The sequence below is a fragment of the Streptococcus sp. 2022WUSS037 genome, assembly GCF_044427225.1.
Classification (GTDB): domain Bacteria; phylum Bacillota; class Bacilli; order Lactobacillales; family Streptococcaceae; genus Streptococcus.
The window spans coordinates 5,520-63,190 of record NZ_JAOTGJ010000007.1 but is presented as its reverse complement, the minus strand read 5'-3'; the positions used below and the strand labels follow the sequence as shown (position 1 = coordinate 63,190).

59 protein-coding genes and 1 pseudogene (1 of these 60 only partly in view) are annotated in these 57,671 nt (G+C 40.4%); 7 read left to right on the top strand and 53 right to left on the bottom strand.

Features of this window, described 5'->3' with window-relative positions; genetic code table 11:
• The 20 genes and pseudogenes from ODU55_RS04665 to ODU55_RS04570 all read right to left on the bottom strand — a co-directional run.
• On the bottom strand, positions 1–158 hold the 5' portion of the coding sequence (locus tag ODU55_RS04665; protein WP_398582036.1) for a hypothetical protein. It extends 46 nt beyond the left edge of the window; 158 of the gene's 204 nt are visible here — the first part of the coding sequence; its start codon is at positions 156–158; its stop codon lies off the left edge, out of view.
• Positions 159–177: 19 nt separating this feature from the next.
• Entirely contained in the window at positions 178–687 is a 510-nt protein-coding gene (locus ODU55_RS04660; protein ID WP_398582035.1) for a DUF3278 domain-containing protein, read from the bottom strand.
• A 31-nt stretch (positions 688–718) separates the two neighbouring features.
• Positions 719–1,477, bottom strand: a complete 759-nt coding sequence (locus ODU55_RS04655) for a DUF3169 family protein (protein ID WP_398582034.1) — start codon at positions 1,475–1,477, stop codon at positions 719–721.
• Positions 1,474–1,689 carry a helix-turn-helix transcriptional regulator gene (locus ODU55_RS04650; protein WP_398582033.1) on the bottom strand — a complete coding sequence of 72 codons (216 nt, stop codon included), beginning with the start codon at positions 1,687–1,689 and terminating at the stop codon, positions 1,474–1,476. The genes ODU55_RS04655 and ODU55_RS04650 overlap by 4 nt, the downstream gene beginning before the upstream one ends.
• Positions 1,690–1,701: 12 nt before the next feature.
• Positions 1,702–2,268 carry a DUF3267 domain-containing protein gene (locus ODU55_RS04645; protein ID WP_398582032.1) on the bottom strand — a complete coding sequence of 189 codons (567 nt, stop codon included), beginning with the start codon at positions 2,266–2,268 and terminating at the stop codon, positions 1,702–1,704.
• Between the two features lie 145 nt (positions 2,269–2,413).
• A complete protein-coding gene (locus ODU55_RS04640) occupies positions 2,414–2,611 on the bottom strand; it encodes a hypothetical protein (RefSeq protein WP_398582031.1) in 198 nt (65 codons plus the stop codon).
• A 213-nt stretch (positions 2,612–2,824) separates the two neighbouring features.
• The gene (locus ODU55_RS04635) at positions 2,825–3,727 is read right to left on the bottom strand and encodes a carbohydrate kinase family protein (RefSeq protein WP_398582030.1); all 903 of its coding nucleotides are present in this window, start codon (positions 3,725–3,727) and stop codon (positions 2,825–2,827) included.
• A gap of 123 nt (positions 3,728–3,850) precedes the next feature.
• Positions 3,851–4,303, bottom strand: a complete 453-nt coding sequence (locus tag ODU55_RS04630; RefSeq protein WP_398582029.1) for a cytidine deaminase family protein — start codon at positions 4,301–4,303, stop codon at positions 3,851–3,853.
• A gap of 74 nt (positions 4,304–4,377) precedes the next feature.
• Positions 4,378–6,996 carry an alanine--tRNA ligase gene (gene alaS / locus ODU55_RS04625; RefSeq protein ID WP_398582028.1) on the bottom strand — a complete coding sequence of 873 codons (2,619 nt, stop codon included), beginning with the start codon at positions 6,994–6,996 and terminating at the stop codon, positions 4,378–4,380.
• 208 nt (positions 6,997–7,204) lie between these two features.
• The gene (locus ODU55_RS04620; RefSeq protein ID WP_398582027.1) at positions 7,205–7,753 is read right to left on the bottom strand and encodes an LURP-one-related/scramblase family protein; all 549 of its coding nucleotides are present in this window, start codon (positions 7,751–7,753) and stop codon (positions 7,205–7,207) included.
• Between the two features lie 143 nt (positions 7,754–7,896).
• Positions 7,897–8,880 carry a peptidylprolyl isomerase PrsA gene (gene prsA / locus ODU55_RS04615; protein WP_398582026.1) on the bottom strand — a complete coding sequence of 328 codons (984 nt, stop codon included), beginning with the start codon at positions 8,878–8,880 and terminating at the stop codon, positions 7,897–7,899.
• A gap of 63 nt (positions 8,881–8,943) precedes the next feature.
• On the bottom strand, positions 8,944–9,663 hold the full coding sequence (locus ODU55_RS04610) for an O-methyltransferase (RefSeq protein WP_398582025.1): 720 nt from the start codon (positions 9,661–9,663) through the stop codon (positions 8,944–8,946).
• Positions 9,664–9,737: 74 nt separating this feature from the next.
• Complete coding sequence (locus ODU55_RS04605; RefSeq protein WP_029176930.1) at positions 9,738–10,286, bottom strand: DUF6630 family protein; 549 nt, start codon at positions 10,284–10,286, stop codon at positions 9,738–9,740.
• Between the two features lie 10 nt (positions 10,287–10,296).
• Complete coding sequence (locus ODU55_RS04600) at positions 10,297–10,740, bottom strand: hypothetical protein (protein WP_398582024.1); 444 nt, start codon at positions 10,738–10,740, stop codon at positions 10,297–10,299.
• Between the two features lies 1 nt (position 10,741).
• The gene (gene pepF, locus ODU55_RS04595; protein WP_398582023.1) at positions 10,742–12,544 is read right to left on the bottom strand and encodes an oligoendopeptidase F; all 1,803 of its coding nucleotides are present in this window, start codon (positions 12,542–12,544) and stop codon (positions 10,742–10,744) included.
• Between the two features lie 111 nt (positions 12,545–12,655).
• Positions 12,656–12,757, bottom strand: a pseudogene (locus ODU55_RS04590) (transcriptional regulator); the annotation flags it as partial.
• Complete coding sequence (locus ODU55_RS04585; protein WP_398582022.1) at positions 12,758–13,699, bottom strand: competence protein CoiA; 942 nt, start codon at positions 13,697–13,699, stop codon at positions 12,758–12,760. It lies immediately after the preceding pseudogene.
• 63 nt (positions 13,700–13,762) lie between these two features.
• Positions 13,763–15,766 (bottom strand): methionine--tRNA ligase, encoded by a 2,004-nt coding sequence (metG, locus tag ODU55_RS04580; protein ID WP_398582021.1) that lies wholly within the window; start codon positions 15,764–15,766, stop codon positions 13,763–13,765.
• A 239-nt stretch (positions 15,767–16,005) separates the two neighbouring features.
• Positions 16,006–16,755 carry a hypothetical protein gene (locus ODU55_RS04575; protein WP_398582020.1) on the bottom strand — a complete coding sequence of 250 codons (750 nt, stop codon included), beginning with the start codon at positions 16,753–16,755 and terminating at the stop codon, positions 16,006–16,008.
• 81 nt (positions 16,756–16,836) lie between these two features.
• Positions 16,837–17,448 carry a DUF3885 domain-containing protein gene (locus tag ODU55_RS04570; RefSeq protein ID WP_398582019.1) on the bottom strand — a complete coding sequence of 204 codons (612 nt, stop codon included), beginning with the start codon at positions 17,446–17,448 and terminating at the stop codon, positions 16,837–16,839.
• A gap of 122 nt (positions 17,449–17,570) precedes the next feature.
• Here ODU55_RS04570 and ODU55_RS04565 point away from each other — a divergent pair, with 122 nt between their 5' ends.
• A complete protein-coding gene (locus tag ODU55_RS04565; RefSeq protein WP_398582018.1) occupies positions 17,571–18,446 on the top strand; it encodes a lysostaphin resistance A-like protein in 876 nt (291 codons plus the stop codon).
• 13 nt (positions 18,447–18,459) lie between these two features.
• Here the strand turns inward: ODU55_RS04565 and ODU55_RS04560 are convergent, their stop codons facing one another.
• From ODU55_RS04560 to ODU55_RS04545, 4 genes are all read right to left on the bottom strand, one after another.
• The gene (locus tag ODU55_RS04560; protein ID WP_398582048.1) at positions 18,460–19,302 is read right to left on the bottom strand and encodes a DUF975 family protein; all 843 of its coding nucleotides are present in this window, start codon (positions 19,300–19,302) and stop codon (positions 18,460–18,462) included.
• 347 nt (positions 19,303–19,649) lie between these two features.
• The gene (locus ODU55_RS04555; protein ID WP_398582017.1) at positions 19,650–20,531 is read right to left on the bottom strand and encodes a DUF975 family protein; all 882 of its coding nucleotides are present in this window, start codon (positions 20,529–20,531) and stop codon (positions 19,650–19,652) included.
• Between the two features lie 140 nt (positions 20,532–20,671).
• On the bottom strand, positions 20,672–22,060 hold the full coding sequence (locus ODU55_RS04550; RefSeq protein ID WP_205027252.1) for an amino acid permease: 1,389 nt from the start codon (positions 22,058–22,060) through the stop codon (positions 20,672–20,674).
• 159 nt (positions 22,061–22,219) lie between these two features.
• The gene (locus tag ODU55_RS04545; protein ID WP_398582016.1) at positions 22,220–23,881 is read right to left on the bottom strand and encodes a hypothetical protein; all 1,662 of its coding nucleotides are present in this window, start codon (positions 23,879–23,881) and stop codon (positions 22,220–22,222) included.
• A 155-nt stretch (positions 23,882–24,036) separates the two neighbouring features.
• Here ODU55_RS04545 and ODU55_RS04540 point away from each other — a divergent pair, with 155 nt between their 5' ends.
• Both ODU55_RS04540 and ODU55_RS04535 read left to right on the top strand, forming a co-directional pair.
• Positions 24,037–24,864 (top strand): exodeoxyribonuclease III, encoded by an 828-nt coding sequence (locus tag ODU55_RS04540; protein ID WP_398582015.1) that lies wholly within the window; start codon positions 24,037–24,039, stop codon positions 24,862–24,864.
• 395 nt (positions 24,865–25,259) lie between these two features.
• Positions 25,260–26,159: a cation transporter gene (locus ODU55_RS04535; RefSeq protein ID WP_024407083.1), complete on the top strand. Its 900-nt coding sequence runs from the start codon at positions 25,260–25,262 to the stop codon at positions 26,157–26,159.
• A gap of 16 nt (positions 26,160–26,175) precedes the next feature.
• Here the strand turns inward: ODU55_RS04535 and ODU55_RS04530 are convergent, their stop codons facing one another.
• The 9 genes from ODU55_RS04530 to tmk form a co-directional block, all read right to left on the bottom strand.
• The gene (locus ODU55_RS04530) at positions 26,176–26,529 is read right to left on the bottom strand and encodes an arsenate reductase family protein (RefSeq protein WP_002935368.1); all 354 of its coding nucleotides are present in this window, start codon (positions 26,527–26,529) and stop codon (positions 26,176–26,178) included.
• On the bottom strand, positions 26,513–27,019 hold the full coding sequence (locus ODU55_RS04525) for a methylated-DNA--[protein]-cysteine S-methyltransferase (RefSeq protein WP_105154218.1): 507 nt from the start codon (positions 27,017–27,019) through the stop codon (positions 26,513–26,515). The genes ODU55_RS04530 and ODU55_RS04525 overlap by 17 nt, the downstream gene beginning before the upstream one ends.
• Before the next feature lie 2 nt (positions 27,020–27,021).
• A complete protein-coding gene (locus tag ODU55_RS04520; protein ID WP_398582014.1) occupies positions 27,022–28,203 on the bottom strand; it encodes a phosphoglycerate dehydrogenase in 1,182 nt (393 codons plus the stop codon).
• 203 nt (positions 28,204–28,406) lie between these two features.
• Positions 28,407–28,967 (bottom strand): GNAT family N-acetyltransferase, encoded by a 561-nt coding sequence (locus tag ODU55_RS04515; protein WP_398582013.1) that lies wholly within the window; start codon positions 28,965–28,967, stop codon positions 28,407–28,409.
• Positions 28,967–30,058: a 3-phosphoserine/phosphohydroxythreonine transaminase gene (serC, locus tag ODU55_RS04510; RefSeq protein WP_398582012.1), complete on the bottom strand. Its 1,092-nt coding sequence runs from the start codon at positions 30,056–30,058 to the stop codon at positions 28,967–28,969. The genes ODU55_RS04515 and serC overlap by 1 nt, the downstream gene beginning before the upstream one ends.
• Positions 30,059–30,528: 470 nt before the next feature.
• Complete coding sequence (gene rsmI, locus ODU55_RS04505; protein ID WP_398582011.1) at positions 30,529–31,392, bottom strand: 16S rRNA (cytidine(1402)-2'-O)-methyltransferase; 864 nt, start codon at positions 31,390–31,392, stop codon at positions 30,529–30,531.
• Position 31,393: 1 nt separating this feature from the next.
• A complete protein-coding gene (gene yabA, locus ODU55_RS04500) occupies positions 31,394–31,711 on the bottom strand; it encodes a DNA replication initiation control protein YabA (RefSeq protein ID WP_029186567.1) in 318 nt (105 codons plus the stop codon).
• Positions 31,712–31,730: 19 nt separating this feature from the next.
• The gene (locus ODU55_RS04495) at positions 31,731–32,615 is read right to left on the bottom strand and encodes a DNA polymerase III subunit delta' (protein ID WP_024418526.1); all 885 of its coding nucleotides are present in this window, start codon (positions 32,613–32,615) and stop codon (positions 31,731–31,733) included.
• Positions 32,612–33,250: a dTMP kinase gene (gene tmk / locus ODU55_RS04490; protein ID WP_014735979.1), complete on the bottom strand. Its 639-nt coding sequence runs from the start codon at positions 33,248–33,250 to the stop codon at positions 32,612–32,614. The genes ODU55_RS04495 and tmk overlap by 4 nt, the downstream gene beginning before the upstream one ends.
• A 526-nt stretch (positions 33,251–33,776) precedes the next feature.
• Here tmk and ODU55_RS04485 point away from each other — a divergent pair.
• A complete protein-coding gene (locus ODU55_RS04485) occupies positions 33,777–34,643 on the top strand; it encodes a YitT family protein (protein ID WP_002935357.1) in 867 nt (288 codons plus the stop codon).
• A 36-nt stretch (positions 34,644–34,679) separates the two neighbouring features.
• Here ODU55_RS04485 and ODU55_RS04480 read toward each other — a convergent pair whose 3' ends face one another.
• From ODU55_RS04480 to ODU55_RS04395, 18 genes are all read right to left on the bottom strand, one after another.
• The gene (locus ODU55_RS04480) at positions 34,680–35,951 is read right to left on the bottom strand and encodes a toxic anion resistance protein (RefSeq protein ID WP_125064553.1); all 1,272 of its coding nucleotides are present in this window, start codon (positions 35,949–35,951) and stop codon (positions 34,680–34,682) included.
• A 5-nt stretch (positions 35,952–35,956) separates the two neighbouring features.
• Positions 35,957–36,784: a hypothetical protein gene (locus ODU55_RS04475; RefSeq protein WP_398582010.1), complete on the bottom strand. Its 828-nt coding sequence runs from the start codon at positions 36,782–36,784 to the stop codon at positions 35,957–35,959.
• A 93-nt stretch (positions 36,785–36,877) separates the two neighbouring features.
• A complete protein-coding gene (locus ODU55_RS04470) occupies positions 36,878–37,534 on the bottom strand; it encodes a CBS domain-containing protein (RefSeq protein WP_208546623.1) in 657 nt (218 codons plus the stop codon).
• An 83-nt stretch (positions 37,535–37,617) separates the two neighbouring features.
• Entirely contained in the window at positions 37,618–38,373 is a 756-nt protein-coding gene (locus ODU55_RS04465) for an epoxyqueuosine reductase QueH (RefSeq protein WP_398582009.1), read from the bottom strand.
• A gap of 236 nt (positions 38,374–38,609) precedes the next feature.
• Entirely contained in the window at positions 38,610–39,320 is a 711-nt protein-coding gene (locus ODU55_RS04460; protein ID WP_002937288.1) for an ABC transporter ATP-binding protein, read from the bottom strand.
• Positions 39,320–40,084 (bottom strand): ABC transporter ATP-binding protein, encoded by a 765-nt coding sequence (locus tag ODU55_RS04455; RefSeq protein WP_002937291.1) that lies wholly within the window; start codon positions 40,082–40,084, stop codon positions 39,320–39,322. The genes ODU55_RS04460 and ODU55_RS04455 overlap by 1 nt, the downstream gene beginning before the upstream one ends.
• Positions 40,084–41,031 carry a branched-chain amino acid ABC transporter permease gene (locus ODU55_RS04450; RefSeq protein WP_002937293.1) on the bottom strand — a complete coding sequence of 316 codons (948 nt, stop codon included), beginning with the start codon at positions 41,029–41,031 and terminating at the stop codon, positions 40,084–40,086. Before ODU55_RS04450 ends, ODU55_RS04455 begins: the two co-directional genes overlap by 1 nt.
• 2 nt (positions 41,032–41,033) lie before the next feature.
• Positions 41,034–41,921 carry a branched-chain amino acid ABC transporter permease gene (locus ODU55_RS04445; RefSeq protein WP_012027482.1) on the bottom strand — a complete coding sequence of 296 codons (888 nt, stop codon included), beginning with the start codon at positions 41,919–41,921 and terminating at the stop codon, positions 41,034–41,036.
• Between the two features lie 159 nt (positions 41,922–42,080).
• A complete protein-coding gene (locus tag ODU55_RS04440; RefSeq protein WP_398582008.1) occupies positions 42,081–43,253 on the bottom strand; it encodes an ABC transporter substrate-binding protein in 1,173 nt (390 codons plus the stop codon).
• A 131-nt stretch (positions 43,254–43,384) separates the two neighbouring features.
• Positions 43,385–43,657, bottom strand: a complete 273-nt coding sequence (locus tag ODU55_RS04435; protein WP_398582007.1) for a YlbG family protein — start codon at positions 43,655–43,657, stop codon at positions 43,385–43,387.
• Positions 43,658–43,783: 126 nt separating this feature from the next.
• Positions 43,784–44,395: an ATP-dependent Clp protease proteolytic subunit gene (locus tag ODU55_RS04430; RefSeq protein WP_398582047.1), complete on the bottom strand. Its 612-nt coding sequence runs from the start codon at positions 44,393–44,395 to the stop codon at positions 43,784–43,786.
• 101 nt (positions 44,396–44,496) lie between these two features.
• Positions 44,497–45,126 carry a uracil phosphoribosyltransferase gene (gene upp / locus ODU55_RS04425; protein ID WP_012027487.1) on the bottom strand — a complete coding sequence of 210 codons (630 nt, stop codon included), beginning with the start codon at positions 45,124–45,126 and terminating at the stop codon, positions 44,497–44,499.
• 77 nt (positions 45,127–45,203) lie between these two features.
• Positions 45,204–46,820, bottom strand: coding sequence for an alpha-glucosidase (locus ODU55_RS04420; protein WP_398582006.1), 1,617 nt, complete (start codon positions 46,818–46,820; stop codon positions 45,204–45,206).
• A gap of 72 nt (positions 46,821–46,892) precedes the next feature.
• A complete protein-coding gene (gene gtfA / locus ODU55_RS04415) occupies positions 46,893–48,341 on the bottom strand; it encodes a sucrose phosphorylase (protein WP_398582005.1) in 1,449 nt (482 codons plus the stop codon).
• 69 nt (positions 48,342–48,410) lie between these two features.
• Positions 48,411–49,241 (bottom strand): carbohydrate ABC transporter permease, encoded by an 831-nt coding sequence (locus ODU55_RS04410; protein WP_002937312.1) that lies wholly within the window; start codon positions 49,239–49,241, stop codon positions 48,411–48,413.
• A gap of 10 nt (positions 49,242–49,251) precedes the next feature.
• Positions 49,252–50,124 carry a sugar ABC transporter permease gene (locus tag ODU55_RS04405; RefSeq protein WP_332439399.1) on the bottom strand — a complete coding sequence of 291 codons (873 nt, stop codon included), beginning with the start codon at positions 50,122–50,124 and terminating at the stop codon, positions 49,252–49,254.
• A gap of 136 nt (positions 50,125–50,260) precedes the next feature.
• Positions 50,261–51,496, bottom strand: coding sequence for an extracellular solute-binding protein (locus ODU55_RS04400; protein WP_398582004.1), 1,236 nt, complete (start codon positions 51,494–51,496; stop codon positions 50,261–50,263).
• Between the two features lie 12 nt (positions 51,497–51,508).
• Positions 51,509–53,677, bottom strand: a complete 2,169-nt coding sequence (locus ODU55_RS04395; protein WP_398582003.1) for an alpha-galactosidase — start codon at positions 53,675–53,677, stop codon at positions 51,509–51,511.
• A 110-nt stretch (positions 53,678–53,787) separates the two neighbouring features.
• Between ODU55_RS04395 and ODU55_RS04390 the strand changes: the two genes are divergently transcribed.
• Positions 53,788–54,621: an AraC family transcriptional regulator gene (locus ODU55_RS04390; protein ID WP_398582002.1), complete on the top strand. Its 834-nt coding sequence runs from the start codon at positions 53,788–53,790 to the stop codon at positions 54,619–54,621.
• Positions 54,622–54,699: 78 nt separating this feature from the next.
• On the opposite strand, the gene ODU55_RS04385 is transcribed toward ODU55_RS04390, so the two are convergent.
• A complete protein-coding gene (locus ODU55_RS04385; protein WP_398582001.1) occupies positions 54,700–55,863 on the bottom strand; it encodes a MalY/PatB family protein in 1,164 nt (387 codons plus the stop codon).
• 3 nt (positions 55,864–55,866) lie between these two features.
• A complete protein-coding gene (locus tag ODU55_RS04380) occupies positions 55,867–56,958 on the bottom strand; it encodes a cystathionine gamma-synthase (RefSeq protein ID WP_398582000.1) in 1,092 nt (363 codons plus the stop codon).
• A gap of 201 nt (positions 56,959–57,159) precedes the next feature.
• Here ODU55_RS04380 and ODU55_RS04375 point away from each other — a divergent pair, with 201 nt between their 5' ends.
• Together ODU55_RS04375 and ODU55_RS04370 are read left to right on the top strand one after the other, a co-directional pair.
• Entirely contained in the window at positions 57,160–57,426 is a 267-nt protein-coding gene (locus ODU55_RS04375) for a hypothetical protein (protein ID WP_398581999.1), read from the top strand.
• 13 nt (positions 57,427–57,439) lie between these two features.
• On the top strand, positions 57,440–57,671 hold a 232-nt coding region (locus ODU55_RS04370; protein ID WP_398581998.1), incomplete at its 3' end, for a hypothetical protein.

Below are 57,671 nucleotides of genomic sequence, written 5' to 3'. Positions count from 1 at the left end.
GACAGCAGAGCTGGCAAGCCCAAAACCAATGGCAAGAGGATATTCAGGGTTGACAAATCAATCTGCCCAGTAGCCAGCCACTCTCCGAAAATATAACCAACTGCGTAGAGACCTAGGCCGATTAATAGGACAAGATAAATTTTCATAAACACTTTCATAAGTTAACCTCCATTTAAACTAAATAAGTTTGATTTTCTTACGGTTAACAATATTGAAACTAAGGAATCCAACAAGAGTCAGCAGGACAACTGTCATGGGAGTGACAAACTGGAAATACTCGGCTGCACTTGTTCCGCTTTCCTGTGGAATATGTAACTGCCAGATACCAATACTAACTAGCAGACTGTAGACAGCAATCTGTAGGGTTTGATACAGAGTTCGTTTCATCATTTTCTTCCGAGCCAATTTCACATCAGCCTTGGCAACAAGCAACTTATCCAAAGCCAACTGTTTGATAATGGCGTTCTGTTTGAATTGAGAATAAACCAGTGTCAAGAAGAGGCTAATTCCCATGACATCTTCTCCCAGTGCAAAACTAACTAGAAAGCTCACCAGTGTCACTGTCATAAAGAGCATATACATATTGTTGCCGAAATTGGTCAAGGTCGCATAAGACACCGCGTCTAACTCACCAACAATATCATAGAAATAACGAATTGCTTTTATGTGTACATTTTCCTTTTTCATAACTATTACCTAAAAACCTTTCATAACATTCTTATTTGAAGTAACGACGAACCATGCGAACCTGCATGACATTGATGTAAATGTGAAGAAAGGCAACAACTAGAAATGCTGTAATTTGTCGCTCCTGCAATAGCATGCTAAGTACAAATAGGAATAGATACAAACCTGGTAACACGATTTGATTCAAAGTGAAGACGATTTGGAAACTCATTTCGTAGTTTGCTTGTTTCTCCCCCTCGTCCATTGCCTCAGCAAAGTCTTTCATCTCTTTTACTGTAGCAAATGCAGATAACTTATAGTCTCGAATTTTCTCTGTTAATTTAATAATAATCACTTGAGTAATTAGAAGTACGATAAAGAGAACCAAGTCAAAAATTGACCCATACATAACCGCACTCTCTTCTAAGAAGGCAACTCCAAATCCTAAAACTAAATTTAACAGAGTCAATGATACGGCAACATTAAATGATATGGTCGCATATTCTAGGTTACGATACATTTTTTTATACAGTTCATCAAAGTATTCTTCTTCCTCATCTGAAATAGAATGGTAAAGATGGTATTTTTTATTAGCTTTAATACCAAAATAAATGGTTCCGGCAAAAATTACAAAAGTAATGATACGCAAACAAAACAAGAAATTATCTAAATTGACAAAAGACGGTAATCCAAGCTTAGAAATCGATACTCCAAAAAAGCCACAAAATGCTCCGAAAATTGCTCCCAAAAACAAATATGTAAGATTTCTGAGCCATCTTTGTTTTGTCGTTAATTGTTTCCCCTGTTTCATTCTTCAACCTCCACTAATTGAAAGACATTCTCCACATTTTCATTAAAAATCTGTGCTATACGCATAGCAACGACCACCGAGGGCGTGTATTCGCCCCGCTCAATCAAGCTAATGGTCTGCCGTGATACCTCTGCTAACTTTGCTAGCTCTGTCTGATTGAGACCATCTCTGGCTCGTAATTCCTTGAGCCGATTTTTTAAGACATATTCCATAAGTTTTCCTTTCTAGGCTTGGTAGATGATCAAGCCTGTTTCTGTGTCTTCGACAGCTATATTTCCCTTGGCAAACTTAACCAATAAAAGATAAGTATAGTAGAAATCGCCTGCACAAGAGGCCCCGTGAATGGTTGCCAGCATGAAGTAAAGAGTGGTATTCATCAGCCCAAAACCTGCTAACATGGTCAAGCCCAAACTAATCACAATAAAGGGAGCCAGGCTGATTACTAGCATTTGCATCCGATTGTAGAGCGAACCTGGACTGGTCGCATAGGCCATGCCCGATTTCCATTTAAACCCGTATTTTACAGGATTTTCAGGGCAAAAACCTTTGAAGAAGATGCCGTGGATAGCCTCATGCACAACTATTAAAAGAATATAGAGAGGGAAAAGCAACCATACCTCCGACACGTTCAGTTCCGAGTATTGCAAACCGTTGGCTATCAACCAACTGCCTATCATTCCAAATATGAAGTCAAATGGAAAGATGAGTACCACAGCAAGAATATTCAATCCCCAGACAAACTTCTTGTTTTCCATGATATTGACTTCATATAATTTCTTTTTCGCTTCCATGTTTCTTCTCCTTCATTCGCCTACAAGCTAGACTAAACTATATAGTCCTAGCGCAACTCCAATCAGTAGTCCCATAATACTCGATCCTACAATAATAATTGCTGCCATATCGGCTGAAATTTTACATTTCATGACCTATCTCCTTTTACTTATTTCCTTTTTTCTCCATTTGTAAACTTGCTTCGATACAAGCAATTGAAGCTAATAGAGTAGTCAGTAGAGCTGTGTCCATATCGCTCCATCCCAGCAAATCAGAAAGGAGAATGTAAGCCAATAATAGAATGGACCCTATTTCGACCGCACGCGCAATGGTTGTTCCTGTAATCATAAAAGGTTGTTTCATTTGGTGACTCCTTCTCTATTCATCGTATCAGATGAATCCTTTTGATTTTTATCTTGATATCATTGTAACACTTCCTTTTCTTTTTGACAAGTATCTTTGTCAAAAAAATAATAATTTTTGTCAAAAAGTTTATGAAACTTGTCAAAATGTAGTGAATATTGGTCAGAAAAAAGACCTTTTGAGGTCTTTACAATATTTTGGGGAGGTATTTGATTACAGACTGTTCAACTGACTTTTCAACTCTTCATACATGTGACTTGGTAAATGAACACCCTGTGTAGCGACAACTTGACTAGCAACTCGATTTGCGAATGCTAGAGAATCAGTAACCGATTTTTCACTGGCTAAAGCTGCCATCATTGCCCCCACACGACTATCACCAGCACCGACAGTATCTACAATTTTTGTGGGTATACTTGGTGCCTCGTGCCAAACTCCGTCAAAAGCAACGGCTCCATCAGAACCTTTTGTCACAATAAGCAGTTGCTTGGTTTTTCCATATAATACACGAATCGCCTCTTCAATATCTGTTTCTTGAGAAAGGCTCAGTGCCTCCTGCTCATTCAAATGTAAAATAGGAGATAGCTCTAACAGCTCTGCCATTCGTTTTTCAGGAATGAGATTTCCTCGTGGTCCAGGAGCGAAGATGACTGGTCTACCACATGTTTTCAACCAGTCAACTAAAGCTTGTCCCGTCTCTTCTTCTACTTCCAAACCACAAATATAAACATAATCATACTGAGATAGATTGAGTCCATCTAACCAAGTGGGGTTAAATGAATATTCCACACCATGATCCGATAAGAATGTCCGTTCTCCATCTGATTCCACAAAACAGTAACAACAACCATTTGCTCCGTCTAAAGAAATCGGCGTTTGAATGCCCAGTTTATGAAGATTATCTTTCACAAATGTTCCATATATTCCAGTACCAACCGGTGAAATAAAATCATATTCCACTCCGAGATGGTGGAGAATATTGACTACATTGAAGGCACAACCTCCAAGAGACATGACTTGTTTCTTTATGTGTGCATCACCCTGTCGGCCGGGTAAAGCGTCTAAATAAATCATTACATCACAAACTGTTGAGCCTATGACCAAACATTTCCCCATAATTTCCTTCCTTTTTCAATAAAACACTAGTTAGCCAAATTCAAATAAATTATATTACTAAAATGCAGATATTTGTATTATACCAAAAAACTCTTCTCCCCAAAGGATAAAAGAGTTCATTTGTTATTCCAAGTGATCTATACCAGCCTGCATACGTTCTTCACCCCACCAGTAAGGCATGAGCTCTCCCAATGTGATGATTTCTCGTTTGTCAAAATCAAGCATGATTTCTGTTTGTGCATTATCAGCCGACAGCTGCATCAAAAATTCACGACAAGCTCCGCAAGGCATTCCTGAACCCTCTCCAAAGGGAGCTTGATCTCGAAAAGCAATAATACGTTTTATCACTGTCTGACCACTATCTTGAAACATATTAAAGGCTGCCGACCGCTCTGCGCAAAGGTGAAATACGCCAGCAGTCGCCTCAAAGCAATAACCGGTGTAAATTTGCCCATTTGCTGCTTCAATGGCAGCAACGACATGATTTGAATAAATGAAGGGCGAGACATAATGTGGCGCATAATGACCTTTTGCTTTCTCGTACATCTCTTGCCAAATATCGTTGATGTGTTCCATACGTACTCCTCATTTTAGAATAGAAAGATATCCCCTTGCTAGTTGCTTTAACAAAGGGATATACACTGACTATATTATAAGTTTTTCGCTACGCTGTTCAAGAGGTTTTGGATAGCAGACGCATCGCTACCACCTGCCATGGCCATGTCTGGCTTACCACCACCGCGACCTGCTACGATTGGAGCAAGGACTTTGATGAGGTTTCCTGCATGAACATCGCTTGACTTACTTGCCACAAGGACATTGACCTTGTCGCCGATAGCCGCAACCAACACCAAGACATCAGAGTAGTCTTTCTGCTTCCAGTTGTCAGCGAAAGTACGGAGGGCACCTGCGTCTGAAACTTGGACTTGGCTAGCAATGTAGCGAATGCCATTAGCATCTTTGACCTCTTTGAAGACATCACCAGCAGCGGCTGCCGCTGCTTTTTCTTTCAGAGCTGCATTTTCTTTTTGCAGGTCACGAACTTGTTGTGCAAGACTTTCAACCTTGTTTGGCACTTCCTTGATCTGTGGTGACTTGATAGTTGCCGCTACTTCTTTGAGGGCATCTTCTTGGTCACGATAGGCAAGGAAGGCTTCACGGCCTGTTACCGCAATGATACGGCGAGTACCTGAACCGATACCTTCTTCTTTCAAAATCTTGAAGATACCGATTTCAGCGGTGTTGCTAACATGGGTACCACCACAGAGCTCGACAGAATAGTCACCGATAGTAACAACGCGGACGTCTTTACCGTATTTTTCACCGAAGAGGGCCATGGCCCCCATTTCCTTGGCTGTGTCAATATCTGTCTCAACTGTCACAACTGGGATAGCATTCCAAATTTGCTCATTGACTTCTTCTTCAATACGACGAAGTTCTTCCGCAGTAACTGCCTCAAAATGCGTAAAGTCAAAGCGGAGGAAGTCTTGCTCGTTCAAGGAACCAGCCTGTGTTGCATGCTCGCCGATAATATTGTGAAGAGCTGCATGGAGCAAGTGAGTTGCTGTGTGGTTCTTCTCAACACCCTTACGGCGTTTTGTTTCGATTTCAAGTGTGTAGGTTTGACCAACTGAAATGCTTGCGGACAGTTCAACTGTGTGCAATGGTTGACCATTTGGTGCTTTCTGCACATCGATGACAGTCGCAACAATGCCTCCAGCAGCATTTTTCACAAAACCATGGTCTGCAACCTGACCACCCATTTCTGCATAGAATGGTGTTTGGTCAAAGACAAGGAGGGCTTGACCTTCTGAAACTGCTTCTGTACGCGCATTATCAGCCACAATGACAGATAAGCTTGCCTCAAGAGCTGTTTGACCATAAACAAAGGTAGACTCTTCTGTGATAGCAGCCAGGGTTTCATTTTGCATACCCATTGAACCACCTTTGACAACTGAAGCACGGGCACGGTCTTGTTGCTCTTTCATAGCCGCTTCAAATCCAGCAATGTCAAGGGTCATACTACGGTGCTCAGCCAATTCTTCCGTCAATTCTACTTGGAAACCATAGGTATCATAGAGTTTGAAAATGTCACGACCATCAATCTCAGACTTACCTTCTGCTGCCAATTTGTCCATCAATTGCTCAGCAAATTGTGAACCTGTATGGATAGTACGAGCAAATGACTCTTCTTCACTCTTAACAATCTTCTCAATGAAGGCACGTTTTTCAAGCACTTCTGGATAGTAGCTTTCCATGATATTGCCAACTGTCTCCACCAATTTGTACAAGAATGGCTCTGTAATACCCAAACGTTGACCATGCATAGAAGCACGACGAAGGAGACGACGAAGGACATAACCACGGCCTTCATTTCCAGGAAGGGCACCGTCACCAATGGCAAATGAAAGAGCACGGATGTGGTCTGCGATCACCTTGAAGCTCATGTTGTCGCCATCTTGGTCATAGGTCTTACCAGAAATCTTTTCTACTTCACGAATGATTGGCAAGAAGAGGTCCGTTTCAAAGTTGGTCTTAGCCCCTTGGAAAATAGCTGCCAAACGCTCCAAACCTGCGCCCGTATCGATATTTTTGTTTGGCAATTCCTTGTATTCAGAGCGCGGAACAGCTGGGTCTGCGTTAAACTGGGACAATACGATATTCCAAATCTCGATGTAACGGTCATTTTCAATATCTTCTTCCAAGAGACGGATACCAATGTTTTCAGGGTCAAAATCTGTACCACGGTCAAAGAAGATTTCCGTATCTGGACCAGAAGGACCTGCACCAATTTCCCAGAAGTTATCCTCAAGCGGAATCAAGTGGCTTGGCTCAACACCAAGGGCAATCCAACGATTGTATGAATCCACATCATCAGGATAGTAAGTCATGTAGAGCTTGTCTTTTGGCAAAGCAAACCATTCTGGGCTTGTCAAGAGCTCAAAGCCCCACTCAATCGCTTCATCACGGAAATAATCACCAATAGAGAAGTTACCAAGCATTTCAAACATAGTGTGGTGGCGGGCTGTCTTACCAACGTTTTCAATATCGTTGGTACGGATAGATTTTTGAGCATTTGTAATACGTGGGTTATCTGGAATGACAGAGCCATCAAAGTATTTCTTGAGGGTTGCCACACCAGAGTTGATCCACAAAAGAGTTGGATCATTTACTGGGACAAGATTTGCTGAAGGCTCAACAGAGTGCCCCTTTGATTTCCAGAAATCCAACCACATTTGACGAATTTGAGCAGAAGATAAATTTTTCATAAACTAAGATACCAAGAGCGTTAAGACAGCGAGAAGAAAATAGGAGACCAACGCTGTGCGCCAGCGCACTAGGCGGTCTATCTTTTTCTCGACGCTTTTAGCTCGGGTTCAATTCAGAAAATTATCTAAATTGAACCTTTCCTTTCATAAGTGATAGTTAGGCGGATTCAATTTAACGAAACAGTTAAACTGAATGATTATTTCACGATTAATTCGATGCATCTTCCATCATTTCGACATAGTCAATTGCGACCACTAAGGAAATGACCAAATCTGCATAGGAGTCCTCCAATACAGTAACGGAGTAATGAGACGTTAAATGAAAGAGTTCTTTGGAGATTTCAGCTACGAGCATACCATCTGGTCTTTTCAAGCGAAAATCCAAATCCCAGATATTTCCGTCTAGGATTAAACCTAGATTTTCCACAGTATAGCGATCCTTGAAAAAAGTAAATTCCTTTTGCAAGTAGAAAGAATGACCATCTGCCATATCAATGGTAAACTGAGGCAGGAAGGTCAAAAACTTCTTAGTAATCTGACAAACCGCTCCACCACTAGAATTGGTCACAATAAATCGTTTTGGAATTTCGAGAAAAGAACCCTCCACTTGATAGGCAAGATTCCCAAAACTATCACGAATATCAAATTTTTCACCACCCAAAACAAAACGTTGTTTGACCTGAAATTGTTTCATGACTCCCTCCAAAAAATGACAAGAAATCAAACGAAGGGCGAAAAACCGCGGTACCACCTTCATTCAATGACTTGTCATTCTCATTTCATAACCTATATTCAATTGTTCTATTAAGTAGCAAGATACTTGGCTTAGATGGCTCGCAGCAACCGCCAATTTTCTGAACTAAGTAATCAAGTATCTATTCTTAATAAGTAAAGCGTCAATTATTGACCTGAAGAACTAGAAGATTCTGTTGTAGAAGAAGAGCTACTTTCCGTTGATGAAGAACTGCTTTCTTCTGTTGTCACATATTGTGAAAGAAGATTTTGGAAAGCTGCATCCTTCACTTTAACATTAGCTTTTTGAAGAGCTTCTTTCAACACACCTGCAACAAATGTAGAATCATTTTGTTTTTGTGCCAAAATAATTTCCTTCAACTTATCCTTGTAGTCTTCCCATTTGGCAGATTTTTCTGACTTCGCTTCCAGTTTTACAACATAGTAGCTAGTTGTATAAGTTGTCATATCTACTACTGAAATAACAGATGCCCCTACTTGACCTGCATCCAAAGCAAAGACCGCTTTTTGAACTTCTGTAGGAACAGTTGTTGAAGTTGAATCAAATTTAACTTCGCCTCCATTGTCTTTTGTAGCAGTATCCGTAGAATTGTCTTTTGCCAATTGAGCAAAATCTGCTCCCTCAGCCTGAGCAGAGGCTAAAACTTCCTTAGCCTTCGCTTCGTCATCTAACTTGATAATACGAGCTGTTACTTCCGGAGTATAGGATTCGTAGGCAGCTTTGTAGTTTTCATCTGTCAATTCTTTTTCAGCTGCCTGTTTCACTGCATACTCAACCAATTTGTTAGTACGAATTTGCTGCTTGTATGTTTCAGTTGTCAAACCTGCTGAAGCCAAGGCAGTCGCAAATGAATCGCCATACTGGCTAGCCATTTTGTCATAAGCTTCCGTAACTTCTTTATCAGAAACTTTATCGCCGTATTGTTCTTCAAAAACATCGCTAATGACCATTGAAAGTAATACCTGTTGAGCACTTGTGTTTGTTTTGACTTGCTCGTAAAACTCAGAAACTGTGATGGTATTTCCTTTCATCGTAATGATATCTTTATCAGCTGTACTTGTACATGCTGCAAGAGTCACAGTCGCAAACAATGTGACTGCTCCTGATAGGATTTTTTTTGTGTTTTTCATTTAAAAAGTTTACTCCTTTTTTCATTAACGTTATTTATTATATCACAAAAGCTTAAAAAGTACTTAAATTTCTTCAAAATTTAAGTCAACATTTGCGACATTTTTCCTCAACATTAAGAGACCGTCGCTCATGGAGACAAGGCTAGCTGTTACATCAGGATTGTCCAAAGTCGCATCGAATAAACGTTGCAATCCCTTATAAATAGTGCGCTGCCCTCTTCTGACATCCTTGATGTCCTTTGCAACATCTCCTCCTTGGAAGATGTCATCCAAAATGATTAAACCACCTACTTTGACCTTTTTCAAGACTTCTGGTAAAAATACAATATATTTTGATTTAGCAGAATCCATGAAAACAAAATCATATGTGTTATCTGGTAAAGTCGGAAGAATATCCATAGCTTCACCTTCCAGTAATTCAATTTGCTTACGGCAATCAAACTTGGCAAAATTTTCTTTGGCAAAGCCAATCATCTCTTCATTACGATCAATGGTCGTAATATGAGATTCTGGGCTATTTTCGGCCATTAAGAGGGCTGAAAAACCAATGGCCGTTCCGATTTCTAATATTTTTTTAGGTTGCAACACTTGCATTAACAAGCGAAAATAGGCTACCGTTTCATGAGGGATGACTGGAATATTTTCTTGACGAGCAAACTCTTCCAGTTCTTTCAAAAAACCTGTATTTTGCGCCTGACGTGTTCGCATAAAATCCACAATTTCTTCCTTGACAACTGGACGGCGCATATTGTGATTTGCGTTTTTACTATATGATTCGACCATAGAATCCATTATATCATAAGCCGACAAGATTTTCTTCCTCAACACACTAAAAGGCAGGTTTCCCCACCTTTTCTTTACATATTTTTGGCGTAATCAATTCGATACCCTAAATTTCCAGCTAGTTCTTGAAGTCGAACAAAAGTCGCTTGCTTACTGAAAAAGAGATAGTAACTATCCGTGTCCATATCTACTGCCCCTAGACAAAAGTTTTCATCAAGATATTTGCTATCAACGACTCTTGCCCATTCTGAAATAGAGGCAGCTGGATTTAATCCATCTGAATCCAATTTGAGAGAAATCCCTGCATTGCGGACTTGATGAAGACGGTCAAAAAAGTAGATAAAATCTTCAAGATTATCCTTATAATCACGCACACAAATATAATTAAAATGCTCTAGTAATTTTATCAAGATTAACCACAGATTTTCCTTTTCAGACTCCCCAACACGGTCCAAGAAATCATCGAATGAATCTGGTTCTAGGATGCGTTCGATAGAGTCTAGAATCTGATTCGGATCACTAGCAAAAACCACATCTCTAAGTTGGAGAAATAGCTCCCTATCACCATTTGACATGAGGTCCGCCAGTTCAAAAATGTCCTGTAGCTGTTCTTCCGTTAACATAATACCTCCATTATGAATTTGAAAAATCCCATCTTATATGCGGTGCTACTTGCTCTACAAAATGGTAAATATCATTAAAATCTGCACCATCAAGCTTATTCAAATTAACGACTGCAAGTAGTGCTCCCTTATTTCCTACGATTCGCAAACATTTCGACTGATAGCCACGATAGACAGGAGAAACGATGTATCGAATCTCCGCAATCTCTTCTAACGAATGGCGCTGGCGTTCACTCCAAAAGTGTTCTTGAAATTCTAGGTACTGTTTTGTCAAGATAAAAACAGCCTTTTGTTTTCTCAATATATATAAATAAACCAGCAAAGGTTGTAAAAATATCAAATAGACGACACTTCCCATAGATGGCTCAGGTCTGGTCAAACCACCAAGACCGAGCAAGATTAAAACAAGGCTAATTACACCAGGAATGACAATCGAACGTTTATAGGAAATCATATTAGAGGTGCACACCTTTCTCAACAAGAGCTTCTAATTCTTCCAAACGAGCTTCAAATACCTTGAAGGCATCGTTGAGGTAATCTTCCTTGGTCATGTCTACGCCAGCTTTGGCAATGACATTGAGGGAGTAATCTGAGCTACCTGCTTTGAGGTAGTTGAGGTAGTTTTCTTTGTCTTCTGGACTGCCGTTGACAATCTTATTTGCTAGAGCTGATGCTGCCGCAAAACCTGTCGCATACTGATAGACATAGAAATTGTAATAGAAGTGTGGAATACGAGCCCACTCAAACTGGATTTCTGGATTTTCTTCGGCAGAAAGTCCGTAATATTTCTCGTTTGTCTGACCGTACAATTCATTGAGGAAATCAGCCGTCAAGACCTGACCTTCCTGGTCTGCCTTATAGATAGCTTGTTCAAACTCGGCAAATTGGGTCTGGCGGAAGACTGTGCCACGGAAACCATCTAGGTAATGATTGAGAATAGCAAAGCGTTCCTTGTCATCTTCTACTTCTGCCAAGAGTTTTTCTGTCAAAAGATTTTCATTGGTCGTTGAAGCAATTTCAGCCAAGAAGAGTGAATAATGACCATAGACATAGGGTTGTGTCTTACGAGTCAACATAGAATGGAGCGAGTGTCCTGTTTCATGGATAAGGGTGTACATGTTATCCAAGTTATCCTGCCAGTTGAGAAGCATAAAGGCGTTGGTGTCATAGGCACCTCCTGAGTATGCTCCAGAGCGTTTTCCTTCATTAACATGGACGTCAATCCAGCGGTTTTCGAAGGCTTCTTTTACAATAGCCGCATAATCCTCACCGAAAATTTCCAAGGTTTCTTGGCATTTTTTGAGAGCATCTTCATAGGAAATCTTGGTGCTGAAATCTGACAATGGTGTGTACATATCGTACATCTTCAAGTCATCAATACCCAAGAGTTTCTTACGCAAATTGATATAACGGTGCAAGAGCGGAAGGTGCTTGTTGACTGCCGCCACTAATGTATCGTATACGGATTCTGGAATAAAATTGGCTGCAAGAGATGCGTGACGGGCTGAATCGTACTTCCGCAAACGAGCTTTTAGGTTATTGACCTTGACATTAGACTGCAGTGTCTTAGCGTAGGTATGCTGGAACTGCTCATAGGTACCGTACATAGCCTCATAGGCTTCTTGACGGACGTCACGGTTTTTAGACTCCATAAAGTGGATGTAGTTACCGTGAGAAAGGGGTACCAAATGCCCTTCTTCATCCGCAACTTCTGGGAACCGCAAACTAGCATTGTCCAAGACTGAGAAGGTTTCAGCAGGTGATTCGAAAATCTCACTGGTCGCTGCAAGGACTTCTTCTACTTCTTGTGACAAGACATGGTCCTTAGCTGCTAAGAGTTTTTCAAATTGGTGGCTGTACTGAACAAGAGCAGGCTCTTCTGCCTTAAAGACCTCCAACTGCTCTTCAGTAATGGCCATAAATTCAGGCTCATAGAAGGCAAATGCTTGTGAAAAAGCAGAATAAAGACCCATTGCCTTAGCCTGAAATTCCTGGTATTTTCCTTCGCGAGTATCTTGGTCGTTTTTCATAGATGCATAAACATAGAGTTTTTCAATGCGACGCATGAGACCAAGTTGCGTTTCGCTGATTTCCAAAAGGCTTTTAGCAGAGTCAAGCAAGTGACCTGCAAATTCTTTTGTTTTTTCAGTTTCTGCTTGTAAATCTGCAAGTTCTGCTTCCCAAGCTTCATCTGTTGGGAAAATAGTAGTCAAATCCCATTGGTATTTTTCTTCAATTTCATGACGTTGTTTAGACATAATAAATCCTCCGTCTTACTATTCTAACATAAAAATGCCCCACTTTCCAATGGAAAGTGAGGGCTTTCATAACAGTTGTTATAATAAAATTATATCCTGCAAAATACACTATTAAAAATGTTGTTCTTGTTTCAAAGGAACAACTGCTAAAGTTTTTCCTAGGCTAGCCAATACCTTCAAGACTGTGTCCAATTGTAGACTAGTTTTACCTGTTTATTTTTCCCTCCAATAAACTGCTGGTGGATAAACCGCTTGTATCCGCTTGTCCTTGACACCCGCATAATAGTGGTCAAAGGCCTGATAGACGGGACTTAAATCTTTTGGTATTTGGGCAAAGCCAATAGCAGAGCGGGGCAGGCGGATGTGGGGATACCAGTCAAATGCTGTCTTGGTCAGTAGATTTTCTCCACGTCCATAAGCATCTGCTTGCAGGGCGAGCCATTTGGGAGATTTGTAATAAAGCTGTTGAGCAATGTAACGAGGCAAATCCTCATCCATTGGACACGTCATGCTAGATAGGGTTTGCTTGGAAAAAGGGAAACGTAATATGTCCAGTAAGTTTCCCTGACCAAAGGGAAAGACCTTGGTCAGACAATGTACCTTGCCCCGCAAGTCTTCATGAATGAGGTAGCGAAGTCGTAATTCCTTCTTCTCGTTATCCAATTCCCAGAGATGAAAACCCATATTCATACTAAAAGAGAGAAATTGCTTGTGCAAATTGGTCAGTCGTTCCTTGAGCCACAAATCCTTGCCAAGCAACCAGAGAACCTGATAACCTGATTCACGATAGGCTTGTGTCCGCACTTGCAAACGAGAAATGGGTAGACTGGAACATTGGACTTCCAAGGCTAGACTATCATTGACAAATAAATCAGCAACCTGGCCAATCTTTGGCAGGCATTTTTCCAACTCAACCTGCTCCTTTTCCACCAGCCAGCTGTAAATCTCTGATTTGAGGGACAGGTGCTGGGCAGACTCATTCTCGGAGAAGTAGCTACAATCCCGCAGGGTGACATGGGCAAAATGCGAACGCAGAACTTTGCCAGATTTGTATCGGACCAGGCCTCCACAACCTGGACAGGAATAGCGACCTTGCGGCGCAGGATTTTCTAAAAGATTAAAAATTTGTCTGTCTTCATCAAGTGCAACTAACATAGAACCTCCTTTCTATACTAGTTCGCAAAAAAACACCCAGATTCACTGAGTGTTTGAACTTTCTTACCCAATCTGACTGCCGTTTGGCACAGATGAATCGACTGTTAAGAGTGTCAAATTGCCGTCGTGTTCGGCTGAGAGGATCATGCCCTGGCTGAGCAAGCCCATCATCTTACGTGGCTTGAGGTTGGCAACGATTTGGACTTTCTTGCCGACCAACTCCTGCTCATTTGGATAGTACTTGGCGATACCCGACAGGATTTGACGGTCCTGGCCATCACCTGCGTCCAGACGGAACTTGAGCAGCTTGTCAGAGCCCTCCACCTTGGCTACTTCTTTAACCTCGGCCACACGGATTTCCACCTTGTCGAAATCCTCGAACTTGATCGCGACTTTCTCGTTTTTCAGCTCCACGTCAGCTGGGTTCCACTCTTTTTCTTCCTCTTGGGAAATAGCAGAGCTGCCACCCATTTGGGCTTGGATATAGGCGATTTCCTCTTCCATATCGAGTCGTGGGAAGATAGGCGTACCTTTTGCGACTACTGTCAAACCAGCTGGAAGACCTGCAAAGTCAAGGTTTTCAAGGTCAAATGCTGTTCCCAAACCAAGCTGTTCCATAATAGCATTAGAAGTCATCATCATAAATGGTTGAATGAGGTGTGCCACCACACGAAGACCTGCTGTCAAGTGAGCCATAACCGCTGCCAACTTGTCACGATCTGCTTCTTCTTTTGCCAAGACCCAAGGTGCTGTTTCATCGATGTACTTGTTGGTACGGGAGATGATATTCCAAACAGCTTCTAGAGCGCGTGGATAGTCAACAGCTTCCATATACTTGTGGTAGCTTGCTAAGTTTTCAGCCACGACTGCCGCCAAGTCCGCATCAAAATCAGTCACGTTTGCTACAAAGGTTGGCACCTGACCACCGAAATACTTGTTAATCATCGCAACTGTACGGTTGAGCAAGTTTCCAAGGTCATTGGCCAATTCATAGTTGATACGACCAACGTAATCTTCTGGTGTAAAGGTGCCGTCAGAGCCAACTGGCAGACTACGCATGAGGTAGTAACGGAGCGGATCCAAGCCGAAACGCTCGACCAACATTTCTGGATAGACCACATTGCCCTTAGATTTGGACATCTTACCGTCTTTCATGACAAACCAGCCATGAGCAACCAAACGGTCTGGCAGCTTCATATCCAACATCATGAGCATGATTGGCCAGTAAATCGAGTGGAATCGAAGAATATCCTTACCAACCATGTGGTAAACTGTTCCATTCCAGAACTTGTCATAGTTGGCTGTTTCTTCCTGACCATAACCCAAGGCCGTTGCATAGTTGAGCAGGGCATCAATCCAAACATAGACAACGTGTTTTGGATTAGACGGAACAGGTACTCCCCAAGTAAATGATGTACGAGATACTGCCAAATCTTCCAAGCCTGGCTCGATGAAGTTTTTCATGATTTCATTGAGGCGACCGTCTGGCTGGATAAAGTCTGGGTGAACCTTGAAGAACTCGACCAATTTATCCTGATACTTGCTAAGGCGGAGGAAGTAAGATTCTTCTGAAACCCAGGCAACCTCGTGACCGCTCGGAGCGATACCGCCTGTTACCTTACCATTTTCATCTCGGAAGACCTCTGCCAATTGGCTCTCGGTGAAAAATTCCTCGTCCGATACAGAGTACCAACCAGAATACTCTCCCAAGTAAATATCGTCCTGCGCCAGCAATTTTTCAAAAACAGCCGCTACCACTTCCTCGTGGTAATCATCGGTCGTGCGGATGAACTTGTCGTAAGAGATGTCCAGCAAGTTCCAGAGCTCCTTGACGCCAACCGCCATGCCGTCAACGTAAGCTTGCGGTGTCAGACCAGCCTCTTTTGCCTTCTCCTCAATCTTCTGCCCGTGCTCATCAAGCCCTGTCAGATAGAAAACCTCGTGGCCCATGAGACGCTTGTAGCGAGCCAATACATCGCAGGCAATGGTCGTGTAGGCCGAGCCGATGTGAAGTTTTCCAGACGGATAATAAATCGGTGTGGTGATATAAAACGGTGTTTTTGTCATGTTTTTTTCCTTTCAACTCAGGGCAAATGAAACCCTGTTCTTGATAACACCCCATTTTATCATATTTTCATCGAAATCACAAAGAGGTTCTAAATACAAGTCTTCCTTCACATGCTATACATATGATACAAGCCGAGTGGAATGCTAATGTCTATCTTCTCTATAAAATTATAGTTCTGTTCTTGTCAATTGACGAATATCGAAAAACCGGAACCAGTTTGGAACTGTTTCCGGTGTTCTTATACGATATGGAGTTGTTCAAATACATTTCCCAAATCAGCTATCATTTCTCGATGAAAATCTAAATAATAGGTTTTCTGGTCAGAATCTGGTAATTTTTCAATATCAGCTAAGATTGCTTGATAACGATGGAGAATTTTCTTACCAGCTTCTTTATCTATCTCATTAATTTTACCAATACCTGCTGCTATTTCATCCAAACTGTCATATTTTGCAAGTACGCCCTCTGTCCACTCACGCTTGTCTTTGTTAAGTGTAACTATCTTTTTTGTCAACCAGTCTTCATAACTTTCCTCTTCTGTCACTAATGACTGGCTCGCAGTAGACTTAGGCACTTGGGCAATTCTGCTTGAACAAAGGTAATTCCGATAGAACCAGACTGCAAATAGGAGGGCTAGAATAATATTAACAGGGAAGATAAAACTAAGTGCAAAGAGCACGGTCAGCCACAAAATCAGTTTTATATTCCTAGCTTCTTTTTCAGCTCTGCTATTTCTCGCTTCCCAATCATCTAATATAGACTGGGCTTGGGCAGAATAGGTTTCAACCAATTTTGCCAGTCGTAACTTTTTCTCTGGATCATTTTCCAGTTCCATTGCCAGATAGGCTTGGTTGGCACGAGCCTTGGCTGTCTCATAGGTCTGTACAGTCGCCAAATATTCCGCATTGCTATTCATCTGATTCAGCAAGCGGTCCGTCTGCCCTTTGATAAAAGACCGATCTCTTGATGTTAATTTACGGTAAGGCATTGATTTGCTCCCTAAAAATTAGTTGTGTGCCATAATATCCTAAGTACTATAGAAGACGGTCATCAGATATACATTTTCTTCCTACCCCCTCACCCTTCTCTCCATCTCCTCCATATCATAGTCAAAAAGCAGGTCCTGGCAATCCGTAAAGAGCTGACGACGCTTGTCATCATCCACCACAGCGACGTCCACTCCTCTATCATCATAGCAATGATAAATGACTTTTTCCTTACTGGATAGGAAGAATACAGAAGATGAAAGGTAGTTAAATCCACCATGATCAGCCTTGATAATCTCCCACAAGAGAGCTTTCAAATCTTGGTCAGCAATAGGGAAAAGATAGCGCTCAAAGACTAGCACATCTCCCGTCCAGTCCTCCACTTCTATCAACTCAGGCTCAGGAACCTTGTCGAAGTTAAATTTCGATGAAAAATGCCAGAGGTAGGTGTCTATGTCCCTATCTTCCTGTCGAAGGAGCGAAAGGAGCATATAGTCGTATTCTGAACTAGCCTGCTCAAAAAGTTCTACTGCACGTGCATAGGCTCTTTCAAGATAGATTGCTCTTGGTAATTCTTCTGCTTCGTCTGCAGGCCCGATTTCAAATCTAAGAGCAAGAGGTGTGCCATAGAAGAATGGGCCCACTAGTCGATTATCTTTCAGTTGGAAGGACTTCAGCCATTGATTCAATTCCATATACTATTCTCCTTATATAGCTTTGTACTATTCTACCATATACTAGGAAATTAGGTCTAGTCTTCTTTGGAAAAATATGGTAGAATAGCGCACTAGTAAAGTATCTAGCAAAAGGAGGTCCTATGAAAACCGAATTTATCAATGAGAAGGCTCGATCAGCTTTCAATCTCAACATCATCACCTCTCCTATTGTAGCTATTATTTTGTTGCTAGTAGGAGATTCACTTGGAGCAGTTATTTTCACTCCAATAAGCTTTTTACTCCCAGTTAGCGAAACCCTTTCTGTAAGTTTTGAACTGTTCGCTTTCGCTTTTATCAGCCTGATGGTCATTTCATGGGCACGGTATATTGAAAAAAGCCCGTGGGCAGGACTTGGTTTTACCAAAAAAGGGGCGGGAAAAGATTTTCTACTAGGTTGGGGAATCGGAGCTGCAATGCTGACCACTTGTACACTCATCATGTGGGGATTAGGCGCGATTGAATTTACAAGCATCCAGTTCTCTACAAAATTAGTCGGAGAATTTATCATCCTTATCCTTGCCTGGTCTATCCAAGGTACGACAGAAGAAATTCTAACAAGAGGATGGATGTTCTCATCACTTTCAGCTAAACACAATATTCCTATTGGTATCATTGTTTCTTCCCTCTTCTTCACATTTCTCCACCTCGGAAACAATGCTATTTCACTCATTCCAATTTTGGATTTAACCCTATTTGCCGTTCTTGCCTGCCTCATTATGCTCAAAACAGGCAACATTTGGGTAATTGGTGGCTTACACGCTGCGTGGAACTGTTTCCAAGGGAATGTTTTTGCTTTCCCAGTCAGCGGCACCGATGCTGGTCAGGCCTTTGTTCAAATCGGTATCACTGGTCCTGAGTGGTTATCTGGTGGAAAGTTTGGTGTAGAAGGCTCCGTCATCAGCTTGCTTGTCCAAGGAATAATGATTTCCTGGTTGGTTTACGACCTCTATTTCAAGCCCAAAACAAGCTCCCTATAATCATAAAAGACTGTTAGCTACTCTCTACAGCTGACAGTCTTTGTTTTTTTAATTTTTCGTAGAAAATAGTCCTAGATAAATGATAGTAAGGAGTTACAAAAAAGGATAACAAATGAAGGGGCAATAATTCCCCAATAAACCAGCCTAAAAAGGATAAATCTAACCAAATACGTTGCCAATAGTTCCCTTTCATCAAGAAACGACTTTCCCTAAATACAGCCAGAGGACCAGTATAACTAGCATTATCCAAATGGTCATACAAGACAAAAACAACCTGTGAGTAGGTATAGTAGACAAAAAAGTAAATAATCATTCCTAGCAGGAAAATCGGAGCCCCTATCTTCATTAATTGACTAGGCTGATGAACTGCCAGCTCTGCCATTGCCCCCGGAGATAAGACCATCAAACTACTCATTGTGAAGCCTTTAATCAATAAAGCAGCCCCTAGATTAGCTGGAAGTCCAGCCATAAAAAGAAACAAATAATAATAAAGAAAGGTGGTACAGATAGGCTTCTTCCATTCTGTCTTTAGAAATGAAAAACTATCTTTTAAAGAGAACTCCTGTCTATCCCCTCTTAACAATTCCAATAAATGAAAACAGGACAGACCGATGAATAGCTGTAACAGCAGAGCGAAGCCGAACTCACCTAAATAGGTCAAACTGATTGAAGAAACCAATCGCCCTTCCACAAAAGCACTGTTTTGACGGAGCTCTAGAAATGTCAGTAGGCGAAAAATTGTTACTGGTATAGCATAAACAATAGATAGCAAAATGGAGGGCAAAAATAGTAGTGTTGTACCTCTTGTCCGCTCGCGAGTCAGCATCGCTCTTGATACTATATCACTCGTCCTCATCACAATTCCCCTCCAATTTTCTCTCCTTATTTATAAAGTCACGTCGCAAATATTCTATCTACATCGGACTACTTTACCATCCTACTATTAGGGAGTGGGAAAGAACTCGACCAAGATAAAAAGAGTTCGTCTTCCTACCCCCCGCACAGTTGATTAGGCCAGATTTGGAGTGCAAAACACGAACAAATCTGCCAATCAACCACTGCGCTGAGATGTTGACACGAACTCTGAGTAGTGGTTCTGGGCTTTTTGCCCAGCCTCATTAATTTTCCAGAACATCTCTTAAAAACAGGAAAATCCCTCCAAAATACGAAGGGATTCCTAATAATTTGTTATCACCATACTCCCTAGGCTACTGTGGAAGAGATAGCTGATTTATAAGTTGAAAACACCAATGGATTCTTGGACTTCAAATCTTCATAAAATATAGTCTGACAAGTCCAATAGTATGGATATACGTAAAGTCCCAAAAACCCAAACGTCAAAAGAACCCCAATCAACCAGCCAACAAAAGATAAATCCAAGAGGAAGCGGCGCCATTTATTCCCCTTCATCAACTGCCAACTCTGTTTGAATAATTTAAACGGAGAAGAATAAATATTATTTTCCAAATGATCATAAAGAAGAAATTGAACCTGACTGAGACCATAATCTACTAATAGACCACAAACCAAGCCAATCACAACTAAGATTACTCCTATTTGAAAATAGGAGGAGCTAAAAAATCCTGAGAAATCAGGCTGATAGCCAACCGGAGCCCCAACAATGAAAACTGTACTGAAAAATGAAATACTAAGTAAAGCCATCCCAATGACAGCTGGGAAACCAGCTATATAAATAACGAGCATTTTCAATAATGTCGTACTAAAAACTGGTAAAAAATTCTTCCCATCTAGCAAAGTGAAACACTCCGTGAAGCTAACCTTGGTTCTTTGCTTTCTCACCAGTCTTATTAGTTGAAAACAAGCTGTCACAATTAAACATTGTGCAATAAAATCAAATATGATTGACGGACCAACAGAAATAAAATGATGAGTCCAAGCAACACCATCTTTCACAATAGTTGTGCCCCAGGAGAAAGCACTAGTTTGCCCCCAGATTTGTTTCAAGCCAAATTCCGCCACTCCTGACAGAAAAGAAATCAAAACAGGTGCCAAAAACAAGGTTATCATCCCATCTGTTTGTTCACGAATAACCGTTGCTTTAGCTCGAATATCGCTATTAGACATTGTGTTTCTCCTTTCATATATCTGTATTATTGTATATATTATATTATTGTATATATTATACTATTTTATTTTTAAGTTTTCCATTATTTCTATAAAAAAATTGTACAAAAAAATCCCTTCAAATAAAGAAGGGAAATCTATTATTTGGCTTCCGAATGACGATAACCATAAAAGAAGTAAATCAAAATTCCAATGACCAAGGATACTCCGAATGCTAACCAAGTATCTAAACTATATTGGAACATAAATGAAAGACAAATGATAATCGAGAGGATAGGCAACAAGGGAACAAGAGGTGTTTTAAATTGTCCATCTTTTGGCAAACCTTCGACTTGACGCAGACGAATAATGCCCAGCGCCAGCATGATCAAATAAGCTAAGGTACAGATATTGAGGAAGGAAGCAATACTTGCTAGTGGGAAAATACCTGCACAAATGGCTGCAAAAATCCCCACAAGAATGGTCGCATTTTTAGGAACCTTGCTTGTTTGTGTCAATCGGCTCAATGATTTCGGTAGCAAACCATCACGACTGATGGAATAGACCATTCTCGACAAGGCGTAGGTCATCGAAATACATACTGTAATCAATGTTAGGATTGCTACAATAGAAATATAACTCGCTGCCCAATCCAATCCAACTTCTCGAAGTGCAAAGGCAACCGCATCTGCTACATTCAACTTAGTATAGTGAACCATACCAGTCAAGACTAATGTCACTACAATATAAAGAATTGTTACAATAGATAGAGACAATACGATTCCTTTTGGTACATTCTTCTCAGGTTTTTTCACCTCATCAATCGCTAATGAAATAGACTCAAATCCCAGGAAGGCAAAGAACATGAGAGACGCTCCCGCCATAATTCCCGCCTGTCCACCATAAATGGCACCAAAACCAAAAGGAGAGAAGTTCGACCAGTTTTCTGGTTTGATAAAGAATAACCCTACTAAAATAAATAATGCCAACGCTGAAAATTTCAAAACTACCAAGGCTGAATTGAAACGAAGAGCTGCCTTAGAATTAAGCAAGACCACACCTACCACGAAAATTAAGACGATAACTGGTAAGAGGTCTACATAGGTACCAGCAGCGGGGTTAAAAGTTCCGCTCAGAGCTGTTGGCATAGCGATACCAAAATTAGCTAGGAGTCCTTTCAAATAAGCTCCCCAACCAGATGCAACGCTCGATACAGCAGTCAAGAATTCCATGATCGTCAGCCAGCCAGCAATCCATGCAGGAAATTCACCAAAAACCGAGTAAAGATAACCATAGGCACCACCGTTAGTCGGTATACGAGAGGCAAATTCTGCGTAAAACAAAGCTGTTAGTCCGACTGAAATTGCTGCAATAACAATTGAGATGATCAGAGCTGGACCTGCATACTGGGCTGCTGCCAAGCCAGTTACCGTAAAGATACCTGTTCCAACCATCGAACCGATACCTAAAAATATCAAATCAATCAAGCCTAAATGCCGACGCATTTGACTATTGCGACCGACTGCTTGTTTTTTTCTAAATAAACTCACAAAATACTCCTTCAGAATAAGAATATGGATACTCGACAGAACAAGCTACCGACCCCTGTCAGAGAACCACAACGCCCCATTATACCATAAGTTGAAATATTTCGCATGGGTGATGACAAGCAAAAGAGCAAGGCTTGTCTACCTCACTCTTTCTTATGATTATTCTGGATTAACCTTAAAGTTTTTAAGATAATTTTTCTTATCTAACTGACCGCTAAAGTAATCTCCTACTTTGATAAACGGTAAACGATCTGTACTATCTTCCGTTGCTTTGACTTTATAAATCTTGCCCTCAGACTCAATATAGTAGATTGTCGCACCGCCAATTATCTGACTCGCTAAAGCTTCTACTTTTCCACTGATAACCTCAGTCTGTTCACCAACTTCTCCATTTTCAGTCACTGTCAATCCTGAAAGGCTAGAAGCATCCGTTCCTGTGACTTGAGAAATTAAGAGTGCAATATCATTGTTAACAGTAACCTGTTGATAATCTTCGGCATCAACAAGAGCGTATGATTTAACCAAGCCAGCATCATCTTTCAAGGATACTAAATAGTAGGCTGTATCTGCCAACTTAACTAGGCTTGGAGCAGTGGCTTTATAGCCTTTTTCCTGCACTTCACCTTCTGCGGATTCTTGCGCTGCTGTTTCAGTCGCCGAAGCCAATTTGTAGTTGGTAATTTCACGAGTTCTCATATTGACAAGAATAAATCCAAGGTTGGATGAATCAGCAGTTGCTGACGTGATACCTGTGTAGAGATAAATATCTGAGCCGATAGAAATATAATTATAGCTGTCCGTTGTATTTTTCACACCAGTTTGACTGAAAATGGTATTCCAGAAACCATTTTGATAAGTATAGTGGTCATCTACACGGCTGATAACATTGTTTGCCGAATAAACACGGTCTACCCACTCTGGAATATCTTCCAGACTATACTTCTTACTTTCCCCTGTTACTGCATCCAATACAATAGCACCAATCGGATCATTTGATGAAAGTCCAAATTTTGGCTCGTAAATCGTTGCAATATAATACGGATTTCCTTGGTCATCCACTTCGAAGGATGGTTTCCCAAAAATAGTTGTCGGGTATTGCAGGCGAAGATGACGTAAGGTATCATTCAGCAAAAATTCGGAATCTGAATAGTGCATGGCTTTGCTCAACTTGGCAAGTTCTGCTTTCCCTGTCGTCTGATTGACCTTAACATAGTAACCAATCCCATCTTGATGGTTGCTCAGCCATTTCCAAAAATTCTTATATTCCAAAGGCGATACACGGAATGGTTGCTGACCGATAGTAATCTGGCGATAATCATCTGAAATGCCAAACTGGGAGACCTTGTCAATGGTACCTAGATAAGTATCACCAATTTTTTCAGCTGAGGCGCGATCTAGGAGGGCCAATTTGGATATGTCTGTTTCAGGAAAATCTGCTTTAAAATCCGCCTCCTTGACGCTTATGACAGCAGCGTAATCCTTAGCACGAAATACACGTGAGTTGATAAGCCCCAGCCCCAACAACCCCAGGATAACCAATACCCAAATTCGTCCCAACCATTTTAAATAAGCTGGCAGTTGCGAGGTTTTAATCTGATAGGTATCTACTTGTCTCTGGCGACCAGAAATCTTAGTCACCTTTTGAAAAGCACCTTTGGAGCTGAACATGGAAAGTATGAGCCAAACCAGCCCGACAGATTGAAGGAAAAATATCCAGAAGTCCACACTCCAAATATTTAAAGCAGGCAACTGGTACCAGTAGTAGATTAGCATTTCCAAAACTAGGGCTAACCAGGCAAAAACAAATAATTTTCTTTTCATAATAACCTCCTTGACACAGATTTATTAGTTCTATTGTATCACAATTTTAATGTTATAATACAAGAATTATAAAATTTTTTTCAAGTTTCCATATTCGCCTGCAACTTTTATTTTTGGTATAATGTAAAACAGTAACAGACTAGAAAAGGAAAATTATGAAACTCATTTCTTGGAACATTGATTCTCTTAACGCTGCATTGACTGCAGAATCTCCTCGCGCCCTATTATCACGCGCAGTCATCGATACACTTGTGACAGAAGACGCTGATATTATCGCCATTCAGGAAACAAAATTGTCAGATAAGGGACCGACTAAAAAGCATCTAGAAATTTTGGAAAGCTACTTCCCTGGATATGCCAATACCTGGCGTTCATCTGTAGAACCAGCTCGCAAAGGCTATGCTGGTACGCTCTTCCTCTACAAAAATCATCTAACTCCAACCATTACCTTCCCTGAGATTGGTGCTCCAACAACCATGGATTCTGAAGGACGTATCATCACGCTAGAATTTGACGACTTCTATGTCACACAAGTTTATACGCCAAATGCTGGTGATGGCTTGAAACGGCTTGCTGACCGTCAAATCTGGGATGTACAGTATGCTGACTACTTAGCAAAACTTGATAGCCACAAACCTGTTCTTGCAACAGGTGACTACAACGTTGCTCACAAGGAAATTGACCTTGCTAATCCCGCAAGTAACCGTCAATCTCCAGGATTTACAGATGAAGAACGTCAAGGTTTTACAAATCTTCTAGCAAAAGGTTTTACAGATACCTTCCGCCACTTGCACGGTGATGTTCTCAACGCCTATACTTGGTGGGCACAACGTAGCCGCACCAGTAAAATCAACAACACAGGCTGGAGAATTGATTACTGGCTTGTCAGCGACCGCGTCGCTGATAAGGTAACTAAGTCAGATATGATTGACTCCGGTGCTCGTCAAGACCATACACCAATTGTAATGGAAATTTCATTCTAATAGTGGATATTAATACTCAATGAAAATCAAAATCAGACTAGCTCCAAAGGTTTGGGGAACCTTTGGAGGTTGGAGATAGAGCGAACGTAGTTTGTTTCTACTTACGCAGATAGAACCCTGTTACTATTTTGTTTCAAGGTAACAGGCTGAAAGGTTCCACTGGAGCCTTTCACTCATCAAATCAAGTCAACAACGTCTGATTTTGATTTTCGAAGAGTATAACATGATTTCAATTATCAGATAACAGATATTAAAGGCTTAAAACCCGTAGGTCTATTGCAAGGGTTTTGAGCCTTTATTTCTTATCACTCTACCTTGTTTTAATTTGCTTGATTTGAAAGCGATGTTATTTTTTGATAAAATAAATATATAGATATACATTAAAAGGAGGGATTATGGACCATAAAATTATCGAACGCAAATCTCTAACTGTTTCCTCTGTTGTGAACGGTTTATCTGGACTAGCAGGCATTGCCGTTTATATCATGACTGACTTAAACGCCCTCCTCCTAGACGGAGTCTTTTCTCTAATAGCATTTATTTCGTCCTTAGTTGCAGTTTACATATCGAAAAATAGCCATCGGAAAACCGAGACATTTCCTCAAGGACTGTATTTTCTAGAACCTCTCTACGCTATCATGAAATCTCTCGCAACTCTACTACTCCTTGTATTTGCTGTACTTGAAACTAGCGCGACAGCCTTTGCTTACTTTGTTCATGGAATCGGTCATCAAATGACTACAGGTCCCGTTCTACCTTATACCATAACCATGTTTTTTGTCTGCATGGGGCTTTACCTATACAACCGCCATATGAGTGCCAAAGTCAATCATCTGTCTACTATCATATTAGCAGAAGCGAAAGGCAACCTTATAGACGGACTCATTTCAGGTGCAATTGGAATCGCAATTCTTCTGCTCTATCTTGTTCCTATCAACTCTTGGTTAGGCTTCCTGCATTATACTGGTGACTTCTTTTTGACACTGGCACTAGCAATCATTTCATTTAAGGAACCTTGGAACTTATTAGTGGCATCTTTCAAGGAACTCGCCAACGGAACGATCCATTTCCCTGAAATACATGATTCTATCTATCAGCTATTGGAGCCTTACTTAAAGGAAGATAGCAATGATGTTGAAATCCATATTTTCAAACAAGGCATGAAGATTCGCGTTAAAATCAATCTCCACAATGTCCATCACGAAATTATCCAAAAACTCTTAGAAGATAAGCCTCAGATGCTCTATCTTTTGAAAAAACATCATGAATATATTTCAATAGAATATGCGCTATAATAAACAAAATCTCGGCTTATAAACCGAGATTTTCGTATTTTGTTCGATAGCCAATCTGTAAGATTTTACCATCCTGAATCAGTAGGGGACGCTTAATCAGCATACCATCATTAGCTAGAAGATTAAGTGCCTGCTCCAAGCTAAGACTATCAAACTTATCTTTCAAGCCTAATTCACGATAGCTATTACCAGAAGTATTAAAATACTTTTTCAATTCTAGTCCTGTCGCCTCCATCCAAGCTTTTAGCTCTTCAGCACTAGGCGGTGTTGACTTAATATCAATAGCTTCAAATTCCAATCCCAAACTCTTCAACTCCGCTTTTGCTGCTCGGCAAGTCGAACATTTTGGATACTCATAAAATAAAATCATCTTTCACCTCAAATTCTGGATTCTCATGTCGCAAGAGCCAGATTTTCTTATCCAGTCCACCTGCATAACCTGTCAACTGTCCTTTCTGATTGAGAACTCGGTGACAAGGAACAATAATAGAATAAGGATTACGCCCAACTGCACCTCCTACTGCCTGACCAGAACGAAGGCCCAGTTGCTGAGCCAGTTGTCCATAGGTAGTCGTCTGACCAATCGGAATCATCTTCAATAATTGCCAGACACGCTCTTGGAAATTTGTTCCCACAGCTTCTAATGGAAGGGTTGAAAAGTCCACCTGATCCCCTGAAAAATACTTGTCAAGCAATCGAGCTGTCTGGTCTAAAATGGGATGGGAGGCTAAAATAACTTTCTCGTTCAAGCCTCGTTCAAAATATTTTTGCCCTTCAAACCAGGCCCCTCTTAATCCCTTATCACTAGCCATTAATGACATGGGGCCAAGTGGACTGTGATAGATTTGTTTATACAGCATGATTAGTTTTTATTCTGAATGACACGCACTTTGACAATTGCATCCGTTGCTTCAAATTTAGCAACCAACTGCTCAATTTTCACTTTATCCGCTTCATCCAAATCAAGTAAAGTATAGGCATAGTCACCTTTAGACTTATTGATGATATTATCGATATTGATTCCCAACTCAGATACAGCCGTTGTAATCGTCGCTACCATATTAGGAATATTCTTATTAATCAAGGTAATACGATACGGTGCATCTAGGAATTGTTTCACATTTGGGAAGTTAACTGAGTTGATAATTTCACCCGTCTCCATAAAACGACGAATGGTCTGACCAGCAGCAATAGCACAGTTGAGCTCTGCTTCCTCTGTTGACCCACCAACGTGCGGAAAGACGATAATGTTGTCCTTGTTGAGCACTTCTTCTGTCCCAAAATCCGTGATATAGTTCTTGATAACTCCTGCCTCAATTGCTTCAAACAAATCAGCATTATTAACCAATTCACCGCGGGCAAAGTTTATCAAGGTTGTTCCTTTTCTCATTTGACCAAAGCTATCCGCATTGAAGAGTCCTCGTGTCTTATCTGTCAAAGGAACATGAACAGTAATGTAATCCGCATTGGTAAAGATTTCTTTCAAATCATCTACCCGTTTAACGTGACTTGAGATACTCCATGCTGTTTCAACTGACACATAAGGATCATAACCAAGCACATTCATGCCCAGACGACGAGCGTCGTTGGCAATACGGGCACCAATAGCACCAAGTCCAATGACACCAAGAGTTTTACCAGAGATTTCTGTCCCTGCAAACTGCTTCTTACCAGCTTCGACTTGTTTTGGTACATCATCTCCTGACAATGTATTTGCCCATGCTGTCGCTCCGATATAGTCGCGGGCAGATAAAAGGATAGAGGCAAGCACCGCTTCTTTTACAGCATTAGCATTGGCTCCCGGAGTATTGAAAACAACAATTCCCTTTTCAGTCGCTTCCTCAATAGGAATATTGTTGGTCCCTGCTCCTGCACGAGCAATGGCTTTCAAATTTTCAGGAAAATCAAAACCATGCAAGTTTTCAGAACGGATGATAAAGGCATCTGGATTAGCCGCATGGTCTCCATCAATCTGGAAACGATTGCCCAATTCTTTCAAACCAACCTGGTTAATATTGTTAAAAGTTCGTACACTAAATACCATTTTTCTTACCTAAAAAGGCGGAAGAGCTACCGCCTGACTTTCATTTTTATTATTTACAGTCTTTTAGTTTGCTTTTAGTACTAGGCAACGAGTCGTAGACAGTACTGGAGTACGGCAAGACGAGTTCAAATAATGATAAAATTATTTGAAATTGGAAATAAGGAAACGAAGTTTCCTCTTTCGTTGACGTAATAAAAGATAAACTAGGAGACTGGTCCCAAGAGCCAACGGTCGTCTTCACTTATCTCCTGATAGAGACTGCGCTCGCTCTTGTGTTTGATTTTTTGGTAGGCCAGGCGTTCGCCGTCCAAGGGAACTTTTCCACAATAGACAAAGCCTAGCTTTTCCAGGATGTGCTGCATGGGCAGGTTTTTCTCGTGGGTATCGCAACGGAAGTCTGGTCCTTTTTGCCCTTCGATAATCCCTTGCAGGAAGGTCTGAACCACACCTTGACCTTGAAATTCCTTGGCTACTGCCACACGGTGAATAGTGGTGTAAAGGGGATTATTGTGCTGCCACTTGCCGTCATAAATGGCTTCATAAGCAGCCTCTGTCCCACGAAAGACAGCCGCATAAACCGCAACCTTACCGTCCACCAGACCAACATAACCCTTGCCTGTTAAAATATCATCAAAAATCGTATCTTGATTAGGGTAAATTCCTTGCCACTGACTACTGCCAGAAGCTACTAGAAAGGCCTTGGCCTGATCAATAATCTGACAAATAGCCCCTACTTCATTGGGATGAGCAAGACGGATTTCCATTAAGCATTCTCCGCTTCAAATTTTTTCATGAATTCAATTAATTCAACCACACCTTGACGTGGGAAAGCATTATAGAGCGACGCCCGCATACCGCCTACTGAACGGTGACCTTTGATGTTTTTAAAACCAGCTGCTGTTGCTTCTTTGACAAATTTAGCATCTAATTCTTCACTTGGTGAAACGAATGGAATATTGGCAACTGAACGCTCTTCTTTTTTGCGAACAGGGTTTGTATAGAAATTAGACTGGTCGATATAGTCATAAAGCAAACCAGATTTTTCACGGTTGATTTTCTCCATCTCATCGACACCACCAATTTCTTTTACCCATTCAAAGACGAGTTTAGAAATATAGATAGAGTAAGCTGGTGGCGTATTATAAAGAGAGTCATTTTCTGCTTGAATACGGTAGTCCAACATGCTTGAAAGCATTGGTTGATCATTGAGGAAGTCCTCACGAACAATCACCACTGTCACACCAGCAGGACCAATATTTTTCTGAGCGCCAGCATAAATCATGGCAAAGTCTTCTACATTATAGCGAGCTGCTAAGATGTTTGAAGACATATCAGCGATGACTGGCACACCATTGGTGTCAGGAATATCATAAACTGCTGTTCCTTCAATAGTGTTATTGGTTGTCAAATGCACATAGGCTGCACTTGGATCAATATCATTTTTATCGAAGGTTGGCAATTCTGCATAGGTAATATCTTCAGTTGATCCAAGCAAAATTGGTTCAAAGGCAATTGTTTTAGACAGCTTCACAGCCTCAGTATAGGCTTTTTTACCCCATGAGCCACCTACAAGATAGTAGGCTTTCTTGCCTTGAGCGAAGTTGAGGGGAATCATTGTAAATTCCAAAGAAGCTCCACCTTGCAAGAAAATAACCTTGTAATTATCTGGAATGGCCATCAATTCACGAAGCGTTGCTTCAGCACCTTTTATAATATCATCGAAGTCCTTGGAGCGATGCGACATCTCCAAAACGCTCATTCCCGAACCATTGTAGTCCAAGAATTCAGCTTGGGCGCGTTCAAGTACTGGTTTTGGCAATACTGCAGGACCTGCAGAGAAGTTGTAGATTGTCATAAAATCCCCCCATTAAGTTAGTCTGTTCATTATATCACAAATATTCAGACAATTCCATAAAATATGATTATTTTGTAAAAATATTCGGATTTCTTATATTTATTCTACTTTCTAAAGCTCTTCTTACTTTTAGCCATAAACGAGCCACTTACCTCACAGGGATTTATCAGTTTTCAATGAAAATTTTATGACCAGATTTGACTGTTTGGGGAGTGTCGCCAATTGTTATCTGCATATTAATTACTCAATGAAAATCAAAAGTAGCCTAGCGGGGATATAGTTGAAGTCTGGAAGTATAGAGAACTGTATTCGCGTCATTAAGCTGACGATAGAACTTTGTTACTTTCTCATTTCAAGGTAACAGGCTGAAAATATCCACTGGAGCTTTTCACTTATCAAGGAAAGTTGACAACGGATAATTTTGATTTTCGAAGAGTATGAGCTTGCATAAACATACAAAAAACTAGGTCTTAACCTAGTCCATGATATATATCGTATACTTCTTGTTTTTTGAGTTGGTAGCGTTTGGCCACTTCTTTGATAGCCTGATTAGGTTTTATGCCACTTGCAATTTCCCTTTCTACCTCAGCCTTCAAGTCCACTTCGTCAGCAGAAGGATAGACTTCCTCACCAGCACCCTCGACAATAATCAAGCATTCTCCCTTAAGTGGATTTTCTTCCAAATACTCTAGTAATTCGGAAATGCTTCCTCTCTGGTATTCTTCGTATAACTTGGTCAATTCTCGAACAACCGTTACCTGACGATCACCATAAACTGTCAACATATTTTCTAAGGTATCTGCCACACGATATGGAGATTCATAGAAAATTTGCGTCTCAGGATAGGTCTTTTTTTCTTGGAAAAATTCTTTTTGCTGCCCCGCTTTTCTCGGTAAAAATCCATAAAAAATATGTGGCTGGGGTGCCAAACCAGATGCAATCAAGGCTGTAATTCCTGCCGATGCTCCTGGAAGTGCTACAACAGGAATATCTTGCGCAATCGCTGCTCGTACCAGGTCATGACCAGGATCCGAAATGGAAGGCAGGCCTGCATCAGAAACTTGCGCAATGGACTGACCAGATTTGAGCCAATCAAGCAAAACTGGAATTTTTTCATGGGCATTGTGTTCATGAAAGGATATTTGCTTGGTTTCTACTTCAAAATGTTTGAGTAGGAGGCCTGTATTTCTCGTATCTTCCGCTGCAATTATATCCACCTCTTTCAAGGTCTGAACAGCTCGGAATGTCATATCCTGTAAGTTTCCAATAGGCGTTGGCACCAGATATAAAGTCCCAAAACTCGTCTGTCCCTTAAATGATTTTTGTACTTTCATCCTAATCTCGATTCAATAATTCTACACAGAACATACAAGGTTCATCATTATCCCTACGTTGACCATAAGAGAAGGTACAAATATGGAAACCATCTTCGTAAATATTCTCCAAATTCTCCTTACCAAAATTGGAAGATTTATGGCCTGTCTTATCTTCTTTTTCCAAACGTTCGCGCAACTTGGAATTTTCCAAACGGAGGGTCATATTTTCATCAATAACTCCCTGTAAATGCTTTTTGATAGCATCCACTTCTGCCAACGTGGTTAGAAGATTCTGCGAAAAATCATCTAGGGCATCAAAAATTTCTTTTTTATCCATTATCTCCCTTTCTTTTATTTTACAGAGTTATGTACTCTAGACTATTTTGTAGACTTACGTTTGCCTGCCACATCTTCTTAGCCTTAAGAACAGCATCCATTTTTTCACGTACGTTTGCCGATTCCATCATTTTCTCAGATAATATCAGACTCAGAAGGTCAAACAAACGCCCCTGCTCAGCTTTTTCCACAGCTAAAGACACTAGGATTCCAACTTGCAAATAAGCACGTGTAGGCTCCACCAAGAGCAAGTCCGTAAATTTCTTTGCCTGTCCCATTAAATCTAAAAAGTTTTTATTTTCTGCTAACTTTTTCGCTTCTTCTTGACTTGAAACCAGTTGAGCTAAGAGATTCGCTTGTGTTTTTAACAAGCCCTCCTCTTCTAACATTCGCTCCATGGCCGGAATATTTTTAGGAAAACCTATAATCTGTGTCCGACTCTTGATAGTAGGAAGGACGGCTTCTTCCTGATTGGTCAATAAGAAGATGTGAATAGCTGACTGAGGTTCTTCAATCACTTTTAGCAAAGAGTTGGCTGCGTTAGCATGCATTTTCTCAGCATCACGAATAATGAAAACCTGCTTATTGGATTCAAATCCAGATTGTGAAAAATTCTTAACTAATTCACGTATCGTATCTGTTTTGATAACATTTCCCTGCGGTGCAATAACAGTAAGATCTGAAAACTCATTTGCTTCAATTAGACGACAAGACCGACACTTCTGACAAGGAAGGACGCCTTCTTTCTCCTGACAAAATAACGATTGACTGAGAAAAATTGCCATATCAAAACTAGCAAAGTCACCTGAAAATAGATAGGCATGCGCCAAACGTCTCTGCTCTAAAATTGTCACAAAACGTTGAAATACACTGGGTTGTAAGTTTCTAAGTTCTTCAATCTTCATGTTCTTTCTGCAAACCGTTTCTTAATGACCGCCAGAGCATCTGCAACAACAGCCTCTAGTGGCTGACTGGCATCAATCTTTACAAACCGCTCTGGTTCCTGCTCTAAAATATTAAGATAGCCTTGACGCACCCGTCTATGCATATCTGCTTTTTCCATATCCAAGCGATCCACATCACGGTCAGCATTGCGGGCAATTCGAGCCAACCCCTCTTCTGTATCAATATCAAAATAGAGGGTTAAATCTGGCTTTAAACCATCTGTTGCAAACTGGTTGAGCCAATGAATGTCATCTATATCCAAGCCCCGTCCAAATCCTTGATAGGCAATAGAGGAATCGATAAAACGATCAATCAAGAGCAATTTCCCCTGTGCCAAGGGTGGAAGAATCTTTTCTTTCAAATGCTGACGTCGTGCTGCAATGAACAATAACAGCTCCGTCTTATCATCCATCGCTGTATTTGCAGGATTCAGAATAATATTGCGAATTTCTTCTGCAATAGCCACTCCACCTGGCTCTCTAGTTGTGACTACTTCTGGCCCCAATTCCTGCAAGGCTGGCAATAACTGTTGCAATACAGTTGTTTTTCCAGCTCCATCTGGGCCTTCAAATGTAATAAAAAAACCGTTTCTCATCTTTCCCTCGCTCTTAGAACCTATATGCACAGTTCAGCACTTCCATCTAAGGCTAGTTTTTCAACTAGTCTTCGTTAATTTTTTTCAAAATACAGTCAGTATTCCCTCAAAAAAACTGCCTTGATTAGCAAAAAACTATCTCTTATAGTCGTTTAGTTTACTTTTAGTACTTGCGCCAACTATCTCTCAGATAGTTTGAGCTGTGCGGGGGTGGGAGTAAAATAGTCCAGTGGACTATTTTAGCCCGAGCCAACTGCTTGGAAGTGAGGGGAACTCTTTTTAGATCAGTCGAGTTCTTTCCCACTCCCGTTTGAACTTGGAAATAAGGAAACGACGCTTCCTCGCTCGTTGAAGTAATAAAAGAGAAACTAAACGACCATATATACAAGCATTTCACTTGTGAATACTGGTTCTTAGATATTCATTCCATTTTACCAAAAATTAGTCAAAAAATCACTTGAAAATTGACTTGTTTTTAAGGAGAAAATCTTTTAAAATTGATATATACACATATTCGGAGATGCTTATGGTTCGTTTGAAAAATATTTTACTTATTTTGCTTGGTGCAGGGCTATTTGCCTTTGGGCTAAATTATTTAATCATGCCCAACCGTCTATTCGAGGGGGGCGCAACTGGATTGACGCTGATTATTTACTACCTTTTTCATATTCAACCTTGGATAATGAACATTGTGATTAATATTCCATTGTTCATCCTCGGGTGGAAAATACTCGGAAAGAAGACTCTCTATCTCAGTATCTTAGGAACCTTTAGCGTTACCTTTTGGTTGGCCATTTTTGAAAAAATCCATTTTTCAATCAATCTACAACAAGATTTGATACTCGTTAGTATCCTTGGTGGGATTCTTATGGGACTAGGATTAGGAACCATCTTCCGTGCTGGCGGAACGACTGGGGGAAGCGATATTATTGCTCGTATAGGTCATAAATTCCTACCTTACTCCATTGGACAAATCATTCTTGCAGTTGACATCCTCATCCTAACTCTGATTGTTATTGTTTTTAAAGACCTCCGAACAGTTCTATATACTTTAATGATGGTTGCTATTGCTTCCAAGGTTATTGATTTTGTCACGGAGGGCGGATATGGTAGCAAGGGTGTTATGATTGTTTCTCAAAAATCTGACCAATTGGCTCAGGCTATTGATTGTGAAATCGAGCGTGGTGTCACCTTTATCAAGGCACAAGGTTTCTACAGCAAAGCCGATGTCAACATGATTTACTCGGTCATATACAAGAGCCAACTCCAAGAGATGAAGGAGCTTATTCACCGCATTGACCCCCACGCATTTATCACCATTACAGACGCACATGAAGTGCTCGGTGAGGGATTTACTTTAGATCGAGATAAAAAACCAATAGAACGCCATTAAACAAACCTGCAGTTTCGCTGAACTGCAGGTTTTATATTATTGATTGGTTTCAAGTGGTTGCTCTGCCTCAGACTGTGCTTCTTTGCCTTGCTCCAGCAAAGCAGCAATGATTTTTTGATCGCGTAGCTTAACAGAATCATTGATAGTCTCTGCTGACCGTACAATAGCTGCTTCCAACTCCCGGCGTTTCTGACGCCCTTCATCTATAGCTGCAATAATGCCATTATTTTGGGCAACCAAACTTTCTGCCAATTTGGTAACAGATGCTACTGAAAGGGTCGGATTCTGAGCTGTGCGTTCCATCATCGGGATGGCTTCTTTTGATGTATCCGCAAGCATTTGAAGGGCAGCATTATTAGCATTGACAATCGCATCTGCCGTCTGGCTAGACTTGATAGATTGTTGTAAGATGCCCAACTGTGCAATGGACAATTTCATTGTTGGAATAGTATTGCGACGTAACATCCCAAGGCGCTGTTTCATATCCGAAGAAACCTTGACCAGATTACGCATCTGCGGTGTCGTTGTCCACGCGACATACAAGCGACTCATATACTCAGAATGTTGTTGTTCGAGGATATTAGCAACCTCTGTTACACGCGCCAACTTCTCAAAAGCTACTTGATAATCGACTGTAGTTGGTACTAAAGTTGCGAGGTTTTCTTGTGCCAATTTTGCACGCTCTGCAGCTTCCTGACCAGTCGCTTCAATAAAGGCGATGACCCCCACCAAATTCTCGATAGACTTGGTATTATTTTCAATCAAAAGCTCTGCAGAAACAATATTGCGCGCCAACACCTCTTCCTGCTTGACCACACTGGCTGCCATGCTATCCATTTTCTTTTCAATGGTCTGCGAATCAAAATAAAATTCCTGCAAATCATTCTTGGTCTGCTTGAACAGACGTTGGAAGAAACCTGGTTTCTTTTCTAATTCAGCAGTTGTGGAAATGTCCTTATACTTAGCCACAAAGCCATTCAATTCACGGTTGGTATTGGCCAAAAGCTCATCCACCTGTGGAATTTCAATCTTCTTCTGTTCTGACAAAATGTGATTAACCGTGGCATTGACTTCTTCTACCGCTTCCTTACCAAAATCCAAGAGGGCATTTTGATTAGCTAAGAAGTTATCCACCAATTGGGGAGCCTTGGCACGAATACCTGTTTGTTGTTCCGGTGTCAACTGTGCCAAGAAAGAAACTTTTGAATTATCTCCAGTCGGAGTCGCTTGAATAAGCTCTGTTGTCTTATCTTTGGTTGATAAACTATTATTAGCAATCTGATCAATATCGAAATTAAATCCTGACATCTTCTCTATTCCTCTTCTCTTTTCATCATACGCAGACTGACTTCAAAATCTTTCATATCCGCTTCGTTAAATTGTTTGATGGTATCATCCAAATCCTTATCAAAAATTTCCATGGCTGATTTTGCCTGCACCAATCGTTCTTCTGCGTTGAAATAATCTTTCGGTGATTTTTTGATTTTCAAATAGCCCTGTAAAATATCGTTAAACCGACTCATATTGGCCTCATGGATAGCTGTCAATTCTTCCCTCTTATCTGTCGCCTTTTCCAACTTTTCAAGAATAACAAGATTGTCTCTTTGAATATTACAGTAGGTTTCTAGAATTTCAGGAGCTAAATCCGCTATCATGCCTTGTTCATCCATCACTGCATTACCACCAGTAGAAACCTGTGTGTCAGTATTTTCTTCTGTTTTAGCTTCTGGCAGTTTTAAATGATATTTTAGTTGCAAGGTATCTACAACTTCTTTACTTTCATATCCATTCAGATATTTTCCAACTTTTTGATAGAGCTGATCTAATTCAAATAATTGTCCTAACAGTCTGCTTCGCAACTGTAACACAACCTTATCCTCACCCTTTTCCACCAAGAGCTCTTGATGCTTTTCATAGCCCGAACGAATAGATAGCGCTAATACCTGCAAGCGTTTTATAGAATCTCTATTCAAAAAACGCTGGATAGCCTCTCTCTTGTAAAAATAGCCAATTAAAAGTCCAATGGGCAATAAGATATACCAGAAACTCATGACAAAACCGATTGCCAATAAAACAAGGAGGGCCACAAGTCCTGAATTATTTTTACCATATTTCTTATACCTTTTATATTTGTGCCCCATAGAGCCTCCTCATACGTGATATACTTTATTATATCACATTCCCCTAAAATACTAGAATGATAGCTAAAGAAAAAAACCGAGAAATCTCGGTTTTTAAATATTTTTAGCAACAGTCGGAACCAAGCTATCCACTTGGATACCTGCACCCTCGAAAAGAGTTCGAACTTCTTCAACATCAACTTTTCCGTCAATCTGTACTTCGATGACAACTTTTCCAGACTTGGTAGCAAGTTGTACAGTAGATACAATATTATAATCCTTATCTGCCACCAATCGAATAATTTTTTCTAACTCCCCTGCCTTATTTTCAACAAGGAACCGAGCGCGTACTCCTTCCTCTCCATAACCTGAGACATGAAGAAAAGCTGCAAAAATATCACGATCAGTAATGACCCCATACAGTTGACCGTTATCAACAACTGGAAGAATCCCCACTTTGTTTTTATACATGAGATAAGCAGCATCTTCAAGACTAGCGTAACCTGAGACTGTAATAACATCCTTAATCATCACATCCTTGACCTTAGTCTTATTCAAAAGGTAGTTCATCTCGTAAATAGATAGGCTAGTTGCTTTCGATGGACTAGCTTCTGCGATCGTTCCCTCAGTGACCAAACCAACCAACTTATCATTTTCAATAACAGGTAGACGGTGCAAATCCTGTTCACGCATAATATCTGCAGCGTGTGCAATGGTTGTATCTGGTGAAATATAAACAACTTTACGGGTCATAAAATCTTTAACAGACATAGGACTTCCTCCTTTGGTAAATCATACTTTATTATACCACAAATCCGAAAACGATTTCAATATTTAATGAAAAGAAATGAAAATCAATTCTTATATAGTACCTTGAAAGGAATATGGGAATAATCTCTGTGCGTTTTTAAAAATTCCAAAGCTTCTTTTTTTACCTGTACGAGATTGACACCTTGGGCATTGGCTCCATAGACACATCCACAATAGCACTGGCGATAAATGTCATACTCTTCACACATTTGAACTGAACGCTGATAGCCTCCGTTTTTCTTAAAGTCACTCGGAAGATACTGGGTATCGTATAATTTCTGCACCTCAATCCCAACAGCATTGATGGTCTGCGAATTCTTATGTGGACTGATTGTCAAAGCCGAACCAAAATAGTCAAAACCAAGCTCAACTGCCTTCTCCGCAGTCTTATCCAACCGATAATCATAGCAAACCTTACACCGATCTCCTCCCTCTGGCTCATTGGCGAGATGCTGGGTTTTCTTGAAAAATTCCTGAGGGCTATAGTCAGCTTCTAGGTAGCCTACCGACTGTCCAGTTTTCTGATTAAATTCTTTGACAAACTGGGCCGTCACGGCTGCCCGCCGCTGGTACTCCGCCTTTGGATGAATATTGGAATTCGCAAAATAGATGGTTACATCTGCATATTGAGTCAAGTACTCCAATGCATAGGTCGAGCATGGTGCACAACAGACATGCATGAGAATTTTCGGTCGAAGCCCCGCTTCCTGCCACGTGCTTGCCATTTTTTGAAACACTTTATCATAGTTAACCTTTTGATTCGGTGATAGAGTCGATAAAATCTCTTCAACTTTAATCATACAAACCTCCAAATATACATTCATTATACTATATTTGAAGACCACTGCATAGATAGTAATAACATGAGAGAACGCTCCCCATTTCCACCTAAAAAGGTCCCTCGGACCTTGATATAAAGAAAAACGCCTGCCAGCGGCTCTCGTCTCCAACTTAAAACGTGGGGTAACCCACTTATAAAGAAAACCGCTTACCAGCGGTTCTCATTTCCAACCTAAAATGAGGCGTCAGCCTCATTTTAGCCACCCAGATATGCTTTTTTGACTTCTTCTGATGCGAGGAGTTCTTTTCCTGTTCCTGAGAGGACAACTTTTCCTGTTTCTAGAACATAGCCACGATCTGCAATAGCGAGAGCTTTGTTGGCATTTTGCTCAATCAAGAGGACAGTTGTTCCTTGTTTTTGGATATCTTGGATGATATCAAAAATTTCTTGGATAAAGATTGGAGCCAAGCCCATTGATGGTTCATCAAGGAGCAAGAGCTTTGGTTGGCTCATTAGGGCACGTCCCATGGCCAACATCTGTTGCTCACCACCTGAAAGGGTAGCTGCATCCTGGTTTTTACGTTCTTCCAAACGTGGAAAACGAGCAAAGATTTTTTTCAAGTTTGCTTGGTTTTCTTCACGATTGTTACGAAGGAAGGCACCCATTTCCAAGTTTTCCATAACAGTCAAGCCTGCAAAAACATGACGACCTTCTGGAACTTGTGATAAACCGTCCGCTACGATTTTACGAGCAGGAACTTTTTGAATCTCATTTCCAAGGAAAGAAATCGTTCCAGCTGATGGACGAACAAGTCCTGAAATAGTACGAAGGATAGAGGTTTTACCAGCACCATTAGCGCCGATAAGTGTTACAACTTCACCTTCATTAACCTCAAAGCTAACATCTTTAACAGCTTCGATAACACCGTAGTTAACGGAAAGATTTTTTACTTCTAACATTGCCATTAAGCTTCACCTCCAAGGTAGGCTTCAATTACACGCTTGTTATTACGAATTTCTTCTGGTGTACCATGGGCAATCAACCGACCGTACTCCAATACGTATATACGCTCCGTCACTTCCATAACCAAGCTCATATCGTGTTCGATCAAGATGATAGTAATGCCAAATTCTTCTTTGATCTTACGGATAAGTTGGGTCAATTCCGCCGTTTCTTGTGGGTTCATACCAGCCGCTGGTTCATCCAAGAAAAGAATTTTTGGTTCAGTCGCAAGGGCACGAACGATTTCCAAACGTCGTTGTTGACCGTAAGGAAGGTTTTTAGCTAATGTATCTGCATCTCCATCCAAATCGAAGATTTTCAAAAGTTCAATCGCTTTTGTTTTCAACGCTTCTTCATTCTTATAGAATGCTGGAAGACGGAAGAAACTTGCAAATACTTCTGATTTACCATGGTTGCCAAGACCAATCAAAACATTTTCCAAAACGGTCATATTTTTGAATAAACGAATGTTCTGGAAAGTACGACCAAGACCAAGCGAAGCAATTTTTGATGGTGCTTTACCGTTCAAAATAGTCCCTGCAAGAGAAATTGTCCCCTCGCTTGGCTCATAAACACCTGTCAAGAGGTTGAAAAGAGTCGTTTTACCAGCACCATTTGGACCGATAAGACCAACCAATTCCCCTTCATGAAGTTCCATGGTCACATCACCAACGGCAGTCAGGCCACCGAAGTTCTTGGTTAAATCTTTTACTTCAAGTAATGCCATTACTTAACCTCCTTCTTCTTGAGTAGAGCTGCTACGCTGAATTCCTTAGTTCCCAAAAGACCTCCAGGACGGAAAATCATCAAAAGGATAAGGGCCAGAGAGTAAATAATCATAGAAATATCAGAGTAACTCTTGAGAAATACGTTCAAAATACCAAGTACAATGGCTGCTACAAAGGTACCTGTGATAGAGCCCAAACCACCCAATACAATGATAATCAAAACGTTAACGGAGGTCATAAAGGCAAAGTCTTTCGGAACAATTGTCCCAACGTATCCTGCATGGAGACCACCTGCAATGGCTGCCGTCATGGCACCAAATACAAAGGCTGAAACTTTCACAAATGTTGGATTGACACCTACAGATTCTGCCGCAATTTCATCCTCACGAACAGAAATTGTAGCACGTCCCATCGGACTGCGCAAAAAGTTAACTGTCACCAAAGTTGTGATGATTACAAAAATATAAACTAAAGGCCAGCTTGTAAAGAGTGGAATAGACATAATACCTGCTGCACCATTCGTTACACTACCACCATTGATAATTAAAATACGAATAATCTCTGCAACACCAAGAGTCGCAATTGCAAGGTAGTCACCTTTCAAACGAAGGGTTGGAATACCAACTAAAAGAGCCACTGCACCTGAGATTAACATCCCAACAATCAAGGCGATAGCAAATCCACCATAAGTTGGCATCATTTTCCCAAGAATACCTACTGCATAAGCACCAATAGCCATAAAACCAGCATGACCAAGTGAAAATTGACCTGAGAAACCAACAATCAAGTTTAAACCAACTGCCAAGATAATTTGAATACCGATTTGCTGAACAATCTGGATGTAGTAAAAATTCAGAATCCCTGCTGATACAAGACCTTGAATAAGCCCAAAACCAGCCAATAAGATAGCCAACCAAATCGCATTAACTTTTAAATTTTGCTTCATGGTTACACCTTCTCTTTCACATTTTTACCAAGAATACCACTTGGACGCACCAAGAGGATGATGATCAAAACAGTATATACGATCGCATCACGGAAAGTATCGAATTCAATTACATAGGTAAATGTTTCGATGATACCGATGACGAAGCCACCAAGCGCAGCACCTGGAATAATACCGATACCACCCAATACTGCCGCTACAAAGGCTTTCAAACCTGGGGTCATACCCATCAAAGGCTCAATCTGGTTGTAGTAGAGACCTAGGAGAACACCCGCAGCACCCGCAAGAGCTGACCCAAGAGCAAAAGTAAAGCTGATTGTACGGTTTACATTGATCCCCATAAGCTGAGCTGCATCGCTATCTACAGAGACCGCACGCATGGCTTTCCCCATTTTTGTACGTTTGACAATTAATTGAAGAGCGACCATCAACGCAAGCGATACACCAAGAATTATCAACTGGATATTGGTAACAGAAACTGGACCAAGGTTAAAAGTCACAGCTTCGATTGCTTGTGGAAAGGCTTTTACGTCTGCTGTAAAGAATTTAATCATAGTGTATTCCAAGAAGAAGGATACACCGATAGCCGTAATCAAAGCTGCTATACGCGTTGAATTACGCAAAGGACGATAGGCTAAAAACTCTATAACGACACCGAGAATAGCCGTCCCTACCATCGCTAGAATGAGAGCAACAAAGAAACGCGTTCCACCATCTGCAATAAAAGTTAAATTATTTAATAGGAAGTACCCCATAAAAGCACCCATCATATACAAATCACCATGGGCGAAGTTAATGAGTTTGATAATTCCGTACACCATGGTATAACCAAGGGCCAAAAGGGCATAAACAGAACCAAGAATCAAACCATTGACAAGTTGTTGAAGCATAGGTTCACCAATCTTTCTAAATATTTTTCGAGCTCAATAGCATTGTTACATTATACAAAATTTTCTGAAAATAAGCAAGTTACTTGATATTTTTTAATAATCCTTAAACGTTTTCTATCCTGAAAAAGCAGAGAAGGCTGGAAAAACCAGCCCACTCGATTATTCTGAAATAGAAACAGTATCAACAGATGATTGCTCACCGTTTGTCAAACCAACTACATATACTGATTTCACAACGTTGTGCTCTTTATCAATAGACATTGTACCCGTTACACCTTCGAAATCTTTCAAAGCTGCAAGGTTGTCTTTAATTGTTTTTGAATCTGCTGCACCTTCTGCTGCTTTAGCTGCCATGTAAACTGAGTCATACGCCAATGCTGAGAACATTGAAGGCTCTTCGTTGTATTCTTTCTTATATGCATCGTAGAATGCTTTAGCTTTATCGCTTGCTGAAGTTACGAAAGCTGAAAGGTAGTAAACGTTTGAAGCTGCTGAAGCTGTTGCCAATTCAGTGAATTGTGGTGAATCGAAACCATCTGAACCAAGAATTGGTTGGTTAAGACCAAGACCACGAGCTTGTTTCACGATTGTACCTGTTTCATTGTAGTAACCAGGCATGATGATGGCATCAAATTCTTTATCTTTCAATTTTGTCAAAGCAGCTTGGAAATCCTTATCGCCAGAAGCAAATGTGATTTCTGAAACGATTTCTCCTTTGTAAGCCTTCTTGAAAGCCTCTGCTACACCCTTACCATAATCAGAAGAGTTGTCAAAGTAAAGAACAACTTTCTTAGCTGACAAGTTCTCAGTAGCGTATTTAGCCATAATTTGACCTTGGTATCCATCTGTAAAGGTTGTACGGAAGAAGTAATCTTGAACTTCACCTTTGTCATTAACAACCAAGTTTGTTTGAGTTCCTGAAGGTGTAATCATTGGAACTCCTGCTGAAGTCAATGCAGGAATTGAGGCTGCTGAAGCTCCTGATGTAGCAGGGCCAATCACAACGTTTGCCCCTTCACTTGCCAAGCTTGTTGCAACAGTAGCTGCCTCTGCTGTTTCAGACTTGTTGTCTTTTGTGATCACTTCGATTTTTTTGCCGTCAATACCACCCGCAGCATTGATTTCTTTCACAGCAAGGTTGGCACCTTTTTCCTCTGTTTGACCATAAGATGAAACAGCACCTGACAACTCCAAGTTGTAGCCGATTTTAAATGTATCACCTACAGAAGAACCTGCGGCTGAAGTATTGGTTGTCGAAACATTACCACATGCAGCAAGTAGAGCTGCAGAGGCAAATGTAGCAAGCGCTACTGCAAATTTTCTTGTTTTCATGAAAACTCCTTAAATCTTTCTTAAATTTTACGATGTATCTAATATACTGAATTATCTGAAAATTGTCAACAAAAAAAGAAAAAATTTTTAAAATAAAAAATTAGCAGGTATGTATCCCCTGCTAATTCCGACTATCCTGCGACTGATGGTTCTTCATCTCTCCATAGATTACCTACAAAGTTTTGGTCTAATTCCTTAATGTACGAAGGAACCACTTTTTTTACAAAACGTTCCTTTTTCAATTTTAATATGGTAGTTGCTACTAGTTCTTGATCCATATACACCAAAACATATCGCAATCGTTTGGAATGGTAAACAATATCTCCATATTGGCTGAGTTTACGTGCATCACGATTGTAGTGTAAATAGACAGTTAAGCAAGTGCGATTTTTCTTCTCAAACATGTCTTCTCCTCTAAAAATTCTCTTTCTATATTATACCGTTTTCAATGATAAATGAAAAGCTCCAACTACCTGTAAAAGAGTTGGAGCTAATAGGAATAGTCAGTGTTATTACATATTTGTCACTGCTTATTTGACTTTTGTATTGTCCATAATCTGGTCAATAAATCCGTAAGTCAAGGTTTCTTCTGCTGACATCCAGTAATCACGTTCTGCATCCTTATGGATTTGCTTGACTGTCTTACCTGAATTATCTGCCAAGATTTTTTCTAGCTTATTACGTGTTTTTAATAGGTGTTCTGCTGCAATAGCCATGTCTGTTTGCTGAGTGCCACCACCTGTTCCACCCATCGGTTGGTGAATCATGTACTCTGCATTTGGCAACATGAAACGTTTGCCCTTGGCACCGCTTGATGCAATGATGGTTCCCATGCTCGCAGCTGTTCCCATAACGATGGTTTGAACATCAGCTTTAATGAAATTCATCGTGTCTACAATGGCAAGACCTGCTGACACCGATCCTCCTGGCGTATTAACATAGAGGTAAATATCCTTTGTAGGATCTTGGGCATCAAGGAAAAGCAATTGTGCAATAATCGAATTAGCCATGTTGTCCTCAACTGGTCCTGTCAACATGATAATGCGATCCTTGAGCAAACGGGAATAAATATCATACGAGCGCTCACCACGGCTAGTTTGTTCAATAACTACTGGAATCATAAAATTACTCCTTTTCGAGATTTTCTGTACCCATTATATATGAATAGTCAAAATTGGTCAAATAAAAAACACGATTTCAGGAAATGAAAAAGAAACCAGCAGAGCTGATTCCTTTTAATCAATTATTTTGTACCGAACAAGCGGTCACCTGCATCTCCCAAACCTGGTACGATGTAGCCTTTTTCATTGAGTTTTTCATCCAAAGCTGCTGTGTAAATATCAATGTCTGGATGTGCATCTTGAAGAGCTTTTACACCTTCTGGAGCTGAAACAAGAGCAACAAATTTGATATTTGAAGCACCACGTTTTTTCAATGAATCAACTGCAAGAATAGCTGAACCACCTGTAGCAAGCATTGGGTCAACTACAAAAATATGACGTTGATCAATATCTTCTGGTAATTTCACAAGATACTCAACGGGTTGAAGGGTTTCTTCATCGCGGTACATACCGATGTGACCAACTTTAGCTGCTGGTACCAAGCTTAGCAAACCATCAACCATACCAACACCTGCACGAAGAATTGGTACGATAGCTAATTTTTTACCTGCAATTTGTTTCTGAACTGTTTTAGTGATTGGCGTTTCAATCTCCACATCTTCAAGTGGCAAGTCACGCAAAACTTCGTAACCCATTAGCATTGCGATTTCATTTACCAACTCACGAAAATCCTTAGTAGAAGTCGATGTGCGACGAAGGATTGACAACTTGTGCTGAATGAGTGGGTGTGAAATGACTTGGAATTTACCCATGATGATAAAACCTCTCTTTTTTGTTTTTTCCATTTTACCAAAAAATCATGAAAAAAGCATGGGAAAAGAAAAGGAATTTATTTTTTGAGAACGATTGCCTCATATGGTCTCAATAATTGTCTATCCAAAAATGCAGCTTCATCGTAGTTATGCATAAACAAGGAATATCCCTCGCTTGATACGTCAAATGCTTGCTCATCACTCGTGAAATTCACCAGAATGATGAAATCATCCTGTTCATCATATTTACGGTAGGCCATTACCAAGCTATTTCCAGTCTCCATCACTTCATATTTTCCTTCAGACATACAAGGATACTCTTTCCGAAGAGCGATTAATTTTTGATAGGTATAGAAAAGCGATTGTTTGTCTGCCAGTGCTTTTTCAACGTTGATGTCTTTGACAGTATCTCCCAAAGCCAGCCAGGCTTGACCTGTACTGAAGCCCGCTCCTTCTGCTCCTGTCCATTGCATTGGACGGCGAGCATTATCACGACCTTTGGCATTTATAGAAGTAATCAATTCCTCCTTGGTGAAGCCATTTTCAATCCGTTCCGCATACATGCGACGTGTTTCAATATCGTCCGCTTGGCTAATATCCGTAATCGGTGTATTAATCATACCAATTTCCTCACCTTGGTAGATATAAGGTGTACCTGACATAAAGTGAAGATAAATAGCCAACATTTTACCACTTAGTTCACGAAATGCAGGTCGATCATCACCGAAGCGAGAAATGGCACGAGGTAAATCGTGGTTATTCCAGAAAAGTGAGTTCCAGCCTTTACCAACCAGTTCAGTCTGCCATTTGGATAGAACCTTATGCAAACGAGCTGGATCAAGCGGTGCCAAATCCCATTTTTCTTTCCCTTCCTGCTGATCAAGTCCTACGTGTTCAAATTGGAAAATCATCGAAAATTCTTTTCGATCAGGATGCGAATATAACTGAGCATTTTCTGGATTGGCACTCCATGTTTCCCCAACAGTCACTAAATCGTAAGCACCGAAGGTTTGCTCATTTAATTCCTGAATAAGAGGATGGAGAGTCGGTCCATCGGCTGTAATTAATTTTTCCGGTTCTTTTCCTATCAAATCAATCACATCTAGCCTGAAACCACCGACACCTTTTTCAATCCAAAAATTGATCATGTCCCAGATTTCTTGTTTCAGAGCAGGATTTTTCCAGTTCAAATCCGGTTGCTTAACAGAGAATTGGTGGAGATAGTATTTGTTCAGATGTGGAACGTATTCCCAAGCAGAGCCTGAAAAGGTCGAGCGTAATTCATTCGGCTCATCAGCCCAAACATAATAATCATAATAGGGATTATCTGGTCCTTTGAGGGCTTCTTGAAACCAGAAATGTTCATCCGAGGTATGGTTGAGCACCAAATCCATGATTATTTTGATATTGCGCTTATGGCCTTCTGCAATCAGCTCTTCCATATCTTCCATGGTCCCAAATTCTGGAGCAATTCCTTGGTAGTCACTGATGTCGTAACCATTGTCATCCATGGGAGACTGATAAACAGGACTGAGCCAAATAGCATCAATTCCTAGCTCGTGAAGATAATCTAATCGGCTGATAATCCCTCGAATATCTCCTATCCCATCTCCATTCGAATCTTGAAAGCTACGAGGGTAAATTTGGTAAATGACGGACTTCTTCCACCAATCTGTTTTATGTATTTCTGACATGTATTGAACCTTTCTGTACAATCTAATTTACGCAAGAAAAAGTGGAATCCTCTTTCTTTCTATATAATCATATTATAATTCAATTGTGGTAATTTTGCCCTCTTCTATTTCAACAATTTCAAAGGTTTTTTCTTTTAGGTTTGCTGTTAGACGGGCTGACACCCCTGCATCTTGATTATTCCAGAAAATTTCCATACTTGTTTCATCCAGCATCTTAACAGAGAACTCTCCGTCGAAAGCTGGACTTGTATTGCGGAATTTAAGGAGTTTGAATAAGGATTGTACAACTGGCCGTTGTACTTCGTACTCAATTTCTTCCAAATCATAGTAATGGCGATTGATATTGCGGCCTTCCTTGCTTGATTCTAAAAGTTCAATATCATTTTCGCCTGCAAGTAAGCCAACATAGTAAATCTGTGGAATACCTGGTGCAAAACATTGAAGAACACGCGCTAATAGGTAAGCTTGATCGTTATTGCCAAGGGCAGAATAATAAGTACAGTTAATCTGATAAATATCCAAATTATTATAGGCTTCTGTACTATAAATTTTCTTCACATTAGCACCTTGTGCATACAAGGCTTCACGCGTTTCCTCTGTCTCTTCATCCGTCAGCAAATCCTTAACGTCCACAACACCGATTCCATCATGTGTATCAAGAGTTGTAAATTGCTTGCGAGGGCAAATCTCCATCCAGTGAACCAGACGATTGACATGACCAGAATACAAAGCGTGGAGAACCAGCATTGGCAAGGCAAAGTCATAAACATAATAATCCTGTTCCGCAATCTTTTGCTGAATGGTGTAGTGTTCATGAATTTCTGGTAGGATTTCTACATCTTTTGGTGCCAATAACTGACGTGGAAAATGGAGCATTTCCCAAATATCAGGCTCTACAAAGAAACAGTTGGTTCCTATTTTTTTATTGGCATAAGCAAAGGCGTCCAAGCGAATAATCGAAGCACCATGTTCTGCCAACTGTTCCAAATTTTCTTGGATGAAACGACGGGTTGTCTCCGTTGTCACATCTAAATCAATCTGCTGCTCATCAAAGGTACACCATACCTTCTCCTCGCTACCATCAGCAAATGTTGCAATTCGATATGGAGCACGAGGTTTGCGTTTGTATATCAAATCAACATCTTCTTGCGTTGGCTCACCATTAGGCCAAAAGTTTTTATAGCGAATAAACAAATCCGCATAAGCTGAATCGTCTTTCTTTTCAAGAAAATCAAGGAAATAGGGAGATTTTGCAGAAATATGATTGATCATAAAATCGAACATCAGATAATAGTCCTTACTCAATGCTTCAATATCTGACCAGTCTCCAAATGCAGGGTCTACCTTTGTATAATCCATTGGTGCAAACCCACGGTCACCTGATGATGGGAAAAACGGCAGAATATGGATACCTCCCACAACATCCTTTAATGGCCCCTCAAGAACTTTTTTCAAATCCTTGAGATTTTTTCCTAAACTATCAGAATAAGTAATCAACATCGCTTGATTTTTAATTTTCATAGATTTTCTCCTTCGTAAGCCTTTTCTTTTTTCGTTGTTAGAAAAGGTTGAACAAGTCAACCTTTCGATTTATTTGACAGAACCACTCGTCATACCTGAAATAATATGTTTTTGGAAGATGAGGTAGACAAGTAGGATTGGAATAATTCCCACCACATAGGATGCAAATGATGGTCCATAATCACTGAAATACATGCCTTGATAGTTGTATTGGAAAAGTGGTAAAGTCCACATGCTTTGATCACGGTTCAATACTAGTAAAGGCAAGAGGAAATCGTTCCAGACCCAGAGGGCATTGATAATCAAAACCGTTGCATGCATGGGTTTCATGAGTGGGAAAATGATTTTCCAGTACATGGTAAATTTATCACAGCCATCAATAGCTGCTGCCTCATCCATTTCCTCAGGAACAATGGTTTTAATATAGCCGACGTAGAGGAAGAGTGCCTGAGGAACTGCATAGGTCAAATATAGAATAATCAAACCGACAATATTGTTCAAACCAAGGCTTGACATTAATTTGGTCATTGGGAGCATAATCACCTGGAAAGGTACAAAAATCCCAATAATCAAGAAAAAGTAGATAAAGTTAAACACTGTCTGGCGTTTCATTTGACGGGCTACGGCGAAAGCTGCCATTGGAATAACAAGTAGAATCAAGCCAACAGCAACAATCGTAATCAAGGCAGAATTGCCAAAATATTGTACAATCCCATCGTTAAACAAGCGTTCGTAGTTGTTTAAGGTGAAATTTTCAGGAAGACCAAAGAAATTGCTCGTGATTTCCTTTGTAGGTTTGAATGAACTAATAATCGTCACAAGTAGCGGAATAAACATGAAGAGAATACCGCTGAAGAGCACGAGATAGACCCACCAATTTTTCTGTTTTTGAGTATTCATGACAGTCCTCCTAAATTTCAAATTTCTTCGAAATTCTCATCTGAATCAATGAGATGACAATAATGAAGATGAAGAGTACTACAGCCAATGCATTGGCATAAGAGAATTTGTTGTCTACAAATGCATAATTATATACGAGTAAACCCAAGGATTCTGTTTTGCCATCTGGGCCACCACTCGTCAATGCAAAGATAAGGTCAAATGCTGTCAAACCTGATTTCATAGCCAAGATGAAAACCATACTGATAGATGGCAATAAGAATGGAAGCTCAATGTTGAAGAACTGTTGAGAACGAGTCGCACCATCAATAGCAGCAGCTTCCTTAACATCTTCTGGGATACTTTGTAAACCAGACAAGAAGATGATGACTGGCATCGCCAACCCTTGCCAGAGAGCCACAAAAAGTACAGCTGGAATAACAGTATTTTCTTGGACCAATAAGTTTTCCATCAACCAATCAATATGCAGAATCTCACCAATTTGTGTGAAACCATAGTTGAACAATTGGACAAAAATCAATCCTAAAGTGACTGTGGATAGCACCGCCGGGAAGAAATACCAGGTTCTAAAGAAACCAACTGCCTTTATCTTACGATTGAGCAAAGTCGCCAACCAAATCCCTATAACAATTTCTCCGATGACTAGACCGATAGTGAAGATAATGGTAAAAGTCATGGACGTATAAAAATCAGGATTTTTTAAGATGTCTAGATAGTTTTGAATACCAATTAAACTAAAATCCGATGTCAATCCATTCCAATCCGTCAAGCTATAATAGATACCTGTAAATAGAGGATAGAAGAAAAAGATTAACTGTAGTCCAATTGGTATGGCAACAAATAGATAAGGCCAGTATTTGGCAATAAATCCTTTTTGATTCATCATGGTACTCCTTTTTGAAAATATGTATAGTTGCTTAGGGTCAGTTTGAATGGAGTGGTAAGGGGGATTCAAACTGACCCTAAGCAACTATAAAGAAGAGCTAGGCTAATCTAGCCCTCCTTATAGTTTTCTTGAATTATTTTTTCATTGGGTCAAAGAATGCATTCAGTTTTTTCACTAATTCTGCTGAGTTTGGATTTTTAACCATTTCAACAGTGATATTCCAGAACTCTTCTTCTGATTCCCATTCAGATTGCAACCAAACTACGTGTTTGTCAGTGAAGGCATATTGTGTAACTCCAGCAGTTTCTTCAAACTTGCCTTCTGTATCTACACCTTCAACTGAAGTTGGTGAGCCATCTACATCATAGTATTTTTGCATCACTTCTGGACGAGAGAGGTATTCTAGGAATTTTTTAGACTCTTCTGGGTGCTCTGTATCTGCGGAAATAGATAGAGCAAGGTCTGCTGCACCGATGGTATAGTCGCCACCTTCTTTATCACCAGGGAAGGTAAACATACCATATTCAAATTCTGGTTCTTGTTGGTTAACAGCTGTAGCTGCCCATGTACCTTGTGGAAGCATGAGAGCATCTCCTGCCGCAAAAGCTGCCACTGCATCTGCATAGAGGGCTCCAGTTGCACCTTTTTGACCATTATCTGTCAACAGTTGCAAGCGTTCTAAGACAGCTTTTGTTGTAGCATCATCTTGAATCGCACCCTTTGCACTGCGAATCAGAATATCTTCTGCCCCATCAAATCCACCCGCAACAGTTACCCAAGCTAACTGATGGTAGCCGTTCAATGACCAAGCATCATTCAATGAAAGGGCAAATGGTGCTGCACTACCGTCTGCTTTGATTTTGTCTACCAAAGCTACAAATTCTGCATAGGTAGTAGGAACTTCAAGCCCCAACTCTTTGAATTTATCTTTATTATAGTAAATACCATAAGCATTCGCAGTCAAAGGAAGGGTGTAATTTTTTTCGTTAACAAGATAAGGCGTTACAGCACCATCTTTTAGATGACTGAGACCTGCATCATCACCAATTTCTAGGAAACGACCATCTGCTGCATATGCTTTGAAGTCCGCATTTTGTGGATAAATGTTGATGACATCTGGCGCTTCGTTATTTGCCATACGGGTTTTCAGAACAGTTCCTGCATCTGGTACATTTGAAAATTTAACATCAATCGTAGGATTTTCTTTTTCAAATTCATCAATAATTTCTTGAAGAGTTGCTTGCATTTCAGGTTTTTGTGAGAAATATTCAATTTCTACTTTATCACTGCTACCTGCATTCCCACAGGCAACCAAGAAGCTGGCAAAAGCACAGACGGACGCACATTTTAAAAATGTTTTCATTTTCATTATAAAATCCTCCTAGATTTTGTTAAAAATATATTGTACACTAAAATAATCTTTTTGAACATGTGGCATAGTAAGCCCAATGTTCATCAATTCATCCCCGTAGAATGTCTCTCCTAATTGTGGGCATTCATACAAGGCATCTGAATCAAGTCCTTTTAATTGAACTTGTAAAAGCGGAGCTTCTGATTGAGCCAGTATCTTAACAAAGGTGAATACCGCTTGACTTTTATCTTTATTGACATAATTGGCAGCCCAGGTATTGCTTGTTTTTTTCAAGCGATAGAGCAAGCCTTCCTGAACTGTTGAGCGAATGGATTTGAAGGTTTGAACTTGCTGACGAATTTCATCCAATTCCACTTGAGAAAGTTTCGTTAAATCCAGCTCGTACCCAAAGGCTCCTCCCATCATGGCGACATTCCCACGTGTGGCAAGTGGCGTAATGCGACCGACTTGATGGTTTGGAACAGCCGACACGTGTGCTCCCATAGAAGAAGCAGGTAAAATCAAACTAGTCCCTTCTTGGATAGAAAGTCGACCAATGGCATCTGTATTATCACTAGCCCAAGCCTGTGGCATGTAATAGAGTAAACCTAAATCATTTCGGCCACCGCCACCAGCACAGGATTCAAATAAGATGTCAGGAAAACGCTTTGTAAGGGTGTCCAATACACGATATAGCCCTAAAATATAGCGATGATGGAATTCAAATCGTTGATCATTTGCATAATATGGCGACATACTCGTAATATTGCGATTCATATCCCATTTTACATAGCTGATCGGAGCTGACTCCAATATATTTGAGACTGATTCGATAATATAATCACAAACTTCTGACCTGGTCAGATCCAGCACCAATTGTTCTCTACTGAAAATCGGTTTCCTCCCATCAATATGGATGGCCCAATCTGGATGTTTCCGATAGAGATCACTATCTACAGAAATCATCTCCGGTTCAAACCACAGTCCGAATTGCATACCAAGCCCGTTTATTCGCTCTGCTAAGCCAGTCAAACCATTTGGCAACTTATCCAAATTGACTTTCCAATCACCCAATGAACATTCATCATGATTTCGTTTTCCAAACCAACCATCATCTAGTACAAAAAGTTCTACTCCAACTTGACTTGCCGATTTCGCCATCCCTACGATCTTATCTTCAGTAAAATCGAAATAGGTCCCTTCCCAGTTATTAATGAGGATCGGGCGTTCTTGATGGCTAAACTTCGAAGCCACAATATGATTTTTTATGAACTCGTGACTATCTTGTGTCATGCCAGTCAACCCTTTATCAGTGAATGATAAGAGGACTTCTGGTGTTTGGAAACGTGAATGTTGTCCTAATTCCCAACAAAATTGCTCATCATTCAATCCCATGCCCCAACGACAGGTCTCTAAAGGTGTCACTTCAACAAATCCAGTGAAATTTCCACTATATGCTAATTGAGCAGCGTAGACATGACCACTGTCTTCGGTTACAGCAGGGTCCGCGAGTGCTATGAATGGTGTTTTTGAATGACTTGAGGCTCCTCGAATACTTCCAATGGAAAATTTCCCCTTGGTTAAGGGTGTCTGTGTCCACTCCTTTTCAAATCCATATCTGCCCGCTAGGCTATGTACAACAAAATCTTTGTGTGGAAAATCAAGTGTAAAAGACAAAGCCTTTTCGATTTTTGTTGGAAATTGACCTGTTTGAATGGTTGTAGAACGGCTAAGATAATTCGCGTCCTCAAACACACTGTACTGAAGAGTCACCGTAATGTCTGTTAGCTGATCATAGAGATCAATCTCTAGACTATCTACCTCGTCCTCATCAGCAAAACTAGAAGGTAATCCTTCAAGTGCTTGTTTGCCTTTCTTTATTCTGTGTGCCTTATACTTTAAATCCAAGGCTACACCAAATTCATTTCTCAAGTCAATTGCAGCTGTGCGGAAATCACCTAAACCATTACTAGAATATTCCTGTTGTAAGGTATCCATAGAGTATGTCCTGTTTCCAGAAATTGGACTAGGTGAAAAGGATCGATCTAGATATGTGATTTTATTTCCAGAACTAAAATGTTTAACCTTTTTACCAAAATATCTGTGAACTAAATCTCCCGTTTCCAAAATTTGAATAATGTATGAAAACTCTCTAGTTTGTAGGTGGAACAAGCGATTTTCTTCTAAGTATTGAATCATGTTCTTCTCTCCTGTCTCCTTTACATACTTTATTTTATAGAATGAGAGCGCTTTAATTAATGGTCTTTTGTATCATTAATATGTTATAATGTTTCCTATGGAGGATGGAAATGAATATTCTGAATAATTATAATGAGCTTGACAGCCATAATTTTGACCTAAATGTTGACCATTATGGTGCCGAACAATGTGATAAGAACTACTCATTTGGACCAACAATCCGAAATAACTATGTACTTCATTTTATTACGAATGGCAAAGGCAAGATTACAATCAATGGTGATACGACTGAACTAACTGCCGGAGATATTTTTGTACTTCCAAAAAATCAATCTATTTTTTACCAGGCTGATGGGATAGAGCCTTGGACCTACACTTGGGTAGGGTTCAGTGGCTCACGTGCTGAAAGCATCCTGACTCAAACTCGACTTCTAGAAAAATATTATCTCCATTCAAACCTCGATTCTCCTATATTAAAAAAGATGATTGACATCAATCATACAAAAAATCAATCTCTTCCAATGACTACGGAACTAATCCTTATCGGTCATTTGAATCAAATGCTCGCAGCACTTGTTGAAGAGTTCCCGAATGATGCATTAAAAGATGCCAATACAATTGCAAAAAATTATGTACATCACGCAATAAAAATAATACATAGTCAATATAGCAGTCCTATTAAAGTATCTGAAATCGCGGAGCAATTGGCCTTAAGTCGTAGTTATTTGTATAAAATTTTCAAGCAAGAAACTGGCTACTCTATCAAAGATTATATTGTTCAAGTAAAAATGAACCATGCATGTCAACTACTCGCTACTCCAGAACTTAGTATCACTGAAATCGCAAATTCTGTCGGCTACTTTGACCCCTTGGTTTTTAGTAGTGCATTCAAAAACCAATATTATATGAGTCCAAGTGATTATCGGAAATTTCATAGTCATTAATTCTACACACCAAAACATTTCAAGTTCACCAAAAGCAAAAAGGATATTCTGAACAAGGAACAGAACATCCTTTTTTAATTATCTACCAAACACTTCTACAATTCGTTCACAGGCTTCTTTTATGGTTTCAAACGGTGCTGCTGCATTGAGGCGGGCGTGATGGACACCTTCCTTTCCGAAGGTTTGTCCATCATTGAGAACCACTTTGGCTTCTTCTTTCAATTTGCGATGCAATTCATTATCCTCCAACCCATAGGCAGAAAAATCAAGCCAGACCAGATAGGTTCCTTGTGGCTTTACCACCTTAATCTTTGTATGTTGGGTCAGGTAGTCCGTTATATAATCAATGTTTTTCTCAAGCACTGTCTTCAATTCCTCTAACCATGGACGACCATATCGAAAGGCTGTTTCAGTCGTAATCAAGCCAATGGCTGGAATTTCATGCTGGTTATTGACCAGCTGTCTTCTCGTAAAAGCCTTTCTTAATTGTGGATTTTCAATAATAGCAAAGCTGTTTTTCGTACCTGCAATGTTAAAGGTTTTTGTTGCAGACGATAAAACAAGTGAAAAATCCTTAAAATCCGGACTCACTGTGTTGAAACTGTGGTGCTGGTTTCCATAAAGAGTCAGATCTTGATGGATTTCATCTGAAACTAGCAAAACCTTGTGTTTACGGCACAATTGACCAATTTTTTCTACCTCCTCCTTGGACCAAACACGACCACCAGGATTATGAGGGTTGCAGAAAATGTAGAGTTTCACTTCCTTCTCTACAAGGTCACGCTCCAATTGTTCAAAATCAATCTGGAACTGTCCGTCCACCACCTGCAAGGAATTGGTTACCAATTGGCGATTATTCAATTTTACCGTGCGGGCAAAAGGAGGGTAGACAGGAGTATTGATGAGAACAGCATCTCCCTCCTCAGTAAGAGCCTGGATAGCTACCGAGAGGGCTGGCACCACTCCCTCAATCAGAACAATACTTTCTTTGCTGATTTCATAGCTGTGTTGGTCTTTTTCCCAATCAATAATAGATTGATAGAGAGAATCACTAGCGTAGGGATAGCCGAAGATATGTTGGTCTGCATACTGGCGAATGGCAGAGCGAATTTCGGGCAGAGCTTCAAAATCCATATCGGCAACCCAGAGCTGTAAAAGTTCTGGATCCTGCTCACTGGCCCTCCACTTTTCTGAATGGTGACTTAAGCGATCGGGTCTAGTCGTAAAATCATATCGTGTCATATCTTATCCCTCCAAGGCTGTTTTTAAATCTGCAATCAAGTCATCCGCATCCTCAATTCCGATTGACAGACGGAGTAGGTCATCCGTTAGCCCGTAAGAATGGCGGGTTTCAGCTGGAATATCTGCGTGGGTCTGAGTGGCTGGGTAGGTAATCAAGCTTTCTACTCCTCCCAAACTTTCCGCAAAAGTAAAGACCTCTAGGGTATTGAGAATATGAGGAATGCGACCTTCATCCGCTACCTTGACAGAAATCATGCCACCTTTACCCGTGTAATAGACCTGCTTAACAGCTGGGCTAGCTTGCAAGTAGGCAACAATTTTCTGGGCATTTTGCGTTGCCCGTTCCATACGCAGAGAGAGGGTTTTCAGTCCACGCATGAGAAGGTAGGCATCTAGAGGGGAAAGGGTTGGACCTGTGGTATTTTGGTCATAGAAGAGTTTGTCATAGAGGGTCTGGTCATTGGTCATGAGCACGCCTGCCAATACATCATTATGCCCTGACAGATACTTGGTTGCTGAATGCAAGACCACATCAGCTCCAAGTAGAAGGGGATTTTGATAAATAGGGCTGTAAAAAGTGTTATCGACAATCACCTTGGCACCTTTGGCATGGGCGACAGCCGAAACCTTAGCAATGTCAAACTCTACCATGAGGGGATTGGTCGGTGTTTCAAGGAAAACATAGTCTGTCTCTTCGGTGATGGCAGCTAGGAGCTCCTCCTCAGTGTTGGCATAGGTGAAGCTAAAGCGCCCCAACAGCTCCTGCTCATTGAACCAGCGGAAGGAGCCGCCGTAGAGATCACGCGCCGCAACTACCTTGCTTCCAACAGGAAAACCGTTAAAGAGCAAGACCAGAGCAGCCATACCAGAACTGGTCACGAGCGCATAGTCAGCCTTTTCAATGGCAGCTAAGGTTTTCTCCAAGCTAGCTCTGGTCGGATTCTTGGTGCGCGTATAGTCAAAGCCTGTCGATTGACCAAATTCGGGATGTTGGTAGGTGGTCGAAAGGTGGATAGGGGAAATCAAGGCCCCAGTTTTTTCATCGTTATTGATGCCAGTATGTGCCAAAATCGTATCAATCTTATAATCTGTCATAACATCTACTCCATTCTAACTTACAATCTAGTCTAGCATGAAATAGGAGATTTGGTGTGAAAAATATCCAAAAATACTTATAGAAAAACAGCAAGCTTTGTTATAGTTTTTATTTATAACAAGACCCGCTTTTGTTTACATATAAATATTTGAAAACTTTCAAATAAGTTGATATAATAACAGAAAGAGAGGTGATTACTTATGAAATTTCAGTTTAACAAGCATTTCTATCGGTACAATGCCTTTTATTCCTTGGTTTTCTGGACTTGTTTTTTACTACCCGGTTTCTTTAAGGACAGTTCTCCAAATTCAACTTGGTATGCCCTATTGGCCATTCTTATCCTCACTATCCAGGCTATTCGGACCTTTTTCTTCAAGGAAGAAAAGGAGCTCACTCGCATGGGCTACATCTTGCATCTGGGAATGATTGTGCTGATTATATATCTTAGATTCGTGCTGGGTAAGTAGAAAGGAGTCTACTATGTTTAAGAACTTCAATTCAGCATTTTATCGGACTTGGGAATTTTACTTTTCCATTCTTTGCATCCTACAAGTGATTTATGCTGCTGTAAATGGACCGTTTTGGTTTATCCATTTTCTCAAGCTTGGAATCGGACTTTATGCTGGTTATCTAGCTCTCTTTAAGTCACGTGGCTGGATTAAAAAAACATGGCAGATTTTTCTGGTCATTGGCTTTATTGTCAGTTGGATAG

Bases quoted from the DNA above. Each gene is read 5' to 3' on its own strand.
- ODU55_RS04645 (WP_398582032.1), bottom strand. From the start codon at position 2,268: ATGGAAGCGAAAAAGAAATTATATGAAGTCAATATCATGGAAAACAAG.
- ODU55_RS04575 (WP_398582020.1), bottom strand. From the start codon at position 16,755: ATGCCTTACCGTAAATTAACATCAAGAGATCGGTCTTTTATCAAAGGG.
- ODU55_RS04630 (WP_398582029.1), bottom strand. From the start codon at position 4,303: ATGGAACACATCAACGATATTTGGCAAGAGATGTACGAGAAAGCAAAA.
- ODU55_RS04605 (WP_029176930.1), bottom strand. From the start codon at position 10,286: ATGTTAACGGAAGAACAGCTACAGGACATTTTTGAACTGGCGGACCTC.
- ODU55_RS04565 (WP_398582018.1), top strand. From the start codon at position 17,571: ATGAAAACCGAATTTATCAATGAGAAGGCTCGATCAGCTTTCAATCTC.
- ODU55_RS04585 (WP_398582022.1), bottom strand. From the start codon at position 13,699: ATGTTAGTTGCACTTGATGAAGACAGACAAATTTTTAATCTTTTAGAA.
- ODU55_RS04655 (WP_398582034.1), bottom strand. From the start codon at position 1,477: ATGAAACAGGGGAAACAATTAACGACAAAACAAAGATGGCTCAGAAAT.
- rsmI (WP_398582011.1), bottom strand. From the start codon at position 31,392: ATGAAAGTACAAAAATCATTTAAGGGACAGACGAGTTTTGGGACTTTA.
- alaS (WP_398582028.1), bottom strand. From the start codon at position 6,996: ATGAAAAATTTATCTTCTGCTCAAATTCGTCAAATGTGGTTGGATTTC.
- ODU55_RS04460 (WP_002937288.1), bottom strand. From the start codon at position 39,320: ATGGCAATGTTAGAAGTAAAAAATCTTTCCGTTAACTACGGTGTTATC.
- ODU55_RS04375 (WP_398581999.1), top strand. From the start codon at position 57,160: ATGAAATTTCAGTTTAACAAGCATTTCTATCGGTACAATGCCTTTTAT.
- ODU55_RS04495 (WP_024418526.1), bottom strand. From the start codon at position 32,615: ATGAAGATTGAAGAACTTAGAAACTTACAACCCAGTGTATTTCAACGT.
- ODU55_RS04475 (WP_398582010.1), bottom strand. From the start codon at position 36,784: ATGGGGCACAAATATAAAAGGTATAAGAAATATGGTAAAAATAATTCA.
- ODU55_RS04395 (WP_398582003.1), bottom strand. From the start codon at position 53,677: ATGATTCAATACTTAGAAGAAAATCGCTTGTTCCACCTACAAACTAGA.
- ODU55_RS04400 (WP_398582004.1), bottom strand. From the start codon at position 51,496: ATGAAAATGAAAACATTTTTAAAATGTGCGTCCGTCTGTGCTTTTGCC.
- ODU55_RS04480 (WP_125064553.1), bottom strand. From the start codon at position 35,951: ATGTCAGGATTTAATTTCGATATTGATCAGATTGCTAATAATAGTTTA.
- ODU55_RS04380 (WP_398582000.1), bottom strand. From the start codon at position 56,958: ATGACAGATTATAAGATTGATACGATTTTGGCACATACTGGCATCAAT.
- ODU55_RS04420 (WP_398582006.1), bottom strand. From the start codon at position 46,820: ATGTCAGAAATACATAAAACAGATTGGTGGAAGAAGTCCGTCATTTAC.
- ODU55_RS04620 (WP_398582027.1), bottom strand. From the start codon at position 7,753: ATGAAGGTGGTACCGCGGTTTTTCGCCCTTCGTTTGATTTCTTGTCAT.
- ODU55_RS04485 (WP_002935357.1), top strand. From the start codon at position 33,777: ATGGTTCGTTTGAAAAATATTTTACTTATTTTGCTTGGTGCAGGGCTA.
- upp (WP_012027487.1), bottom strand. From the start codon at position 45,126: ATGGGTAAATTCCAAGTCATTTCACACCCACTCATTCAGCACAAGTTG.
- ODU55_RS04470 (WP_208546623.1), bottom strand. From the start codon at position 37,534: ATGTCTGTTAAAGATTTTATGACCCGTAAAGTTGTTTATATTTCACCA.
- tmk (WP_014735979.1), bottom strand. From the start codon at position 33,250: ATGAGAAACGGTTTTTTTATTACATTTGAAGGCCCAGATGGAGCTGGA.
- yabA (WP_029186567.1), bottom strand. From the start codon at position 31,711: ATGGATAAAAAAGAAATTTTTGATGCCCTAGATGATTTTTCGCAGAAT.
- pepF (WP_398582023.1), bottom strand. From the start codon at position 12,544: ATGTCTAAACAACGTCATGAAATTGAAGAAAAATACCAATGGGATTTG.
- ODU55_RS04535 (WP_024407083.1), top strand. From the start codon at position 25,260: ATGGACCATAAAATTATCGAACGCAAATCTCTAACTGTTTCCTCTGTT.
- ODU55_RS04610 (WP_398582025.1), bottom strand. From the start codon at position 9,663: ATGGTCGAATCATATAGTAAAAACGCAAATCACAATATGCGCCGTCCA.
- ODU55_RS04570 (WP_398582019.1), bottom strand. From the start codon at position 17,448: ATGGAATTGAATCAATGGCTGAAGTCCTTCCAACTGAAAGATAATCGA.
- ODU55_RS04530 (WP_002935368.1), bottom strand. From the start codon at position 26,529: ATGATTTTATTTTATGAGTATCCAAAATGTTCGACTTGCCGAGCAGCA.
- ODU55_RS04445 (WP_012027482.1), bottom strand. From the start codon at position 41,921: ATGCTTCAACAACTTGTCAATGGTTTGATTCTTGGTTCTGTTTATGCC.
- ODU55_RS04515 (WP_398582013.1), bottom strand. From the start codon at position 28,967: ATGGAAATCCGTCTTGCTCATCCCAATGAAGTAGGGGCTATTTGTCAG.
- ODU55_RS04640 (WP_398582031.1), bottom strand. From the start codon at position 2,611: ATGAAACAACCTTTTATGATTACAGGAACAACCATTGCGCGTGCGGTC.
- metG (WP_398582021.1), bottom strand. From the start codon at position 15,766: ATGACAAAAACACCGTTTTATATCACCACACCGATTTATTATCCGTCT.
- ODU55_RS04385 (WP_398582001.1), bottom strand. From the start codon at position 55,863: ATGACACGATATGATTTTACGACTAGACCCGATCGCTTAAGTCACCAT.
- ODU55_RS04435 (WP_398582007.1), bottom strand. From the start codon at position 43,657: ATGTTTGAGAAGAAAAATCGCACTTGCTTAACTGTCTATTTACACTAC.
- ODU55_RS04410 (WP_002937312.1), bottom strand. From the start codon at position 49,241: ATGAATACTCAAAAACAGAAAAATTGGTGGGTCTATCTCGTGCTCTTC.
- ODU55_RS04540 (WP_398582015.1), top strand. From the start codon at position 24,037: ATGAAACTCATTTCTTGGAACATTGATTCTCTTAACGCTGCATTGACT.
- ODU55_RS04660 (WP_398582035.1), bottom strand. From the start codon at position 687: ATGAAAAAGGAAAATGTACACATAAAAGCAATTCGTTATTTCTATGAT.
- ODU55_RS04525 (WP_105154218.1), bottom strand. From the start codon at position 27,019: ATGCTGTATAAACAAATCTATCACAGTCCACTTGGCCCCATGTCATTA.
- serC (WP_398582012.1), bottom strand. From the start codon at position 30,058: ATGACAATCTACAACTTCTCTGCAGGTCCTGCAGTATTGCCAAAACCA.
- ODU55_RS04520 (WP_398582014.1), bottom strand. From the start codon at position 28,203: ATGGTATTTAGTGTACGAACTTTTAACAATATTAACCAGGTTGGTTTG.
- ODU55_RS04405 (WP_332439399.1), bottom strand. From the start codon at position 50,124: ATGAATCAAAAAGGATTTATTGCCAAATACTGGCCTTATCTATTTGTT.
- ODU55_RS04440 (WP_398582008.1), bottom strand. From the start codon at position 43,253: ATGAAAACAAGAAAATTTGCAGTAGCGCTTGCTACATTTGCCTCTGCA.
- ODU55_RS04600 (WP_398582024.1), bottom strand. From the start codon at position 10,740: ATGATTTCCTATAAACGTTCGATTGTCATTCCTGGTGTAATTAGCCTT.
- ODU55_RS04635 (WP_398582030.1), bottom strand. From the start codon at position 3,727: ATGGGGAAATGTTTGGTCATAGGCTCAACAGTTTGTGATGTAATGATT.
- ODU55_RS04555 (WP_398582017.1), bottom strand. From the start codon at position 20,531: ATGTCTAATAGCGATATTCGAGCTAAAGCAACGGTTATTCGTGAACAA.
- ODU55_RS04455 (WP_002937291.1), bottom strand. From the start codon at position 40,084: ATGGCATTACTTGAAGTAAAAGATTTAACCAAGAACTTCGGTGGCCTG.
- ODU55_RS04450 (WP_002937293.1), bottom strand. From the start codon at position 41,031: ATGAAGCAAAATTTAAAAGTTAATGCGATTTGGTTGGCTATCTTATTG.
- ODU55_RS04650 (WP_398582033.1), bottom strand. From the start codon at position 1,689: ATGGAATATGTCTTAAAAAATCGGCTCAAGGAATTACGAGCCAGAGAT.
- prsA (WP_398582026.1), bottom strand. From the start codon at position 8,880: ATGAAAAACACAAAAAAAATCCTATCAGGAGCAGTCACATTGTTTGCG.
- gtfA (WP_398582005.1), bottom strand. From the start codon at position 48,341: ATGAAAATTAAAAATCAAGCGATGTTGATTACTTATTCTGATAGTTTA.
- ODU55_RS04545 (WP_398582016.1), bottom strand. From the start codon at position 23,881: ATGAAAAGAAAATTATTTGTTTTTGCCTGGTTAGCCCTAGTTTTGGAA.
- ODU55_RS04390 (WP_398582002.1), top strand. From the start codon at position 53,788: ATGAATATTCTGAATAATTATAATGAGCTTGACAGCCATAATTTTGAC.
- ODU55_RS04465 (WP_398582009.1), bottom strand. From the start codon at position 38,373: ATGATTAAAGTTGAAGAGATTTTATCGACTCTATCACCGAATCAAAAG.
- ODU55_RS04560 (WP_398582048.1), bottom strand. From the start codon at position 19,302: ATGAGGACGAGTGATATAGTATCAAGAGCGATGCTGACTCGCGAGCGG.